Source organism: Halopseudomonas pachastrellae, from assembly GCF_900114765.1.
Lineage (GTDB): Bacteria > Pseudomonadota > Gammaproteobacteria > Pseudomonadales > Pseudomonadaceae > Halopseudomonas > Halopseudomonas pachastrellae.
On record NZ_FOUD01000013.1, the window covers coordinates 56,889 to 114,559 of the forward strand.

The 57,671-nt window shown below is 61.4% G+C and carries 47 protein-coding genes, 1 tRNA gene and 1 pseudogene (2 of these 49 cut by a window edge); 12 read left to right on the forward strand and 37 right to left on the reverse strand.

Translation table 11 applies throughout. From position 1 onward, the window contains the following. A protein-coding gene (gene gspC / locus BM116_RS11380) for a type II secretion system protein GspC (protein WP_083724729.1) crosses the window boundary here: on the reverse strand, window positions 1-655 show its 5' portion. The gene continues 209 nt to the left of window position 1, outside the view; only the first 655 of its 864 coding nucleotides appear in the window; its start codon is at window positions 653-655; its stop codon lies off the left edge, out of view. A 449-nt stretch (window positions 656-1,104) separates the two neighbouring features. Here gspC and BM116_RS11385 point away from each other — a divergent pair, with 449 nt between their 5' ends. Then, window positions 1,105-2,565, forward strand: a complete 1,461-nt coding sequence (locus BM116_RS11385; RefSeq protein WP_083724727.1) for an alpha/beta hydrolase family protein — start codon at window positions 1,105-1,107, stop codon at window positions 2,563-2,565. A gap of 42 nt (window positions 2,566-2,607) precedes the next feature. Here the strand turns inward: BM116_RS11385 and tatB are convergent, their stop codons facing one another. The 5 genes from tatB to ercA all read right to left on the reverse strand — a co-directional run bounded on the left by tatB (window position 2,608) and on the right by ercA (window position 8,291). After that, window positions 2,608-2,892 (reverse strand): Sec-independent protein translocase protein TatB, encoded by a 285-nt coding sequence (gene tatB / locus BM116_RS11390; RefSeq protein WP_083724725.1) that lies wholly within the window; start codon window positions 2,890-2,892, stop codon window positions 2,608-2,610. 14 nt (window positions 2,893-2,906) lie between these two features. Then, the gene (locus BM116_RS11395) at window positions 2,907-3,131 is read right to left on the reverse strand and encodes a Sec-independent protein translocase subunit TatA (RefSeq protein WP_083724723.1); all 225 of its coding nucleotides are present in this window, start codon (window positions 3,129-3,131) and stop codon (window positions 2,907-2,909) included. 68 nt (window positions 3,132-3,199) lie between these two features. Then, window positions 3,200-5,236, reverse strand: a complete 2,037-nt coding sequence (locus BM116_RS11400) for a PhoX family protein (protein WP_083724722.1) — start codon at window positions 5,234-5,236, stop codon at window positions 3,200-3,202. A gap of 168 nt (window positions 5,237-5,404) precedes the next feature. After that, a complete protein-coding gene (locus BM116_RS11405) occupies window positions 5,405-7,144 on the reverse strand; it encodes a PAS domain-containing hybrid sensor histidine kinase/response regulator (RefSeq protein ID WP_083724720.1) in 1,740 nt (579 codons plus the stop codon). Next, window positions 7,128-8,291: an alcohol dehydrogenase-like regulatory protein ErcA gene (ercA, locus tag BM116_RS11410; protein WP_083724718.1), complete on the reverse strand. Its 1,164-nt coding sequence runs from the start codon at window positions 8,289-8,291 to the stop codon at window positions 7,128-7,130. The genes BM116_RS11405 and ercA overlap by 17 nt, the downstream gene beginning before the upstream one ends. Before the next feature lie 217 nt (window positions 8,292-8,508). Between ercA and BM116_RS11415 the strand changes: the two genes are divergently transcribed. From BM116_RS11415 to BM116_RS11425, 3 genes are all read left to right on the forward strand, one after another. After that, window positions 8,509-10,641 (forward strand): NosR/NirI family protein, encoded by a 2,133-nt coding sequence (locus BM116_RS11415; protein WP_083724716.1) that lies wholly within the window; start codon window positions 8,509-8,511, stop codon window positions 10,639-10,641. Between the two features lie 33 nt (window positions 10,642-10,674). Continuing rightward, the gene (locus tag BM116_RS11420) at window positions 10,675-11,103 is read left to right on the forward strand and encodes a regulator (RefSeq protein WP_083724714.1); all 429 of its coding nucleotides are present in this window, start codon (window positions 10,675-10,677) and stop codon (window positions 11,101-11,103) included. An 86-nt stretch (window positions 11,104-11,189) separates the two neighbouring features. After that, window positions 11,190-11,486, forward strand: a complete 297-nt coding sequence (locus BM116_RS11425; protein ID WP_083724712.1) for a DUF2218 domain-containing protein — start codon at window positions 11,190-11,192, stop codon at window positions 11,484-11,486. A 27-nt stretch (window positions 11,487-11,513) separates the two neighbouring features. Here BM116_RS11425 and BM116_RS11430 read toward each other — a convergent pair whose 3' ends face one another. The 6 genes from BM116_RS11430 to BM116_RS11455 form a co-directional block, all read right to left on the reverse strand. Further along, window positions 11,514-12,431, reverse strand: coding sequence for an ABC transporter substrate-binding protein (locus BM116_RS11430; protein ID WP_083724710.1), 918 nt, complete (start codon window positions 12,429-12,431; stop codon window positions 11,514-11,516). Next, window positions 12,424-13,257: an ABC transporter ATP-binding protein gene (locus BM116_RS11435; RefSeq protein ID WP_083724708.1), complete on the reverse strand. Its 834-nt coding sequence runs from the start codon at window positions 13,255-13,257 to the stop codon at window positions 12,424-12,426. The genes BM116_RS11430 and BM116_RS11435 overlap by 8 nt, the downstream gene beginning before the upstream one ends. Then, on the reverse strand, window positions 13,257-14,309 hold the full coding sequence (locus tag BM116_RS11440; protein ID WP_083724706.1) for an iron ABC transporter permease: 1,053 nt from the start codon (window positions 14,307-14,309) through the stop codon (window positions 13,257-13,259). The genes BM116_RS11435 and BM116_RS11440 overlap by 1 nt, the downstream gene beginning before the upstream one ends. An 8-nt stretch (window positions 14,310-14,317) precedes the next feature. Then, window positions 14,318-15,334: a FecCD family ABC transporter permease gene (locus BM116_RS11445; protein WP_083724704.1), complete on the reverse strand. Its 1,017-nt coding sequence runs from the start codon at window positions 15,332-15,334 to the stop codon at window positions 14,318-14,320. Continuing rightward, window positions 15,331-16,545, reverse strand: a complete 1,215-nt coding sequence (locus BM116_RS11450) for an MFS transporter (RefSeq protein ID WP_083724702.1) — start codon at window positions 16,543-16,545, stop codon at window positions 15,331-15,333. Before BM116_RS11450 ends, BM116_RS11445 begins: the two co-directional genes overlap by 4 nt. 72 nt (window positions 16,546-16,617) lie before the next feature. After that, entirely contained in the window at window positions 16,618-17,712 is a 1,095-nt protein-coding gene (locus tag BM116_RS11455) for a helix-turn-helix domain-containing protein (RefSeq protein ID WP_169847228.1), read from the reverse strand. Between the two features lie 145 nt (window positions 17,713-17,857). Here BM116_RS11455 and BM116_RS11460 point away from each other — a divergent pair, with 145 nt between their 5' ends. Continuing rightward, complete coding sequence (locus BM116_RS11460; RefSeq protein WP_083724698.1) at window positions 17,858-19,906, forward strand: TonB-dependent siderophore receptor; 2,049 nt, start codon at window positions 17,858-17,860, stop codon at window positions 19,904-19,906. A gap of 465 nt (window positions 19,907-20,371) precedes the next feature. Continuing rightward, the gene (locus tag BM116_RS11465) at window positions 20,372-21,391 is read left to right on the forward strand and encodes a CNNM domain-containing protein (protein ID WP_083724696.1); all 1,020 of its coding nucleotides are present in this window, start codon (window positions 20,372-20,374) and stop codon (window positions 21,389-21,391) included. 103 nt (window positions 21,392-21,494) lie between these two features. On the opposite strand, the gene BM116_RS11470 is transcribed toward BM116_RS11465, so the two are convergent. The 3 genes and pseudogenes from BM116_RS11470 to BM116_RS19170 form a co-directional block, all read right to left on the reverse strand. Next, entirely contained in the window at window positions 21,495-23,519 is a 2,025-nt protein-coding gene (locus tag BM116_RS11470; RefSeq protein WP_083724694.1) for a carboxylesterase/lipase family protein, read from the reverse strand. Between the two features lie 16 nt (window positions 23,520-23,535). Continuing rightward, the gene (locus BM116_RS11475; RefSeq protein ID WP_169847226.1) at window positions 23,536-25,530 is read right to left on the reverse strand and encodes a carboxylesterase/lipase family protein; all 1,995 of its coding nucleotides are present in this window, start codon (window positions 25,528-25,530) and stop codon (window positions 23,536-23,538) included. A 454-nt stretch (window positions 25,531-25,984) separates the two neighbouring features. After that, window positions 25,985-26,329, reverse strand: a pseudogene (locus BM116_RS19170) (catalase/peroxidase HPI); the annotation flags it as partial. 421 nt (window positions 26,330-26,750) lie between these two features. On the opposite strand from BM116_RS19170, the gene katG reads away from it, so the two are divergent. Beyond that, on the forward strand, window positions 26,751-28,874 hold the full coding sequence (gene katG / locus BM116_RS11485) for a catalase/peroxidase HPI (protein WP_083724690.1): 2,124 nt from the start codon (window positions 26,751-26,753) through the stop codon (window positions 28,872-28,874). 73 nt (window positions 28,875-28,947) lie between these two features. Here katG and BM116_RS18870 read toward each other — a convergent pair. The 7 genes from BM116_RS18870 to BM116_RS11520 form a co-directional block, all read right to left on the reverse strand. Continuing rightward, a tRNA-Sec gene (locus tag BM116_RS18870) sits at window positions 28,948-29,042 on the reverse strand. A 15-nt stretch (window positions 29,043-29,057) separates the two neighbouring features. Continuing rightward, the gene (gene selB / locus BM116_RS11490; RefSeq protein WP_169847225.1) at window positions 29,058-30,917 is read right to left on the reverse strand and encodes a selenocysteine-specific translation elongation factor; all 1,860 of its coding nucleotides are present in this window, start codon (window positions 30,915-30,917) and stop codon (window positions 29,058-29,060) included. After that, the gene (gene selA, locus BM116_RS11495; RefSeq protein WP_083724686.1) at window positions 30,914-32,293 is read right to left on the reverse strand and encodes an L-seryl-tRNA(Sec) selenium transferase; all 1,380 of its coding nucleotides are present in this window, start codon (window positions 32,291-32,293) and stop codon (window positions 30,914-30,916) included. The genes selB and selA overlap by 4 nt, the downstream gene beginning before the upstream one ends. 15 nt (window positions 32,294-32,308) lie before the next feature. Further along, window positions 32,309-32,839, reverse strand: a complete 531-nt coding sequence (locus BM116_RS19305) for a UGSC family (seleno)protein (RefSeq protein WP_328586206.1) — start codon at window positions 32,837-32,839, stop codon at window positions 32,309-32,311. Further along, window positions 32,836-34,272, reverse strand: a complete 1,437-nt coding sequence (locus tag BM116_RS11510; protein WP_083724680.1) for a thioredoxin family protein — start codon at window positions 34,270-34,272, stop codon at window positions 32,836-32,838. Before BM116_RS11510 ends, BM116_RS19305 begins: the two co-directional genes overlap by 4 nt. Before the next feature lie 127 nt (window positions 34,273-34,399). Beyond that, window positions 34,400-35,422: a DUF2804 domain-containing protein gene (locus tag BM116_RS11515; protein WP_083724678.1), complete on the reverse strand. Its 1,023-nt coding sequence runs from the start codon at window positions 35,420-35,422 to the stop codon at window positions 34,400-34,402. Between the two features lie 187 nt (window positions 35,423-35,609). Continuing rightward, window positions 35,610-36,785, reverse strand: a complete 1,176-nt coding sequence (locus tag BM116_RS11520) for an IS4 family transposase (RefSeq protein WP_083724676.1) — start codon at window positions 36,783-36,785, stop codon at window positions 35,610-35,612. Window positions 36,786-37,091: 306 nt separating this feature from the next. On the opposite strand from BM116_RS11520, the gene BM116_RS11525 reads away from it, so the two are divergent. Beyond that, window positions 37,092-37,403: a GIY-YIG nuclease family protein gene (locus BM116_RS11525; RefSeq protein ID WP_083724674.1), complete on the forward strand. Its 312-nt coding sequence runs from the start codon at window positions 37,092-37,094 to the stop codon at window positions 37,401-37,403. Here the strand turns inward: BM116_RS11525 and BM116_RS11530 are convergent. Continuing rightward, a complete protein-coding gene (locus tag BM116_RS11530; RefSeq protein ID WP_083724672.1) occupies window positions 37,395-38,318 on the reverse strand; it encodes an AEC family transporter in 924 nt (307 codons plus the stop codon). The genes BM116_RS11525 and BM116_RS11530 overlap by 9 nt on opposite strands. A gap of 101 nt (window positions 38,319-38,419) precedes the next feature. Here BM116_RS11530 and BM116_RS11535 point away from each other — a divergent pair, with 101 nt between their 5' ends. Then, window positions 38,420-39,298: a LysR family transcriptional regulator gene (locus BM116_RS11535; RefSeq protein WP_083724670.1), complete on the forward strand. Its 879-nt coding sequence runs from the start codon at window positions 38,420-38,422 to the stop codon at window positions 39,296-39,298. Window positions 39,299-39,304: 6 nt separating this feature from the next. On the opposite strand, the gene BM116_RS11540 is transcribed toward BM116_RS11535, so the two are convergent. The 9 genes from BM116_RS11540 to pqqA form a co-directional block, all read right to left on the reverse strand. Continuing rightward, on the reverse strand, window positions 39,305-40,672 hold the full coding sequence (locus BM116_RS11540; RefSeq protein WP_083724668.1) for a diguanylate cyclase: 1,368 nt from the start codon (window positions 40,670-40,672) through the stop codon (window positions 39,305-39,307). Between the two features lie 75 nt (window positions 40,673-40,747). Beyond that, window positions 40,748-41,053, reverse strand: coding sequence for a DUF7693 family protein (locus BM116_RS11545; protein WP_083724666.1), 306 nt, complete (start codon window positions 41,051-41,053; stop codon window positions 40,748-40,750). Further along, window positions 41,050-41,979: an acyl-CoA dehydrogenase middle domain-containing protein gene (locus BM116_RS11550; RefSeq protein ID WP_139056946.1), complete on the reverse strand. Its 930-nt coding sequence runs from the start codon at window positions 41,977-41,979 to the stop codon at window positions 41,050-41,052. The genes BM116_RS11545 and BM116_RS11550 overlap by 4 nt, the downstream gene beginning before the upstream one ends. A 514-nt stretch (window positions 41,980-42,493) precedes the next feature. After that, window positions 42,494-44,392: an alpha/beta hydrolase family protein gene (locus BM116_RS11555; protein WP_083724662.1), complete on the reverse strand. Its 1,899-nt coding sequence runs from the start codon at window positions 44,390-44,392 to the stop codon at window positions 42,494-42,496. Beyond that, window positions 44,358-45,500 carry a pyrroloquinoline quinone biosynthesis protein PqqE gene (pqqE, locus tag BM116_RS11560; RefSeq protein WP_083724660.1) on the reverse strand — a complete coding sequence of 381 codons (1,143 nt, stop codon included), beginning with the start codon at window positions 45,498-45,500 and terminating at the stop codon, window positions 44,358-44,360. Before pqqE ends, BM116_RS11555 begins: the two co-directional genes overlap by 35 nt. Then, window positions 45,472-45,750 (reverse strand): pyrroloquinoline quinone biosynthesis peptide chaperone PqqD, encoded by a 279-nt coding sequence (gene pqqD / locus BM116_RS11565; RefSeq protein ID WP_083724658.1) that lies wholly within the window; start codon window positions 45,748-45,750, stop codon window positions 45,472-45,474. Before pqqD ends, pqqE begins: the two co-directional genes overlap by 29 nt. Continuing rightward, window positions 45,747-46,499 carry a pyrroloquinoline-quinone synthase PqqC gene (pqqC, locus tag BM116_RS11570; RefSeq protein WP_083724656.1) on the reverse strand — a complete coding sequence of 251 codons (753 nt, stop codon included), beginning with the start codon at window positions 46,497-46,499 and terminating at the stop codon, window positions 45,747-45,749. Before pqqC ends, pqqD begins: the two co-directional genes overlap by 4 nt. A 10-nt stretch (window positions 46,500-46,509) precedes the next feature. After that, complete coding sequence (pqqB, locus tag BM116_RS11575) at window positions 46,510-47,421, reverse strand: pyrroloquinoline quinone biosynthesis protein PqqB (protein WP_083724654.1); 912 nt, start codon at window positions 47,419-47,421, stop codon at window positions 46,510-46,512. Window positions 47,422-47,477: 56 nt separating this feature from the next. Continuing rightward, window positions 47,478-47,549: a pyrroloquinoline quinone precursor peptide PqqA gene (gene pqqA, locus BM116_RS11580; protein WP_063607997.1), complete on the reverse strand. Its 72-nt coding sequence runs from the start codon at window positions 47,547-47,549 to the stop codon at window positions 47,478-47,480. A gap of 193 nt (window positions 47,550-47,742) precedes the next feature. Here pqqA and BM116_RS11585 point away from each other — a divergent pair, with 193 nt between their 5' ends. Continuing rightward, entirely contained in the window at window positions 47,743-47,973 is a 231-nt protein-coding gene (locus tag BM116_RS11585) for a type II toxin-antitoxin system Phd/YefM family antitoxin (protein WP_211276247.1), read from the forward strand. 116 nt (window positions 47,974-48,089) lie between these two features. On the opposite strand, the gene BM116_RS11590 is transcribed toward BM116_RS11585, so the two are convergent. The 5 genes from BM116_RS11590 to BM116_RS11610 form a co-directional block, all read right to left on the reverse strand. After that, complete coding sequence (locus BM116_RS11590) at window positions 48,090-50,828, reverse strand: acetate and sugar kinases/Hsc70/actin family protein (RefSeq protein WP_083724652.1); 2,739 nt, start codon at window positions 50,826-50,828, stop codon at window positions 48,090-48,092. A gap of 1,135 nt (window positions 50,829-51,963) precedes the next feature. After that, window positions 51,964-53,484 (reverse strand): acetaldehyde dehydrogenase ExaC, encoded by a 1,521-nt coding sequence (gene exaC, locus BM116_RS11595; protein WP_083724650.1) that lies wholly within the window; start codon window positions 53,482-53,484, stop codon window positions 51,964-51,966. Window positions 53,485-53,676: 192 nt separating this feature from the next. Continuing rightward, a complete protein-coding gene (locus tag BM116_RS11600; RefSeq protein ID WP_083724828.1) occupies window positions 53,677-54,318 on the reverse strand; it encodes a response regulator in 642 nt (213 codons plus the stop codon). Next, entirely contained in the window at window positions 54,315-55,592 is a 1,278-nt protein-coding gene (locus BM116_RS11605; protein ID WP_083724648.1) for a sensor histidine kinase, read from the reverse strand. Before BM116_RS11605 ends, BM116_RS11600 begins: the two co-directional genes overlap by 4 nt. An 8-nt stretch (window positions 55,593-55,600) precedes the next feature. After that, the gene (locus BM116_RS11610; protein WP_090475171.1) at window positions 55,601-56,020 is read right to left on the reverse strand and encodes a cupredoxin domain-containing protein; all 420 of its coding nucleotides are present in this window, start codon (window positions 56,018-56,020) and stop codon (window positions 55,601-55,603) included. A gap of 171 nt (window positions 56,021-56,191) precedes the next feature. Between BM116_RS11610 and BM116_RS11615 the strand changes: the two genes are divergently transcribed. Further along, complete coding sequence (locus BM116_RS11615; protein ID WP_083724644.1) at window positions 56,192-57,388, forward strand: ABC transporter substrate-binding protein; 1,197 nt, start codon at window positions 56,192-56,194, stop codon at window positions 57,386-57,388. Window positions 57,389-57,399: 11 nt separating this feature from the next. Further along, window positions 57,400-57,671, forward strand: the start of a protein-coding gene (locus BM116_RS11620) for a YVTN family beta-propeller repeat protein (RefSeq protein ID WP_090475173.1). It continues 703 nt past the right edge of the window; 272 of the gene's 975 nt are visible here — the first part of the coding sequence; it begins with the start codon at window positions 57,400-57,402; the stop codon falls past the right edge of the window.

Below are 57,671 nucleotides of genomic sequence, written 5' to 3' on the forward strand. Positions count from 1 at the left end.
CGTACATCACGCCATCCACCATCACCGGGTTGGCGCTGATCACTTCCATAAAGCGTTGCGGATCGTTCAGCCAGGCATCGCGATCAATGCGCGCCAGTCCACCATCCGGTGCCAGCGTCTGGCTGTTGTCAGTGCTGGGCAGATTGGCCAGCCGCGAACTGCTGCTGCGTCCGGCACCGGCCGATTGGTTGCGTTTGAGGCGCAGGGTTTCCAGCTGGCCGTCACGCATCAGCATGACGCGGTCAGGCAACACCTGCTCCAGGCGCACTTGGCCCGGCAGGCTGGCGCCTACGCGATAGAGTTTTTCCGGTTGGCCCTGGGTGACCAGGATGGCGGCGCTGCGCGCCGGGTCGGGATCGGAGAGCACGCCCTTGAGGGTCCAGCTCAGCTTGGTGTCAGGGGCATTGATTTCCAGCCGCTGCTGGTCAGCACGGCCCAGCGGAGACAGCAGGGCCAGCTCGCGAAAACCGGGATAGCTCGGGGTGTTGTTGTCGGCGTCGGTTGCCAGGGCAAGGGAGCTGGCAGCAGGCAATACGCTTTGCGGCGCTATCACGGCCCAGACCAGGTGGCCCAGCACCCAGGCGCCCAGCAAAACCAGCAAGGCGGTGACGATAGTGACAGCAGATTCCAGTGAAGGGCGGGCAACCGTGCGCATGCATTCTCCGAGGCAAAGACAACTGGCCACATGGGGTGGCCGGGTCAGCAGATGAAAAGATACTGACCTTTCTTTGCAAAATTATTGTTATAAGCCTGCAACAGGCTGCTCGTCTGCGCTCGATTGTCACGAATTTGCAATCAGGCAGCAACCCCCCTGAACAGGTTATTCCAGAGGCTTCCTATGATTGGGGCGACGCTATCGGCTATCGCCGTGTGCCCCCATCACCCAAACGGGGGTAGCCAGGCTGCAGCCCCCATGAATCGTGACATCTAACCCAAATGGGTGATGACCCAGTTACAGAGATCACCCCGCGTGATACCTGACAATCCAGACGCAACGACCCGCTCCGAATGGCACGCCTGAGGCTTGCCGGGTAGCGCCTTGGCCGCTTTACTGGCAAATGCAAGATCCATCACAAAAACAGCTTGCAACGGAGAACAACAATAATGAATCCGCTCAAACGACCCACGCTGCTTGCCCTTCTGGTCGGCAGCATCGGCTTGACCGGCTGCCTGGGCAGCAGCAATGACAGCGACGATCCTGATCCACGGCCACAACAGGTACGCATCAACCAGGGCTTCTTTACCATTGATGAGTCCGCCCTGCCCTTCGACGCTTTGGCGCCCGTCGCACCCTACACCACCACCAGCCGCTGGAGCGGTGTGCTGGATGGCGCCGCCTACCGTGTCGAGGTACCGGAGAACTGGAATGGCTATCTGGTGATGTGGGCGCACGGCTACCGCGGCACCGGTGCAGCGCTGACCGTCGACAACCCGCCGATGCGTCAGTATCTGATCGACAACGGCTATGCCTGGGCAGCATCGAGCTACAGCACCAACTTCTATGATGTACGCGCCGGCGTGGAGGATACCAACGCCCTGGCGCTGGCCTTTACCGACATTGCTGCAGAGAACGGCCGAACGCTGGCCGAACCTACCAAGTACTACATCACCGGCGCGTCCATGGGCGGCCATGTCACCGCCGCGGCGGTGGAACGCGAGACCCTCGACACCGCCAACAACGTGGTCGAATACTCGGCGGCAGCGCCCTTCTGTGGGGTGGTTGGCGACACCGAGCTGTTCAATTACTTCGGCGGTTACAACCTGGCGCTGTTTGCGCTGGCCGGTGTGCCCGCCGACAGCTTCCCGGTTGCTCCGGCCGATGCCGCCACCAAGGTAGCCGCTGCCCGCGCTGCGCTATGGGTAGATTATGACGCCAACCCGAATGCCAACGGCCTGACCACCGAGGGGCTTGGGTTGTACCAGACGCTGAAAAACCTCAGCGGTGGCGAGCGGCCGATTTACCCGTTGTCCTTCGGTGGGTTCCAGGATCTGCTGCAAAGCTTTGCCGGCTCGGACGGCACGGTAGATGGCATCTTCCAGGAGAGCGTGATCAACACCGAGGGTCTGACCTACCGCTTCCAGACCGAGCTGGGCCAGCCGCAGACCACCGACGAAATCAACTTCAACGCGGCGATTCTCAAGGCCGATGCGGATGTGGACAGCGTCAACGCGTTACGTAGCGACGGCTTGCGTTGGGTGCCCAAGGTAAACGGCGAGTTTGACGTGCCGGTACTGACCGCGCACACCATTGGCGATCTGTTCGTACCGATACTGATGGAGCAGGTATATCGCCAGCGGGCTGAAGACCAGGGCAGTGCAGACAACCTGGTGCAACGTGCGATACGCGCCCCCGGGCACTGCGACTTCACCATGACCGAATGGACGCAAACCCTGGCCGATCTGCTGACCTGGGAGCAAACCGGGGTCAAACCTGGCGGGGATGACTGGCTGACGCCGGCCACCGTAGCCGACCCTGCGTTTGGTTGCACCTATACCAATAACGCGGGCGAAATACCCGGCAACGTCGAGAGGTCCCTGATGCCGCCCTGCCCGGCTCCCCTGTAACAAAGCCAAGCAAAAAGCAGGGATGAGGCGTCAACCAGCGCCTCAGCCCTGTTTGCGTTCCTCATCAACCACATCCACGGCCAGGCGCCGCACAAACTGTTTGACGTTGGTTTTACCGCGCAGCTCGCGGACGTTGTCGGCCAGCTCCTTGACCTCGTCCCGCGGCAGGGAGGCGTTCAACTCCTGCTGCACGTCAGTCCACATGCCCCGCACCTTGCCGACTGCCCGACCCGCGCTACGTACCAGCGTGGGCAGACGCTCGGGCCCCAGCACCAGCAAGGCAACTACCGCTACCAGCAGCCATTCCGTCATGCCATTGCCGAACATGCTGCACCTCGCCTTCAGGCCTGACGGCTGGTCGATTCTGCGCGTACGGGCGTTTGCTCGGCGGCATCCAGAGCCAGCGCATCGCGGGTCTCTTCGGTATCGCGCACAGCCTTGCGAAAACCGCTGAGCGCGCCGCCCAGATCGCTGCCCACATTGCGCAGACGCTTGGTGCCAAACAGCAACATGACGATGACCAGCACAATCAACAACGAGCCAATGCTAATTCCACCAATACCCATATAAACCTCCAATAAAAAGGCGGGCCAGCGCTGTGCACTGACCCGTTTGTTACGCAACAAAACCCTTATCAGCTACCGACAACACCGCCGTCGTTCTTCCACACAACCACGGTCGCCGAGCGCGGCGGACGTGTGGACGGGGTGTAATCCGGCCAGCTGCTGGAGTAGCTACCGGCAGCAAACTGGGCGCCGGAAGTACCTTCACCGGGATGCTGGACGTTGATGAACAGGGTCTTCTGGTCCGGCGTCATGGTGATACCGGTGATCTCCTGATCGATCGGGCCAACCAAAAAGCGCTTCAGATCGCCTGTGGTCGGATCGGCTACCAGCATGGCGCAGTTGCCAAAGGGGTCGTCCCAGCCGCTGTCCATCTGAATCCAGACACGGCTGTCCGGGTCGATCCACAGGCCGTCCGGCGAGCTGAGGATGTTCTCGGCAGTCAGGTCGTTGCCATTCGGATCGGAGCCCTTGTTGCTCTCAACGCCGCTCTCACCAGCGTCACCAGCAAACAGGAAGATGTCCCAGGTGAAGGTGGTCGCAGCCTGCTCGCCGTCTTCCTTCCAGCGAATGATGTGGCCGTGGTTGTTGGCCGCACGCGGGTTGGCTTCGTTCAGGTTGCTGTCGTTGCGACGGGTGTTGTTGGTCAGCGTGAAATAGACATCACCGTTGGCCGGGTCAACTGCACCCCACTCCGGACGGTCCATCGGCGTGGCGCCCATGAAATCAGCGGCCAGACGGGTGTTGACCAGCACGTCAGCCTGGCTGGTGAAGCCGTTGGCGTCGGTCAGACCGTTCTCGCCGTAAACCAGCGGCATCCACTCGCCGGTGCCGTCATCGTTGAACTTGGCAACGTACAGAATGCCTTCGTCCAGCATGCTGCCGTTGGCAGTCGCGGCGTTGTAGTTGGCAGCGGTAACAAACTTGTAGATGTACTCAAAGCGCGAGTCATCACCGGAGTAGCAGACCACCGGCTTGCCTTCTTCAGCCGGAGCGAACACCACACCTTCGTGACCAAAACGGCCCATGGAGGTGCGCTTTTTCGGGTTGCTGCTCGGATCGAACGGATCAATCTCGACCATCCAGCCGAAGCAGACCGGCTCGTTGCGGTAGTCACCGGTAGCGTCGGCAGCCTTGATGCTGGCGTCAAAGCGGATGTACTCGTCAGCACCGTTGTCAGCCAGTTCCCAAGCCCAGCGGCCAGTGCCGCTCGGCACCCCATAGCGCGAGTGCTCACGCGGGTTATCACCCTTGTTGGTGAAGTAGCCGGCCCAGTTTTCCTCGGCAGCCATGTAGGTGCCCCAGGGGGTATAGCCGTTACCGCAGTTGTTCAGCGTACCGCGGGTCATGGTGCCGTTGGGGCTGTACAGGGTCTTGACGAAATCGCTGCCGCGAACCGGGCCGTGGATCTCCATCGGCGTCAGGGCGGTGATGCGACGGTTCATGCTGTCGGGCTGCACGCTCCACTGATTGTCGGCACCCTTGACGATGCGTACCACGGAAACACCGTGGGCGTTCATTTCCTTGCGCACTTCGTCAGCCGGACGCAGACCGCCAACCAGCGGCGGCGTGGCACCACTGGAGAGCGAAACACCTTGAGCAGAGGCGTGCATCAGACGCGGCTCAACGTACTCGTGGTTGAGTACCAGCAGGCCGTCTTCAGAGCTGTCGTTGATCGGGTAGAAGTGCATGCCATCGTGGTGCGAGCCAATTTGCTCGGCCTGGTCATCACCGGTGTTGTTAACCGAGAACGACGGGAAGCTGCCCAGAATCGGCGTGCCCCAGGGAATGATCACCTGGTAGCTGTAACCCTCGGGCACTACGATTTCATCGGCGGTGCTGATGGCAACAGCAGAAAAGCCCAGCAGGTCAGCAGCCGGAGTCTCACCAGCGTCATCATCATCGTCGGAGTCGCTGTTGCAGCCAGCCAGACCCAGACCGAAGAAGCCCAGCGCAGCAGCGCCAGCGCTGCCCTTGAGTACCTGGCGACGGGCCAGGCGGGCCTCCAGCACGCTGGAGAACAGCGGGTTCATCTCACGGGTGCTCAATGGCTCATCCCCAGCCCCGTTGTCGACATACACCAGCTGATCACGTTGTTCGATGGACATCGATTCCTTCCTCTCAGGTTTTTGGTTTGTTGTAAAAACCCAAACAGGATGGCGAGCAAAAATGACAGCACGACCCGAAAGCCATGAAGCTTTTATGGTGGTTGGCAGACATTGGGGTGACAGGCAGATAACAGGCGCGAACGCTTCTTTAACGCAGGCCGAAGACGGTCAGCGACGCGGGGAAAGCAAGGTATCCAGTGAAGCGCGCAGCTTGCCCGCCTTGATCGGCTTGTTGAGCACCGAAACGCCCAGCGCACGCGCGCCCTGGCGACAATCTTCGGTACGATCGGCGGTAATCATCAGCGCAGGCAGGTCCTCACCAAATTGCGCACGCAACGCCGCCAGCGCCTGAAGCCCCGTGCGGCCGCCGTCCAGATGGTAGTCGACCAGCGCCAGATCCGGCGCTCGCCCCTGCAGGCAACTTAGCGCCTGCTCATGGTCTGCGGCGGTCAGCACATCGGCGCCCCACTGCTGCAGCAGGCCCTGCATGCTCTGCAGCACCATCTGCTCGTTATCGATCACCAACAGACGGCGCCCCTGCAACGGCACCGCCAAGTGCGCGCCCAGACTACTGCGCTGCTGCGTGGCCAGCGGCTGCCGGGCCAAAGGCACACGCACGCTGAACACAGAACCGCGCCCAAGCCGCGAGCGCACCTGTACCTCGACCTTGAGCAGGCGCGAGATGCGCTCGACAATCGCCAGCCCCAGCCCTACGCCGCGACGTTGCCCGGGGCGGCCGATGTCGAGCTGGTTGAACTCCTGAAAAATCTGCCGAAAGTGCGCCCGGTCAATACCGCGCCCGGTATCCCACACCTCAATCCACAGATCCCTGCCACGCCGCCGGCAGCCCACCAGAACGCCACCGCACTCGGTATAGCGAATGGCGTTGCTGATGAAGTTGCGCAGAATGCGGCTCAAAAGACGAAAGTCCGTGTGCACAGCGTGCGCGCAGGTACGACCGCGCAGGCTCACGCCAGCAGCTTCGGCCACACTGCCAAACTCGCTCAGTAACGGCTGCAGCAACTCATTTACGCTGCAATCGCTGTACTCGGGCTTAAGGTTGGGCTGATCCAGACGCGAGATATCCAGCAGGTCACTGAGCATATCCTCCGCACTTTCCAGCGCCGTGTGTGACCGTTCCACCAACAGCCGTGCGCTATCGGGCAAGGCAACATCGCCCAGGGTGGCCATTAGCAGGCGCGCCGCATTCAGCGGTTGCAGCAGGTCGTGGCTGGCGGCAGCGAGGTAACGATCCTTACTGCGGTTGGCCTGCTCGGCGGCATCGCGCGCCTTACGTAGCTCACCCTGGGTACGCTCGTGCTCGATGATCTCGTAGCGCAGGCTTTCGTTCAGCCCCTCCAGCTCATGAGTGCGCTGTTGCACCCGCTGCTCCAGCTCATCGTTAAGTTGCTGCATGGCCAGCTGCGCCTGCTTGCGCTCGGTCACGTCGGCCACAAAGGCCTCGATCACGTGGTCGTTGGCATCGGGGCGCAGCAGAATATTCATGCGCACGTCCATCACAGAGCCGTCGGCCCGCGCGAGCCGGGTCTCGTAGCCGGTCAGTTCGCCCTTGCGCAGCAACTGTTGACGGATACACTGAAACTCAGACTCGCCGCCAATAAAGAACTGCCCACCCAAGGAGCCGCGCGCGGCCACCAGCTCGGCCGCCGACTGGTAGCCCAGCATGCGCGCCAGCGACCGGTTGGCCGTGCTCAAACCGCTTGCCAGACTGGCCTGAAAGATCCCGTGCACCGCGTTCTCGAACAACCACTTGTAGCGATTGCGCTCGGCCTCCAGCTCCTCCAGCCGGGCCAGCAGCTCAGGGTAGTAGCTCTTGCGCGAAGACTGCGACCCCAGCCCGAGCAGCCCGGTGAGTACATCCCGGCGCGGGTCAGAGGGCCTCGGCATAGACGACCTCGACATCCTGCAGACTGGACTCGCGCGGGTTGGTCAGAATGCACGGGTCATCCATCGCGTGCAGCGACAGGGTGCGCAGATCACTGGTGCTTACCCCGTGCATGCGCAGACTCTGATGGAACCCCATGGCCTGCTTCAGATCGATCAGATGCTGGATCAGGCGCGCGCGTATCTGCGGTGTGGTCAGCCCGCGGGTGTCGATATCCAGCGCATTGGCGATCACCTTGAAGCGCTCCGGCGCGGCGTCAAAGTTAAAGGCCACCACGTGTTCAACCAGAATGGCGTTGCACAGCCCGTGCGGCAGGTCGAGAAAGCCACCCAGACTGTGCGACATGGCGTGCACAGCGCCCAGAATGGCATTGGAGAAGGCCAGTCCCGCCTGCAGGCTGCCCAGCATGATCTGCTCACGCACGGCCAGGTCCTGCGGGTTGCGCATCATATGGACCAGATTGGCGTTGAGCAGGCGCATGGCCTCAAGCGCGTGGGCATCGGTCATCGGCCCGCTGCCGGTCGATACAAAAGCCTCAATGGCATGCACCATGGCGTCGATACCGGTGCAGGCCGACAGAAAGGTGTCCATGGTGGAGGTGGTTTCCGGGTCGATCAGCGACACATCCGGCACCACCGCCTTGCTGATGATCGAGAACTTCACCTTCTCTTGCTGATCGGAAATGATCACAAACTGGGATACGTCGGCCGAGGTGCCGGCGGTGGTTGGAATGCAGATTAGCGGAGGGATAGGCGCACGAATGGTATCCACGCCTTCAAACTCGAGAATGTGGCGATCATGTGCCACCGCAATGCCAATGGCCTTGGCGCAATCAATCGGGCTGCCGCCGCCAATCGCCACAATCACGTTGCAGCCAGCAGCGCGGTATACCTCAGCGCCGTGCATCACCTCTTCGGTACGCGGGTTGGCCGACACCTGGGTAAAGAGCACGTAGTCGATGCCCTGCGCCTGCAGGCTCTGCTCCACATCGACTACCCAGCCTGCGGCCTGCACGCCCGGATCAGACACCAGCAACACCTTGCGGGCGCCAAAAGTGGAGGCGTAATTGGCAACAGTTTTGCGCGATCCGGCGCCGAAAATGATCTCTGGCGTAACAAACTTGCGCAATTGGCTGACATCGTAGGACATGCTCTGGCATCCGCGTTGTTGTTTTAATGCTGTGGGCTCGACAGGGCGCTGCAGAGCGGCACAGGCGGTCCCGGCAGACTACCCCAAAGTGGCTCGCTTTATAAGCCGCCCAAGCGCGAACTAAGACTGAAGTAGCAACGGCTCAGCCCCTAAGTTGCATGGCTCCGCCACCCCACTGCTCGCCAGCATGGAGACACAACAACAAGGATGATTCGCCATGTCTGTGCGCCGCCAATCGGCCCGCCACCTCCTGCTGGCCTGCCTGCTATCTCTGCTCAGCTCCGCTCTGCATGCCGAGGGCCAGGAGACGGCTGACTGGCAGACCGCGGTGCAGCAACTGTTTCCCAGTGCCACCCGCCTGGTCGAGAAGCAGGGCTCGCCGCCGGTTTATCAGGCCTTTCAGCTCGACCAGCTGCTCGGCTATGCCTTTGAATCTACCGACTACTCCAGCCTGCAGGGCTTTTCCGGCAAACCCATTCGGCTGCTGATCGGCATGACGCCGGACGGCAAGCTGACCGGCGTCAAGGTACAGGAACACCACGAACCGGTGTTTCTGCACGGCCTCGGTGAGCAATCGCTATTTGACTTTACTGATCAATACGCCGGTCGCAATATCGCCACCCCCATCGTGGTTGGCAGCATTCACGGCGGCAGTGTCGACGGCTCTGCGGTCGACTACATCGATGGCGTCAGCAAGGCTACCGTTTCGGTGGTGATCCTTAACGAGACGGTCTTGCAGTCGGCCATGACGGTCGCGCGGGCGCTGCTGCCCGATTTCGCCCAGGGCCCACAAGCCATCGCTCGCCCCGAGCTGTTCGAGCCGCTCGACTGGCCGCAGTTACGCCAGCGCGGGCTGCTGCAGCATTGGGTGCTTGAGGGCGCGGCAGTCGAAAGCGCTCTGGGCAGCAGCCTGGTGCTGTATCCGGGCTTTGCAGCGGATGCCGAGCTGCCGTTCAGCGAGCTGTACTTTGCTTACCTGAACACGCCCATGACCGGGCGCAACCTGCTCGGCGCGGACGCCTTCGACAACTTGCAGAGCCAGCTGCTGCCGGGCGAGCAGGCCATATTGGTCGTCTCGCGCGGACAATATCCCCATGTGCCGGAGGACTTCATCCCCGCCACCGCGCCCAGCCGCATCAACCTGTTGCAGCACGGCAAGGCGATCGAGCTGCACGACATGGACTTCAACAACGGGATGCTGCTGTCGCTGCTGACCTTGCCAGCGGGTGACTGGCACGCCAACATTTTCCGCATCAAGACCCACGCCGCCTTCAACCCGGTGGACCCGGCCGCACTGCAGCTCAACGTCACCCTGCGTCGCAACCCGCTCAGCGAGCAGCAAACTCACTTTGAGCAGGCACTGACGCTGGAGCCGGATCTGTTCGAGGTGCAGGCCGTAGACGCTGCTCCGGCACCCAGACCGATCTGGTTGCAGATTTGGCAGCAACGGCTCTGGCAGATTGGCGTGCTGCTGGCCTCGCTGACGCTGGTTACCGTGCTGTTTATCCGCCAGCACCGTATCAGCCGGCACCCTGAGCGCTTCCATCTGCTGCGTGCCGGCTTCCTGCTGTTCACCCTGTTTTTTATCGGCTTCTACGCCCAGGGCCAGCTCTCGGTAGTCAATATCTTCACGCTGCTGCTCGCGCTCTGGCACGGCTTTGACATCACCGTTTTTCTGATGGACCCGGTGCTCTTCATCCTCTGGACCTTCACCTTTGTCAGCCTGTTTCTCTGGGGGCGCGGCCTGTTCTGCGGCTGGCTCTGCCCGTTCGGCGCGCTGCAGGAGATGGTCAGCTGGCTGGCGAAGAAACTGCACCTGCGCCAGTGGAAAATCAGCGAACGCTGGCACCACCGCCTGCAGTGGCTCAAGTACGGGATTCTGATCGGCCTGATACCGACTGCCTTTTACTCACTGACACTGGCCGAGCGGCTGGCCGAGGTGGAGCCGTTCAAAACCTCGATAACGCTGGTGTTCGTTCGCAGTTGGCCGTTCGTGCTCTACGCCGTGCTGCTATTGGGCGTTGGCCTGTTCGTGCACAAGTTCTACTGCCGCTATGTGTGTCCGCTCGGCGCCGGGCTGGCGATCCTCGGCAGGCTGCGGCTGTTCTCCTGGCTGACGCGCATCAAAGCCTGCGGCCAACCCTGCCAGCACTGCCACAACAAATGCGAGATCGGCGCCATCAAGCGCAGTGGCGCCATCGACTACGACGAGTGCATCCAGTGCCTGGAATGCATCGTGATTCTGAACAACGAGGATCAGTGCGTGGACGCCATCCGCGCACGCAAGCAGGCCGCGCGAGCCAAGCGCGCCGACAATGTCATCGTCAGCGACTGGGCACCCCAGCGCTAAACCAGCAGCACCACAACAACAAAGGACGTCACCGTGAAAAATCTGGGCTTAGGTCATATCCAATGGAACCAACTACCCGGCTTCGACAACTTCGACTACTGCGTACTGAGTGTCGACCGCCCGAACAAGCTGGTCGATGTGCTGTTCCACTTCCACGAGAACGACCCGATCGTGCTGCACCGCCACTGCGCGGTAAACCACACCTTTGTGATCAGTGGCGAGCACCGCCTGTTTCACGCCAACGGTGACCTCAAGGAAGTTCGCCCCACCGGCAGCTATACCATCAGCCAGCCGGACACTACCCCGCACCGCGAATGCGGCGGCGAAGGCGGCACCCTGGTGCTGTTCAGTATTCGCGGCACCGAGGGCGTCATGTACGAGATTCTGGATGATCAGGAGAACCTGATTGCCGTGCTCGACATGGATACCTTTGCGGCGTTGCACGCAGCAAACGCGTTGTAACACATTGACCGGGGCCAGCAGAGCACCGCGCTTGAGCCCTCCCCCGTGGCTGCTAGAATGCTGGCTTTTCAAGGGAGAGAGTCGGCATGCCCGCTAAGCAAGCTCAGGTCAGCACCACCCACGCCAGCCGTTACATCAAACGGCTGTGCAAGCACTTTGCCCACAAGGTGGAGTCCACCTGGGACGAGCAGCAGGGTGTGACCGACTTTCCGTTCGGCCGCTGCGTCATGCAGGCCGATGGTGCGCAACTGGCGCTGCACTGCACAGCCGATGATGACACTCAGCTTGAGCGCGTGTGCTGGGTGGTAACCGACCACCTGGAGCGCTTCTCGGTGGCGGTGGAGCAAGGCGATGCCTTGAGTGTGGAATGGCAGGCGGCCTGAGCCGCCTGCACTGTCAAAACCTGAGGGTTATTGACGCGCGCTGGCCTTGATCAGGTTTTCGACGTCATCAATCACTTGCATGGCGGCCAACGGACCACCCACCGACGTCCACAGCGAGCCGTCTACCGCTGCCATCTGGCCCGCCTTGACCGCGCCCAGCTGCTGAAATGCCGGCGTATCACGCGCCTGATTCAGTGCCTCGGCGGCCTCACCGGTGCCCGCCAGGGTGCCCACCACCAGCCAGTCCGCATCCAGCAGATCCAGCGACTCCAGACTCAGGGCCTGTGAATGGGTGAAGCCGGGCTGGCGCTGCTGCTCGGGGCGTACAAAGCCCAGCTCCTTGACGATCTGGCTGGCGAAGGAGTCCTCCAGCATGTACACCGGCCCCTTGGGGTTCCAACGCACAATGCTCATGGTCTGGCCCTGCTCAGCAGCCAGCGCTTCACGCGCCTGCTGTACCCGAGTCTGGTAGCTGGCGGTAAAGGCATCAGCGGCCTCCGGCTCGCCCAGTACGTTGGCGATCAGCTGCAGGCTGTCCTGCCAGGGCTCGCCCGGTTTGGCCGTTACTACTGTCGGCGCAATGGCGCGATACAGCTCCAGCGTCTCGGGGCGGTCGGTGGCGGTGAGAATCAGGTCGGGCTGCAGTTCCAGCAGCAACTCGGTGTTAACGTTGCCCAGATCACCAATAATGTCGATCTGCGGCGCACGCTCGCTCAGATAGCCAGGCACGCCGTTTTGTCCGCGGCCGTTAACCGTGCCAACCGGCGTTTTACCCAACGCCAGCATGGCGTCCAGATCCAGTTCGCTGAGCGCCACAACGCGCTGGGGTTGATCGGGAACATCGACCGTCTCGCCATAGGCATCGGTCACGCTACGGGCCTGGGCCGGCAGCGCACAAAGCAGCAGGGTCGCTGCGGCAACAAAACCCTTGAGCAGATCAGACATGGGGTAACTCCTTGGGGTGGGTAGGTGAAGCTGCCGCCGCAAGGCGCCGGGGCACAATGACCGGTGCGCCGTCGCCGGGGGCGGCAAGAATATCAACCTGGGTGTTGTAAAGGCGGTCGATCAGTTGCTTGCTGATGACCTCGCGGGCACTGCCAAAGGCTTGTACCTGACCCTCGGCCATGGCGATCAACTGATCGCAATAACGGGCTGCGCAGGCCAGATCGTGCATCACGATCAGTACCGTACGACCATTGGTGGCCATGCTGTGAATGGCTTCCATAACCTCGGTCTGGTGGCCGATATCCAGCGCGCTGGTGGGCTCATCAAGTAGCACCATCTCGGTGTTCTGCGCCATGATCATCGCCAGCCAGACACGCTGCACCTGTCCGCCAGACAAGTCGTCCACGCTGCGCAGACGCAGCGCCTGCAGCTGCAGCGTGGCAATCGCCTCATCTACCAGCCTGCGATCTTCATCGGTCCACTGTCGCAGCCAGCCCTGATGCGGGTGGCGGCCATACTGCACCAGTTGCTCGACGGTAATGCCGCTGGGTACTACCGGGCGCTGCGGCAGATACGCCAGTTGCCGCGCCAGTGCTCGGGTTGGCAGCCTGCCGAGTGCCTGGCCGCCCAACAGTATCTCGCCGGCCTGGGCCTTTTGCTGCGCAGCCAGCAACTTCAGCAAGGTCGACTTGCCACAGCCGTTAGGTCCAACCACACCAACCAGGCTGCCCCGTTGCAGCTCGAAAGACACATCCTGCAGGGTTGGCCGCGCGCCATTCTTATGGCGATAGGAAAAGCTCAGATCCCGCACTCGCAACAGCGTCATCAATCCACCCTCTTTCGATTCTGCAACAGCAATGCCAGCAACAGGACGCCACCCAGAATGCGTGTCATCAGCCCCGCCGGCATCTCGACCGGATCGGCCAGTACGCGCACCAGGGTGTCAGCCAGCAACAGCAGCAGCGAACCCAGCGCGGCCGCCAGCCAAACGGGTACGGGCCCTGAACGCAGCAGCCAACTGGCCAGAATGGGCGCGGCCATGCCGACAAAGATCACCGGCCCGCCAATCGCCGCGCCAAGCCCGGCAATCAGAATCGCCAGCCCCAGCAGCGCCAGCTGCACCGCGACCACCGGCACGCCCAGCCCCTGCGCGGTTGCACTGCCCAAGCGCAATACCGATAGTGCGCGCAGCAGCAGCGCGACCGGCGGCAGCAACACCAGCAGACAAAGCGCTACAGGCACCACCACGCGGTAACCCTGTCCGGCAAAGTGACCCATGGTCCACATATAAAGAGCGCTGAGGTGCGCAATCGGCTGCGATGACATGGCAAATTCCGACAGTGCCTGAAACAGCTCGGTCAGCGCGATACCGACCACAATGAACAGATAGCCCTGCTCGCCCGGTCGCCGGCAAAGGGTGAACAGACAAGCCGCTGCCAGCACCGCCCCCAACGGCGCCGCCCACCAGGGCCAGCTGCCAACCGTCAGATACAGCGAGAAAATGACGATGGCCATGGTCGCGCCTTCGTTCACCCCGATCATGTCCGGGGTGGCCAGGCGGTTCTGCACCAGTGTCTGTACCAGACAGCCAGACAACCCAAGCGCCGCACCAGCCAGCATCACCGCCAGCACCCGCGGCAGGCGAATCTGAAACAGCATCAGCTCGTGCATGCGCGAGCCCTGCCCTGCCAGCGTCTGCACTACCTGCGAGGCGTTCATCTGGCCCGAGCCAAGGGTCAACGCGACCACAGCGGTCAACAGCAAGACCAGCATGGCCGACCCCAGCAGCAAGGTCGCACGGCGATTGAACAGCAATGAGGTGCCACCCAGGCGCAGGCACCAGAAGCCATTGGGCGTTGCACGGGAATGATCAGCCATGGGTAACCTCAGCGTTCGGCCAGCAGTGAACGAAAGCCGCCGCGCAGCACTACGACGATCAACACCGGCGCACCGATAGCCGCCAGCAAGGTGCCTACCGGCAGCTCATAGGGCTGAATCAGCCAGCGCGCCAGCACATCTGCCGCCATCAACAGCAGAGCGCCAGCCAATGCCGAAAATAGCAACTGACGCGGCAGCGACACCGACTCGATAACCCGGCCACAGTAAGCCGCAAGAAAGCCGATAAAGCCGATGGGGCCGGCTACCGCAACGGCGCAAGCGGTGAGAATCGATGCGGAGGTCAACACGCCGGCACGCACCCAGGCGGTCGACACCCCGAGCGCCCGCGCCTGCTGATCGCCCATAGACATCAACTGCAGGCGGCGGCTCAGCAGGGCCGCAAGCACCAGGGCCGCCAACGCGCCCGGCAGCAACGTACCCAGCGCGCCCATCTGGACCCCGGCAAGCGAACCCAGATTCCAGAAACGGAATTGATCCAGCGCCACCCGGTCGGCCAGCAGCAGATAGTTGGCGATGCCGCCGAACACCGCCGTCAGCGCCACCCCGGCCAAAATCAGGCGCAGCGGGCTGGCCACGCCCATCATGGAAGCCAGCGCCAGCACCACCAGGTTGCCGCATACCGCGCCGATGCCGGCCCAGACCAGATAGCCCGCCGTAGACTCGACCGCAAAAAAGCTGATGCCTATCACCAGCGCCAGCACGGCCCCTTCATTCACGCCGAGCAGCCCCGGCTCGGCCAACGGGTTGCGCGTTGCCCCTTGCAGCAGGCTGGCCGCCACGGCGAGTGCCGCACCAATCAACAGCGCCGCCAGGGTGCGCGGCAGGCGCAGGGTATCGACGATCATCGCCAGCTTGTCGTCGGCCACCCGCTGCGGATCACCCAGCAGATAGCCCGCCACCTCAGGCAACCCATAGGTGCCGGCACCGGTGCCCAGCGACGTCAACGCCAGCAGCACCAGCAACAGCAAGCCGCCACTCAGCAGGCCCCACTGATGACGCCTCATGAACGCAGCCCCTCAGCAGCGGCCGGCTGACGCAACCCCAGCACAATCATTACGGTGCCAAACAACGCTATCGCCACCCCCAGCAACGACAGCAGCGCCAAACTGGAGTAGCCCACCAGCGCGCCATCCGGCGTAGAGGATAGCCAGTAGCCCCCAGCCAGGCTGGCAGCACCAGAGGCGAGTCCGGCCAGGGTGTTCTGCCAGCCCATGAAGCCAGCCCTTTGCTCGGGGGCGGGAATGCCCGCGGTGATGGTCTGGGCGGCACTGAAACGCGCCGAACTGGCAGCCATGAACAGGGGAAAGACCAACATCAGCGGCAACAACATGGCCCCCCAGACAAACCCGATCAGCGTGGCAAACATAAGCAGCAGATTACTGCCCACCACCGCGACCAGAGTATGACCTCGGTCAATCAAGCGCCCACTGAGCTGCATGGCCGCCATGCTGGCCAGCCCGCCCAGCAGAAACAGCAGCGGGATCATTTCCCGCGCCACGCCCAAGTTGAAGCGAAAGTAGCTGGCAAAATGTGGAATCAGCAGACTATGCGCGCCGGCCTGAACACCCACCACCAGCATCGCCCACAACCAAAGGGGCTCAGCCCGAAAACGCATGCGCCCGCGACGGGTCGCGCGGTGCTCACCCAGCAGCGGAAGCAGCATGGCCACAAGCAGTGTCAACAACAAACCAGCGCCACCAATGGCCAGAAATGCCCAACGCCAGGACAACCACTGCGACAGCCCCAACGCCAGTGGCACCACCGCAATGCCGGCCAATGAAAAGCCCATGGCGACGTAGGCCAGCTGTCGTCCACGCTGGGCAGCCGGCGTTATGTCAACAATGGCCGCCATCAGGGTTGCCCCCATGGGGCCGGCAAACACGCCTGACAGGGCGAACAAGCACATCAGCTGAGTACTGGTTTGCACCGCTGCGCAGCTGGCCAGTACCGCAAACCGCAGCGCCGCCAGCGCAACCAGCAGCGGGCGCCTGGCAAACAGGTCCAGCCATGGCGCGGCCAACCAGCTGGCCAGCGCAGCTGCCAAACCCGCCAGCCCGGCAATATAGCCAGCGTACTGCGGGGGCATATTCAGGGGAGACGCCAGATCGGCCGCCAGCGGCATCACCATCATGGTGCTGCCAATCGACAGCATGTTGATCAGCATGGCCAGATTCAGTGTCAAGCGTCCCTTGCCGGTGAGGGGTATGGCAGACATGAACAGGCTCCGAACGAGGAAAGCGCTGGATACTAACCAAAGCACACGGCAACTTTCAATAAATGAGAATTGTTAAGAAACGCTTTTGTCTCGCCCTCCCAAGCCCGCCACACTCGGCGTGCAGCGCACCGCGCCATCAGCTCGGAGATCCGCATTGCAGAGCTCTCCGGGCGTGACACCAAAGTGGCGACGGAAGGCGGTGATAAAGTTCGAGGTGTGGTTGTAGCCAGCCAGAAAAGCCGCTTCGCTAACGCTGATCTGCTCTTGGTGCAGCACGTCGCGCACCTTCTCCAGGCGCCGCCCACGAACATAGTCGGACACCGTCAGTCCGGTGTCGCGGCGAAAATGCCGCTGCAGCGCTCGGGTACTCATGGCCGTGGCGCGGGCAGCCGTTTCCACACTCAAGGGCTGATCCAGGTTGGCTTCCAGCCAGGCAATGGCGCGCGCTGTCGGGCCCAGCGGGCGCGGGGCGCGGACCGGTTCGCATGCCCCCAGCGGCAACTGCTCAATGTGCCGGATAAACCCCCACAGCACCTGATGAGCCAGGTTTTCCGCCTGCAGGCTGCGCCGCAGCCGGTCGGGCTCGTGGCGCAAGTCCAGCAGCGCCCGACACAGCGCCAGCACCTGTTCATCCGGCTGCCAGGCAATACTTGCCAGGTGCTGTCCAAGCAGGTGCTGCTCCAGCCTCCGACGCAACGGGTCGTTGCTATCGCCACGGCGCAACCAGTCAGGGTTGAACATCAGTTGCACCTTGCTCAAGTCGCGCTCGCCCCGCCGAATCTGCCGACGAAACACCGTCAACCGCCGCAGGTTGACTGCCAGCGCCTGGGCGGTGCTGGCGCGCGATTGGCGCTGCGGGTTGACCTTGAGCACATGCTCGCTGCCGTCGTAGGCAAAGTGCACCTCACCGCTCAGCACAATGGTCAGGATCACCCGGGGCTTAACCGGTGCCGTGGCGACCGCGTCCGCCAATTCGCGGGTACAGCCAGCCTCCACCTGCAGATTGCCGAAGTTCTCGGAGACAAAACTGCCCTCAACCAGCACCTGACGCTGCACGTCGTTGCGCGCCACGATCTGCGCGCGCCGCTCACCGCCAACCATCTCCGCAAACAGCACCGCGCGGTCAGTACGTCGCCCGCTGGCCTCCTCCACCTTGCGTTTGCTCATACAGCCCTCAATATGCCGCTTATGCATAACTCTCTGGCAGTAACGCATAAGCAGACCACTTATGGCAACGAATACAAAGTCATATTATGAATGAGAATCGCTATCATTAATGCGACAAACTGCCACACATCAAAGGAATATCTGCATGTCTGCCGACCTCAACCGCCGTGGTGCGCGCATCCCGCACTATCTCTCTCCGCTCAGCCTTGCCGTGGCCGTGGCCTTTAGCCCAGTCCTGATGGCCGCTGACGATGACAGCAGTGACGAGTTGGCACTGCCCACCATGCAGGTCTGGGGCACCCAGGTATCCAGCTCCTCCGAGTTTCTGTCCGACCAGGACATCTCGATCAAGCAGGCCGACCACCTCTCCGACCTGCTACGCGACATTCCCGGCGTCGACGTGGGCGGTACCCATTCTGTTACCCAGCGCATCAATATCCGCGGCCTGAACGAAACCGACCTGGACATCCGCCTGGACGGCGCCAGCCAGTACGCCAGCATGTTTCACCACATCGGCAACCTGACCCTGAACCCCGACATCATTCAGATGGCCGACGTGCAGGTAGGCAACAACTCCGTGCGCAGCGCCGCCGTTGGCGGTTCTGTCAGCTTTGAAACCAAGAACGCGCTGGACCTGTTACGTGCCGGCGAAGACTTCGGCATGCGCGTCTATGGCGGCTACGGCTCAAACGCCTACCACCAGGGCTCGGTCACCGCCTATGGCCGCCTGAGCGACAAGGTGGATGCCATGGTCTACGGCTACACCATCGACCGCGACAACTTTGATGACGGCGACGGCCAGCAGACCTTCGGCAGCGACGGCACCGTCAGCGACATCCTGGTCAAATTCGGCGTGGAGCCATCCTTCGGTCACCGCTTTGAACTCAGCCATGATCACTATCGCGACAAGGGCGATTACAGCCCGCGTCCGGACATGGCCGGCAGCGCCAACGCAGGCCTGTCAGGCGACCTGGAACTGCCTACCGAGTACACCCGCGACACCACTTCGCTGCGTTACCAGTACGATGCCGGTGGCAACACCACCGCCAACGCCACGCTGTACCGCAACGCCATGGAGCTGAACCGCGACGAGTCACAGATCACAATCCGCTGGCCGGGCAATCGCCTGAGCGACAACACCGCAGAAGCCGAGAACCTGGGCGCCACCCTGGAGCTGACTAGCCTGGCAGAACTGGCCGGCATGCAGCACGAGGTGACCTACGGCACCCTGTACAACCGCCAGGAGAGCCGCGCCCAATACGGTAATGACCCGTGGATCGACGAGAACGCCATCACCACGGCCGGCTATGTTGAAGACCGCATCAGCCTGACCGACCGGCTGACCGTGACCCCCGGTGTGCGCTACGACCATTTTGAGCGCAACGCCGAAACCGGCAGCGACACCTTTGACGAAGTCACCTGGGCGCTGGGCCTGGAGTTTGCCGTCAACCAGAACCTGACCCTGTTTGCCAGCGCCCGTGAGTTGTTCAAGCCACCGCAACTGCTGGAAACCTTCGTGTACTACCAGAACGGCACCATTCTGGCGGATGACATCAAGGCCCAGACTGGTCTCAACAAGGAAATCGGCGCCCGCTACCAGCAACAGTTTGGCGAGCACCGAATCAACGCCAACCTGACCTTGTTCCAGACCGACCTGGATGACTATTTCGCCAATACCTACGACGGCACGCTGAACAGCGGCGCAGGCGGTTACATCATCGGCAACAACGGTGATGTGGAAATTGAAGGCTTTGAAGCCAGCGTTGGTTACGGCATTGGTGAGTTCAACTCGCGCCTGAGCTACGCCAAATCCGATGCCGACAACAAGACCAACAACACCCCCGCGCTGGACTACAACGGCCGCAGCATGGACGTGGGCGACAGCATTGCGCTGAACCTCAGCTACTACTTCCCGGCCGTGGGCGTAGAAACCGGCTGGAACTCCCAATGGGTACTGACCGAAGACAACGTTATGCCCGGCACGCCGGACAAGGACAGCTACAACGTGCACTCGGTCTACGCCCAATGGGTTCCGCCGCAGGCCGACCGTCTGACCCTGACCCTGAGCGTGGACAACCTGTTTGACGAGCAATACTACTCCCACGCCTCACGCACCGGCGTAGCCCGTGGCTTTGAGCTGGACGACTACGAGCCTGGCCGCAACATCAAGGTCTCGGCTGCCTACCAGTTCTGAGTCGCACCTGATCGGCAGGGCGCAATGCCCTGCCCCACGGCTGTGCAATCAGCGCAGCCCGATTTCCGCGCGCCGGATCGAGCAGCTCCGGCTCGGTTCTGGCCCGCTGATCCGCCTCAATCTGCGGACCTGGGTCAGCCGCAGCACTGGTATCCACTGTGCACAGGGTATCCTGGAAGACAAAGTTCAACGCCACACCAAAGACGCCCCCAAGTGCCCTGCACCGCGCCAAGCAGAGCGGTGGCGTTCACGATTCCCAACGCCAGCAGCAACATGGGCAGCGCAGGCAAACGGCCTGGAAATCAAAACTCAGGGTAGTTGTCAGCGCCATAGAGCCTCCATGGTCAGGTGTATCCTGGTCCCTCATAGCTCTGGAAAATACAGAAACCTTTTGCAGCACCTTGCCACACATCAGGCAGAGCCAAGGCGTACAATGGTGGTCCGATTGACTACCTGTGTTGCCTGATGACCCTGCTGATAGCCTTTGCTGTCCTTTCCATTTTTGTCTCTTTTCTCTGCTCCGTTCTGGAAGCTGCCCTGCTGTCGATGACGCCCAGTTTCATTGCCCAGCAAAAGGCCGATAAGCCCAGGCTCTACAACCGCCTGCGCCACCTGAAAGAAAACGTTGATCAGCCGCTGGCCGCTATTCTGACGCTCAACACCGTCGCCCATACCGTGGGCGCCACCGGTGTTGGTGCACAGGTCACCCTGGTGTTTGGCGACGGCTACCTCGGCGTTGCCTCGGCCATCATGACCCTGCTGATTCTGGTGTTGTCGGAAATTTTTCCCAAGACACTGGGCGCTCGTTACTGGCCCAAACTGGCACCTGCCCTGCCCGCCCTGCTGGGCAGCATGATCACCGTGCTCAAGCCCTTCATCCTGCTGTCTGACCTGGTCACCCGCGGCTTGGGCGGCAAGGCGCCCGAGCACGATGTGCGCGAGGAGATCAAGGCGTTGGCGCTGCTTGGCCGCGAACTGGACAAGCTGGATGAAGACGAACAGCGCATGATCAGCAACGTGCTGGAACTGCACAACATGCGACTGCGCGACATCATGACCCCCCGCACCGTGTGTGAGAGCCTGGCACCGGAGCTGAGCATCAGCGAAGCGCTGGTCCGAGTGCAGGACAGCCAGTTCTCGCGCTACCCGGTGATCAACGAAGACGAAGCCCCGCTGGGCGTGGTGTTTCGCGTCGACATTCTCGCCGCCAAGGACCAGAACGCGCCCATCAGCTCGGTGATGAAACCGGTCAAGGTGGCGCAGGATTCACTCAATGTCGAAACCCTGATGGGCCAGATGCTGAGCGAGCAGCAGCACATGTGCCTGGTCTATGACGAGTTCGGCAGCTGGGGCGGCCTAGTGACCATGGAAGACATCCTGGAAACCCTGATCGGCAAGCCAATTCTCGACGAAACCGACGACGTCCCCAACATGCGCCGCCTGGCACGCAGGCTGTGGGAACACCGGCTGAAGTCGACCCGCTAGCCACAAAAACAAAACCCCGGCAGCGCCGCTCATGGCGCTGTCGGGGTTGGCCATCTGACCAAAGGGTTGCTTGGCAACCCGTTCGCACGACTCAATAAAACACTTAACGCGGCTCGGCGGTACCCGTCACCATACGCGCGGTGCCGTCCGCGCCCATTTCCATCAATGCATCGTTATCCAGCGTGTACGCCGTCCAGCTGATGGCATCCGTGCTGGGGTTGCCGGTTTTGGCGAAGTTGGTCCACTGCAACATGGTTTCTTCAGCCACCGCCATATCCACCGCGCCATAGCGCATCGACGCATACACATCGGCGGCATCACCCTGGCTACCGGTTACACCGTTGCCGTTCAGGTCACCAATAGGCGGACGCTGCCCCTGCGGCGTCAGCACCAGCCCCAGCAGATAGTTCTGCACCATGCCGGCCGGGTAGTTGAACAGATACGGCAGCTCGCAACCATGGCAGCTGGTCAGCCCCAGCTCCGCCCAGCCCGGCGGCACCCGGCTGAAGCGATAGATGAACTGGTCGGACTCATAGCGCGCCGAGCGTTGCTGCAACCAGATCGGCATGGCAGCGCGCAGCGTGGTGTAGTCACCATTGGTCACGCCTGCCATCAGCGGGACATCACTGGGCATGCCGTCGAGTACATTCTGGTAGTAGGTTTTGGGCTGATAGTAATAGTCCACGTTGGGGCGATAGGTCTGACGCGGGATGCTGTTGTCCAGATCCGCCTTGGCCAGCGCCGTCCAGGGCAAGGCGCGCGCCTCTTCCAGGGTGGTGACACCCGCACGTTCGAACAAGGCCTCACCAATGGCCTCAGATTCAGCCAGCGAATCACCGGGCGCGCTGGTGGTGTCCAGCGGCGCAAATCCGCTTTGCACGATAGCCTTGTGGAACAGGCCGCTGGCCTGCGGCGAGTTCATCAGCGAGTAGACCTTACCGCCCCCGCCGGACTGACCGAAGATGGTCACGTTGTCAGAATCTCCGCCGAAGGCCGCGATATTGTCTCGCACCCATTCCAGTGCCATGACCAGGTCCATCTGGCCGTAATTGCCCGAGCCGTTGTAGCCGCTTTCTGCGGTCAGCAACGGGTGAGCGATGTAGCCAAACGGCCCAAGACGGTGGTTGACGGTCACCAGCACCACATCCTTTTCGGTCAAGCCATCGGGGTTGTTGTACTGCTTGGAGTTGGCCGAGAGGATGGCAAAGGAGCCGCCGTGGAACCACACCATCACCGGCAGGTTGTCGGCATCCTTGGGCGCGGTAACGTTGAGGTACAGCGAGTCTTCACTCATGCCGCCCTCGTTAACCCCTTCCAGCGTGTAGTCCTGGGCGGATTGATCAGCCCAGTCCACCGCATCGCGCACGCCCTCCCAGGCTTCAGCAGCCTGCGGTGGCTGCCAGCGCAACTCACCCAGCGGCGGCTTGGCGTAAGGTACGCCCAGGAACTGCCAGGCATCGGCGCTGGCCTCAAACCCGCGCAAGGTGCCGCCGGTAGTTTCGACCTCAATGCGCGGGCCGCTGGCACGGGCGAAGTGCGCCTGGGCATCAGCCGCATCGACAATGGCGCGCGGACGCGGGTCGGTATCGGAGAAGGCGCCGGCGGTTTCCAGGTCATCGACCAGATCCGTGATCGCCGCAAGAAAATCAGCCGTGCTCTGATCCAGTTCAAGCGCACCGGCTGCCGACACCGCGTCACGAATCTGCGCGGTCAGCTGGATACCGTTGTTCAGGTCACCGTCGGCGTCCAGGCTCTGTAGCAGCACCAGAATATTGGCAACTCGCTGGTCGCTGGCATCCACTGCGCCGTCAACAATATCCAGCGGCGTCAGCACCTCGGCGCCGGATGCACTGCCCAGTTGCAGATCGCCGATGGCGAAGGTCAGCGTCTCACCGGGCTGATAGCTGAACTCGCCATTGTCGCCCGTGGTGGTCGCAGCAGTGCTGCTGCCACTGTAGTTAAGCCCGGCCACCGGGCTGTCGACAAAGACGCCGCTGGCACTGGCGGTCTCATCATCGCTGCCGCCACCGCCACCCAGGCAGCCAGCCAACGGCAAGGCAAACGCAGCTATGACCGCCAGGCTCAGACGGCTGCGCCGTCCGTCAAATCGTTTCATTGTGCTCTGCATGTCATCGCTCCCTGAATCAGTCTTGCAGTTGGTCAGCCAGGTTGGAGCCGATCTCCGCGCCGCTGCTGAGTTCGACGTATTGCTGGGTCTCAGCCTGATAAGCCGGATAGGTCACCTCATCGGTGATGCTTGGGTTACCGGTTTTGGCAAAGTTGGTCCAGATGGTCATCATGCGATCGATCACCTCGTCGTCTGTGGCATCAAACCCGGCAGATGCCATGATGTCCGCAGGGTCGCCGCGCGAGCCGGATACACCGTTACCGTTCAGGTCGCCAATCATCAGCGGTTGATCGGTAGCCGGGTCCAACACCAGCCCCAACTGGTAATGGGTAACCACGCTATCGGGCATATTGAACAGATAAGCCAGCTCAGCAGCGTGATAGGCCTGCATACCACGAGCGCGCCAACCCGCCGGTTGGTGGGCGAACAGCGTTGCGAACATCGGCTGGGCTTTCAGTGGCGCCATCCAGGGAAAAACGTTAATCGCGCTTGCGGTTGGCTCTTCGGTGTCATTGGTGTTGATGCTGAACATAAAGGGCACATCGTTATCCTGACCGCTCTCGAACAGCGCACGTTCAGAGATCGGCAGGTAGTGGTTGTCGATGTTGGTGTACTCCAGCCCGGTCGCAGCAGCGGCGACCTCGTTCCAGGGCGCGGCGCGCATCTCGGCCAGCGAATCAACGCCCATGCGCTGCTGTACGCTCAGGCCAACCGCTTCGCCATCGGCCAACGTGCGAGTGTCCGGCCGCAGGGTGCCACTCTGACTGATCGCGCGATGAAACAACCCGGCGGCCTGCGGCGAAGCCATCAACGACAGCACCTTGCGCCCACCACCGGACTCGCCAAAGATGGTCACGTTATCCGGGTTGCCACCAAAGGCAGCGATATTGTCCTGCACCCACTGCAGCGCCATGATCAGGTCCATCTGGCCGTAGTTGCCTGAGCCTTCATACTCGCTCTCAGCACTCAGCTCGGGATGCGCCAGATAACCGAACGCACCCAAACGATGGTTGACCGACACCTGCACCACGCCCTTGGTCACCACGGCCTCGGGGTTGTTGAAGGGTTTAGTGTTACTGGTCAGCGCGGTAAAGCCACCGCCGTGAAACCACACCATGACCGGCAGATTATCGGCATCCTTGGGCGCGGTGACGTTGAGGTACAGCGAATCCTCACTCATGCCACCTTCACCAAAGCGTTCCAGCGCCGGGTTTTGCGCGGCCTGATCGCTCCAGGCAACAGCATCACGTACGCCCTCCCAGGGCTCAGCCTGCTGCGGAGCACGCCAGCGCAGCTCGCCCAGCGGCGGCTTGGCGTAGGGGATACCCAAAAACTGCCAGGTATCATCGGTGGCTGCGAAACCGCGCAACTCGCCACCGGTGGTGGACACCAGATGGCGCTCGGAGGTGGAGCGCTGAAAGTGCTCCAGCGCATCGCTCGCCACCGCTACAGTGCGTTCACGTGGGTCGGTATCGGAAAAGGCCCCAGCGGCCTCAAGGTCAGCAATCAGGCCGGCGATGGCTGCGCGAAAGTCCGACGGACTCTGATCAAACTCGATAGTGCCGGCGACCAGAGACACCTCGTCGCGGATCTGCGGACTGATCTGGATCCCGTTGTTCAGGTTGCCGTCGGCGTCCAGGCTCTGCAGCAGAATCAACTGGTTGAGGACCCGCTGATCGTCTGCGCCGGCAGCGCCGTCTACCAGATCAAGCGGCGTCAACAGCTGGCCACCCGCCGCGCTGCCAAGCACCAGATTGCCGATAGCAAAGGTCAGGGTTTCACCGCTGCGGTAGCTGAACTCACCGCCCTCGCCGGTTTTCGATGCGGCAGTCTGGCTGCCCTGGTAATCAAGCCCGGCTACCGGACTATCGACAAAGGTACCGCTCAGCACATCATCGTTGCTGCCGCCACCGCCGCCGCCCAGACAGCCGGCCAGAGGCAAGGCGAGAATCGCCAGTGAAGCGCCTAGCCAGGCTGGACGCCCAGCTCGCTTTGCGAGTGTGAAGGTCATACCGCTCTCCGCGTGTTGTTGTAATTGGGACCCGGCACCGACCGGGGTCGGTAGCGAATCTGACCTGAGCATAGGTAGTGAGCCACGCAGCAACAACAGCTAAAAAACCACTGAGACAGCACCTTCGAATTGAGCCAAAAAAGAAAAACGACCCATCGGTCACCTGCAAAACCTTTTGGTCAAAGCAGGCCTAATTAACACACCAAAGTCGGTATAAACGTTCATTCCGCTTATCAAGCCAACCCGTTTCGTCTTGTCCCGAGGTGTGTGCTGAACAATTTATGGCGCTCTTTTTTCGTCTGTTCGGAGAACCGCATGGGGAGACAAAAAGCATCGAGTCGTAGGCTTAAAAACGCCGTTATGAATGATCATTCACAATGCTAATTCCAATAGTGGCAGCACAGAAACGCCTCGGGCGCCATCGCGGCGCCCGAGGGTTAAAGCACAAATCAGATCAGGCCAGGTCGAAGCGGTCGGCGTTCATCACCTTGTTCCAGGCGGCGACAAAGTCCTTCACGAACTTCTCACAGGCATCATCCTGGGCATAGGCTTCAGCCAGGGCCCGCAGCTGCGAGTTGGCTCCAAACACCAGATCAACACGGGTACCGGTCCACTTCAGTTCACCGCTGTGGCTGTCGCGGCCCTCGTATACGTCTGCATCGTCAGCGGTGGGTTTCCAGACGGTGTGCATATCCACCAGGTTGACGAAGAAGTCGTTGCTCAGGGTGCCCGGGCGCTGGGTAAAAATGATCTCCTCTCCAACGATGTCCAGCGTGTCCAGCAGCAACGTGTCGTCGGGCTGCATAGCCTCGCGGCTGCTGATACGGCAGGCATCCTCGGCCAGCAAGCGCGCCATCCGACTGCAGGCATGGTCGGTGGAATCCAGCGGTATGCGGGTTTTGCCCATGCAGGGTGCTCCTTTGACGCCATTAGGCTGCCCTGTCCGGTTAGCAGCTGCTGGACATCGCAAAAATGATAATGCGACACCTTCTCATATGGAGAGCAAAAGTAACATGCGAACCTGCTCATGCACAGCAGGCCTTGACCACGATTGCCGCAGAGGCTTGTGGGAGGACCGTCTGGGCATTGGTGTCACTCAAAGAAAAAATCAATCACCTCGGTAGAATTTTCAAAATTGTGCACGCCAGCATCGCTATCTAATCTCATTGAGCAAGCAGCCAACAAGACCGCTGCGCTACGCCCTTGATAAGGAGAATGCCGTGTCAAACTCAGGTAAGTGCCCATACAACCCCGCTGGCCAAGGAACAGCCAACCTTGATTGGTGGCCCAACCAATTACGTGTCGATCTGTTGAACCAACACTCTGAGCGCTCCAACCCACTGGGTGACGATTTCAACTACGCCGCTGAGTTCAAGAAGATCAACTATTCAGAACTCAAGGGCGACATCAAGAAGGCCATGACCGACTCCCAAGAGTGGTGGCCGGCTGACTGGGGCAACTACGGTGGCCTCTTCATCCGCATGGCTTGGCACAGCGCCGGCACCTACCGCCTGGTTGACGGCCGTGGTGGTGCGGGTCGCGGCCAGCACCGCTTTGCCCCGCTGGGCTCCTGGCCGGACAATGCCAACCTGGATAAAAGCCGCCGCCTGCTTTGGCCGGTGAAGCAGAAGTACGGCCAGAAAATCAGCTGGGCCGACCTGTTTGTGCTGGCGGGCAACATTGCGCTGGAAGCCTCGGGCTTCCGCACCTTTGGCTTCGCGGCCGGCCGCATCGACAGCTGGGAGCCGGACAACGACGTCAACTGGGGTGTAGAAAAAGCCTGGCTAGAACACCGTAAATCCGAAGCCCTGAAAGACAGCCCTCTGTCGGCCACCGAAATGGGTCTGATCTACGTCAACCCGGAAGGCCCCGAGGCCAGCGGCGACCCCAAATCCGCCGCCCCCTTTATTCGCGCAACCTTTGGCAATATGGCGATGGACGATGAAGAAATCGTCGCGCTGATTGCCGGCGGCCACACCCTGGGCAAAACTCACGGCGCGGTGCCTGGCGACATGATCGGTCCGGACCCGGAAGGCGCTCCCATTGAATCCATGGGCCTGGGCTGGACCAGCGGCCAGGGCAGCGGCGTCGGCAAAGATTCAATCACCTCAGGCCTTGAGGTCATCTGGACGCAAACGCCCACCCAGTGGAGCAACTACTTCTTCGAGAACCTGTTCAAGTACGAATGGGTGCAGACTCGCTCGCCGGCTGGCGCCATTCAGTGGGAAGCCAAAGACGCGCCCGAGATCATGCCCGACCCCTTCGACCCGTCGAAGAAGCGCAAGCCGACCATGCTGACCACCGACCTCACCCTGCGCTTTGACCCGGAGTTCGAGAAGATCTCGCGCAAGTTCCTCAACGATCCGCAGGCCTTCAACGAAGCCTTTGCCCGCGCCTGGTTCAAGCTGACCCACCGAGACATGGGGCCGAAAGCCCGCTACCTTGGCCCGGAAGTACCGAAGGAAGACCTGATCTGGCAAGACCCGCTACCGGCCGCCGGCCCGCTGCCTTCCGCCGCCGACATTGACGATGCCAAGGCCAAGATCGACGAACTGGGCCTCAGCGTTGCCGAGCTGGTGTCGCTGGGCTGGGCGTCAGCGGCAACCTACCGCAACGGCGACAAGCGGGGCGGTGCCAACGGAGCGCGCATTGCCCTGCACCCGCAACGCGGCTGGGACGTCAACAAGGTCGCCGTCGGCGCGCTGACTCAGCTTGAAGGCATCAAGGCTAGCACCAAGCTGTCGCTGGCCGACCTGATCGTGCTGGCCGGTAACCTGGGCGTCGAGAAGGCCGCCAAGGCCGCAGGCGTGGCCGTCAAGGTGCCGTTCTCGCCAGGTCGGGTAGATGCCCTGCAGGAACAGACCGAGGTACACACCACGGAGTACCTGAAAGGCGTGGCGGACGGCTTCCGTAACTGGAAAGCCTCCGGCATCGACATCAGCGATGAAGTATTACTGGTCGACAAGGCCCAGCAGCTGAGCCTGACTGCACCTGAGATGACCGCACTGGTCGGCGGCCTGCGCGTACTGGGCGCCAACTGGGACGGCAGCAGCCACGGCGTGTTCACCGACAAGGTTGGCGTGCTGAGCACTGACTTCTTCGTCAACGTGCTGGACATGGCCACCGTCTGGAAGCCTAACGGCGAGCACTACGACGGCCTGGACCGCAAGAGCGGCAAGCCGAAGTTCACCGCCACCCGCGCGGACCTGGTGTTCGGCTCCAACTCCATCCTGCGTGCCTACTCCGAGGTGTACGCCTCCGCAGATGGCAAGGAGAAGCTGGTCAAGGATTTCGTCGCCGCCTGGACCAAGGTGATGAACCTGGATCGCTTTGATCTGATCTGAGCCGATATGCCAACCAGCGGTAACACAGCGCCTTCCTCGTGAAGGCGCTGTGCATTGCGCAGGAACCACAAAATGGCGGAAGGACATGGGAGTCGAACCCACCAGACACGCGTTGCGCATCTCACCGGAGTTGAAGTCCGGGCGCCCCACCGGGGACGATGTCCATCCATTGCAGCAGCCGGCTCAGCCAGCCACCAGAAAACGTTGCTCGCGCACAAAGCGGGTCACGCCCGCGCGATCCAGATACTCCAGTATCTGAATGGTCAGGTTGCGGCCGATGCCCGAGGCATCACGGTACTGGGCCGCATTGAAACTGCCGGACGGCGAGTCTGCCACCAACTGCCGCGCTACCGCTACCAACCCTTCCACCTGTGATGGCAGGTAATAACGGTTCGGCGCCACCGCGATCAATTCGCCAGAGCGCTGCATGCGCAGCAAGAAGGCTTTGAGTGCTACCAGCTCCATCTCCAGCGCGGTCGCCAGCTCACCGACAATCGGCGGGCGCAGGCCGCCGGGCGCCAGTTCGGCGACAACCCGCGCCAGCAGTTCAGTATCGCCAACCTGCAACTGCGGCTGATGCTCCGGCAGGTGCAGTGCCCATGCAGTGCGCTGCAACCGTCCCTCGGTCTGCCAGCGCTGCAGCAGTTGCCGCGCCAACGGTAACGGCAGTTGCAGACAGCCGACCAAGCCGATCTGCCCTTCCCCCGGCCCAAGCAACTCGGGGTGCTGTTGGTGCCAATCGGCCAGACGTTCGGCCAAATGCTGCCACCGTGCTTCGCAAAATGGCTCCGTAACTGCAACCCGCTGGCCAGCCGCCGCCAGTACGATCAACCCTGCATCCGGGAGCAACTGTTCCAGCTGCTCGGCGGGCAAATTCAATTTCAGCGCCAGTTCGGGCAACGCCACCGCGCCCTGCTGCAGCGCTGCGGCCAGCACCTCACTCGGCGTGCTGGCATTCGACCAGGCAGCCAGCAGCGCCAGCCGCTGCGGCTTGCTGCGACCGCGGCCCACACCCTGCGGATCCAGTACCCGACCGCCACCCAGCGTGGTGTTGGCCGCCGGGTCGCGAATGATAAAGCGATCTCCCCAGACCGCAGACACCGGCTGTTCCAGCATCAGCTGCGCCAGCCCCGCGGCCTCATCCAGCAGCACCACCCGTACCGAATGGATCGCCGTGCCCAGATGCAACTGCAGCACGCCACGGTGCCAATGGCTCTCGGGTAACTGCGTAAGGGAAACATCAAGCCGATCACTGAGCGGCAACACCTGCTCGCTCAGCCAGTCGCCGCGCTGGGGCTGGTCTGCCGACACCGCGCCACCCAGATTGAGCGCACAGCGTTGTCCGGCATGAACCTCGGCAACCTCGCTGGAGGCCCGTTGCAGGCTGCGCACCCGCACCTCCTGCCCATGCAGCCAGAGCTTTTGCCCCACCTGCAGCCGACCGCTGACCAGCGTGCCGGTCACCACACAGCCCGCCCCGGCAATGCTGAAGCGGCGGTCAATCATGAAGCGCGCCGGGCTGTCGCTTGGCCGCGTCTCGCGCTGTTCCGCCTGTTGCTGCAGCGCCTGACGCAGCGCGTCAATGCCCTGCCCGCTGGTGCTGGAAACCCGCCATACGTCCGCATTGGCCCAACCCGCCTCGGCGGCCAGCGCCTGCACCTGCTCGACAACACGCTCGCGCTGAGCGTCGTCCACCAGATCACAACGGCTGATCACCAACCCCAGCTCGCGCACGCCCAGCAGTTGCAGAATTGCCAGATGCTCGCGGGTCTGCGGCATCACGCCGTCATCGGCCGCTACGACCAGCAGCGCCATATCCACCCCGGCAACCCCCGCCAGCATGGTGCCGATAAAGCGCTCGTGGCCGGGCACATCGATAAAGCCCAGCGGCTCGCCGGTCTCACTCGGCAACCAGGCAAAGCCCAGCTCGATGGTCAGCCCGCGGCGCTTTTCTTCGGCCAACCGGTCGGTATCCACTCCGGTCAGGGCATGAATCAGGGTAGTTTTGCCGTGATCAACGTGGCCGGCGGTGGCAATGATCACGCGTCGCTTTCCAGCGCGGACAGCAACACCTGCGGCTGCTCCAGACAGCGGCAGTCGAGCAGCAGGCTGTCATCGGCAATCCGTCCGATTACCGGCTGCGGCAGCCGGCGCAGTCGCTCGGCCAACTGCCGCAATGCGCGACTGCGCTCCCGCCGATTGCCGCTGGCGCTGCGCAGCCGCAGGGCCGCGCTGGGCAGAACGTCCAGCGGCAGTGACCCAGAGCCAATCTGGCTGCTGACCGCGCAAACATCTACCGCAAAGCCGTCCCCCACCCAGCGCTGCAGATCAGGCAGCAGTGCCGCGCAGGTCTGCTGAATCGACTCGGCACTGCGGGTCAGCAGGCGCAGGGTCGGCACCCGCTGCACCAGCGTGTCCGGGTCGGCGTATAACCGCAGTACCGCTTCCAGCGCTGCCAGGGTCATCTTGTCGCAGCGCAGCGCGCGCTTGAGCGGGCTTTTGCGAATGCGCGCGATCAGGTCGGCGCGTCCGGCGATGATGCCGGCCTGCGGGCCGCCCAGCAGTTTGTCGCCGCTGAAGGTCACCACGTCCACACCTTGCGCCAGCACCTGCGCGACCACTGGCTCAGCCGGCAAACCCAATGCCTGCAGATCAATCAGCGAGCCACTGCCCAAGTCCACCGCCAGCGGTACACTGTGCTCGCGGGCAATCGCCGCCAGCTGCGACTCATCCAGCGCCGTGCTGAAGCCATCAATGCGGTAGTTGCTGGTATGCGCCTTGAGCAGCAGCGCGGTGCGCGGACCCACGGCTTCACTGTAGTCTCGCGGGTGGGTACGGTTGGTGGCGCCAACCTCGCGCAGCTTGCAGCCGGCGCGGGCCATGATGTCCGGCAGCCGAAAAGAGCCGCCGATCTCGATCAGCTCACCGCGCGACACCACTACCTCGCGGCGGTTTGCCAGGGCATTGAGCACCAGCAGCACGGCAGCGGCGTTGTTGTTGACCACGGTCGCGGCCTCGGCGCCGGTCAGACGACAGATCCACTGCTCAACGTGATCGTCACGGTCGCCGCGTTGCCCGCTGACGAGATCGAACTCCAGATTGCTCGCCCCGAGCGCGACCGCGTTCATCGCCGCCACCGCTTCCGGCGGCAACGGCGCGCGGCCGAGATTGGTATGTAGCACGGTCCCGGTCAAGTTCAGCACCGGGCGCATGGAGGGCGCCAGCGTCGCCAGCAGGTGCTGACGCAGCCAATGCACCAGCGCCTCCTCGTCGCTGATCTGCCCGTCGCGCCACAGCTGCAGCGCGGCACGCACGCCATCGAGCACCAGCGCGCGGCCGTGATCGGCAATTAGTTGCTGCACCAGCGGCCAGGCCAAAACCCGGTCGACCGCTGGCGGTCGGTTGATGGCGGCCGTCATGCGGCCACCTGCGGCTCAGTCTGCGTCGCCGCTTTGCAGCAGGCGCAGAATCTCTGCCAGCGCGCCATCGGCAAGCGCGCGCATTTCATCGTCGGTGCGGTCCTGGATCGGATGCGGAACAAAGACCATGGCCGGATCAAAGCCAAGGGCCTTCGACTGCAACGCCGCGGCCTGTACAAATTCACTGGAGGCAACCCCTACTCCCGGGATCTGACGCGACTCCAGGTCTGCGATGTCATGCATACAGCACGACGTGCAAGACCCTCAGTCGGCCAGACCTTCCACCAGCAGATCCACCTCGGCGGCCATCTGCTGCTTGAGTTCAGTCGGGGCAATGCGGGTGAAGGTGGGCTTGGCGTAACGCTTCACCTCGATACCCATGTCTGCCAGTTGCTCCTCGATGCGATCGAGAAAGACGTTGCCGCGCGGCTTGGAGATATCCAGCAGCCCCACCACCTTGCCTTCAAGGCTGGTTGGACGTGCCAGACGCGCGCGTTGGGCCGGCGCGCGTTCTGCGGTCGGATCAAGCAGTATGTTGTCGGTCATGACGTTACCTCACGTGTTACCGGAGACGAGCCAACCGGGCCGGAAGCGGCCCAGCCAGCGATGATGGCGGAAAACAGGCCAGCGGTGCCGCCAGCCCGGACAATCAGCAGCCCGCCCGGACGAAACTTGGGCACCTGCTGATCCTTGAAACGTTCAGGAATACCTTCAGCAATGCCGCCGGCGCCAGCAACCAGCTCGGCGCCTGGCGCCAACAGCAGGCGTTCCAGCTCTTCACGCAGCCGCTGCTTGGACCAACCCGCGTCGATGAACACCCGCGCATGCTCAGGCGAGACCACCAGCACCGCGTCACCGGCCATCGCCAGCTTGGCGTGGTCCACCGTGCGTAGCGACAGCGCAAAGGAGCGCGCCAGCGATTCCGGGTCACGGGACTTCTGATCAACAATGCCCTGCACCCCCTCGCCGGGGAACAGAGTCACCGCCGAGCGCCCGGCCTCAACACCGCGCTCCTGCGCCAGCGGCAACCAATCGGCGTCTTCGGCCTCGGCGAAACAGAAACTGTACTTGCCGGGGTTACCCAGGGTAGCCCGATCAATCTCGCCGGGACGGCCGCCGCCCACGTTACGAATAATCAGCTGCAGCGCGCGGCCGATGGTGGCGTTGGCGCGGTTACCCTGCCCCAGCGCATTGACGCCCGAGTTCATGCCGATGGCGCGCGCCGCCGGCCCGTTGACCACAATCATCGGGCTGCCGAACATGGTGGTGCAGATCAGCCCGTGCAAGCCGAACTCATCACTCAGCGCTGCCTCCAGCGCCGCCAGCAGCACCGGCATGTATTCCGGCTTGCAGCCGGCCAGCACCGCGTTGATGGCGACTTTTTCGACGGTCACCGGCACCAGGTCCGGCGGCATCAACCCGACCACGTCGTCGGGCTGGCGGCTGGTGCCCTTGAGCATGCGCAGCACCCGCACCGGCGTCGGCGGCACCACCGGCAGACCGTCGCTCCAGCCACGCTCGAAGCAGGCCTCCATCGGGTCTTCGGCGCTACCCATGTCGATCTCGCGCGACTGCAGGCGGATATTGCCAAAGGCCAGCTCAAGCTCTTCGCTGACGCCCGGCTCCAGTGTCTTCGAGCCGCAGCCCGGCCGCATCACCGGCAGCGCTTCGCCCAGCTCGGCCAAACCGGTCAGCTGGCGCCAGTCTTCCTTGTGCCAGCCGTAGGTACGCTCGACCTCTTGGCCGGTCTCAACGCGAATCAGCGTGGGTACAAACTCAATGCCGAGATGGAAGGAGTGTTCGAGGCTCTGATCGTAGAGAGCAGACGGCAGCTCAGCGGCGTAGTCTGCCGAGTCCTGGGCGTAAACCGTCAGTGGACCGGCCTGGGCGATCTCGGCCAACAGCGGCTCGACCAGTCGGCAAGTTGGACAATCAGCCTTGGCGACGACAATCAGGCCGTCGGGAAGTGCGGGTTTCATGGGCAGCCCTTGTGGGGTCTTGTGTCTCAATGAACAGACAGAATAGGCAGCCTCAGGCCCGCTGCCAACCCGCCATGCCCCGTCATCGGCCTGCTGATTGACCTGCCATCAGCGCAGCCGCAGTCTGCTACCAGCGGGCGTAGTGATCTTCCACCAGCCCCCAGGCATCAGTAATCTGAAGCGTCTCGCCCGGCAGCCGCAGCACCCCGCTGTACTGCCCAAAATGCTGCTTGAAGTTGGATGCCAGCAGCAGCGCGTTGAGCTTTTCTTGCCGACTACCGGCCGGTGCAAACTGCAGATCGATCTGGCCATCGGCCGAGCGCAGCTGCCAGGGTGAGAGTGGCGCGCTGCGATCAAACTGAAAGTCGACCATATCGACCTTGATCAGTTGATCGTCCAGCCACAGGCCGTTCTCGGTAAACCCGGTTTCATTAACGCCTGCCGCCAGGTTAAAGCCCAGCCGCCGACCATCTGGCAAACGGCAAGACAAACTGCCCCAGTTCCAGAACGTCTCCCGCCGCATAAAACCCGCCGTCCAATCCACCGCCGCCAGCGCGTCGATCTGGCGCAAATCAAACTGCTGCCCGTGCCAGCTGACACTACCAGTACAGCAACGCGCCGCCGTCTTGCGAGTAAACACCCAGCCGGCATAACCGGCGCGGGTGCAGACGGACAGCGGCTGCTGGCTCGGCGCCTCATTAATCCGCGCGTCAATCCACGTACCACCGGACAGCTCAACCCTTAGATGGCGTACACCGGGTTCGCTACCCGCATCCACACTGATGCGATTCGCCCCTTTGGCAAACAGCGCCGCTCCGTCGCCCGGACGCGGGTCGATGTAGGTATTGCGCGCCAGCGGCTGCAGAAAGCTGAACTCGTCAAAGCGCCGGGTGCGCGGATCGAACAGGTACACGAAGGCATTGCTGACCAGCTTGAGATCGACAATCGCCACGCCAACGATCAGCTCCGGGCTCAGCAGGCTGATGAACTGAAACTGATTGCAGCCAAAGCGTTTGGCCAACTGCGAGCGCGGCTTGTCCATCACCGTGCGCAGGTCAAAATCGAGGTAGTTGATCTCCTCAACCCCGTCGGGGAAGAGGCCATAGCTGGGCTGGCCTGCGGCGTTGATCAGGCGGGGTAAGGCGGGCATTGGGGTGCTCTCTTGTTATGGGTAGTCGGTGCTCAACGCAGCCCATTCGGCAAATCAGCTGCTGCGTGCCAACCCTATCGCATTGACGGAAAAGTGCCAGAGCTATCGGTGGTCGGGGAATGGATACTGCGCCAACGCCAGCACGCGACTGGATCCCCGCCTTCGCGCACTACTGTCCGGAATAAATTCATAGCGGCAGAGCACCCTGCATCCTGGTCCATATCAGCTGACGCCGTTGCCTTCGTTGCAGCAGTTCGTGATCCGTCTCTTTGCGCTGAAACAAGCCTGCTCTTAGCTCGGTCAGGCAGCAGCGCAACGAGCTTGCTGCTGCTGACCCCGCATGCTGTATCTGCAGCAGCAGATAGGTAATCAAGGCAACAAATATCTGAATCCTGACTGCATTTTCACTGCGGCCAAGAAACGTGCGTACGCTCAGGTTTTGCTTCAGCCACTTGAAGAACAACTCGATGCCCCAGCGTGCCTTATAGTTGGCAGCAATCACGTTGGCTGGCGACACCAGGTCGTTCGTGGCTATGACTAGCGCCGGTCTGCCATCCTCTCGTGCCACCAGGACCCTGCGCAAAGGCGTGCCGTGGTATTGGTTGATGCGCTTGCCGCCAGGTCGGCGGTTCTTGAAGCTAACCAGGTGGTCGCCCAGTACTTGCGGGTGCTCTGAGCTGTCCTGCGTGTTGTCAGCCAATACCTGAACACCCGCATTGCTCTTCAGGCGCGTGACAAAGTAGGCCCCCGCGCAGTGAATCTGATACCACCAGTTGTAGTCGCAGTAGCCCTTGTCGAAGACATAGGTTTGACCTGCCTCAATGGGCGTATTCCGGCCAACGTCGATATCGTTGATGTTGGGCGCGCTAATAAGGCTCTGCACCGGTGTGTTGCTGCCCGATGCCATGAGCACATGCACCTTCAACCCTTGCGTGCGGTGGTTGTGGTTGTCTCTTGTCCAGTCATCGTAGCCAAGCCCCTTTAGAGGAATAGGCGTGGAGTCCAGCAGGTAGAGAAACTCGCCCACCTCCTGCCGCAGGTGACGACTGACCTTGGCCATCAGCAGTTGGCATATGCGCTCAAACAGTGCTGCCGGGCGCTTCTGGTTGGCATCTGCCAGGGTCGAACGACGAATGCAGCGTGTGCCCAGGTGGTAATGGTGGATCTTCTGACTGTTAAAGCCCGTCTCTATTTCCCTGAGGCTGGAGGCGCAAGCAATCTGGGCATAGATCAGAGCGATCATTTGGTCCCAGGATTTAAAGCCTTTGCAGTGCTTGTCTGCATCGAGTTCGCGCACCTGCTTGTCGAAAACAGGGCGCGGCAAACCTTTCAAAAGATCGGCAAATCGGGTATTTGTGTACACGTTGTAGTCACTGAGTTGTTGAGTCGCATCAACGGGTTCTACCCTTCAAACTCAGTGGCTGCAATCCCTCCAGAACTCTCCCCCAAATTTATTCCGGACAGTAGTGCGCCTTCGCGGGGATGACGAGGTTTATATGGTGGGCATATCTAAAGTGATGCCGCGGAGTTGACCAAACGTAAGCAGGAGTCACAGAAGAGCTCCCACGGTTAATCCAAAAACTTCTCGTCATCCCCGCGAAGGCGGGGATCCAGTTACACGACAGCACCAGCTAACACGGGGCTGCCGTCTTGCCCCAAAGGAGCACCAATGCCCAAACAGCCCTGCGTGTACATCCTCGCCAGCAAACGCAACGGCACTCTCTACATCGGTGTCACCAGCAACCTGATCAAACGCATCTGGGAGCACAAGAATGACCTGGTGCCGGGCTTTACCCAGCGCTACCGAATCCACCACCTGGTGTACGTCGAGCAAGCCGCAGACATGCTCTCAGCCATCGCCCGCGAAAAGCAGCTCAAGAAGTGGAACCGCCGCTGGAAGCTCAACCTGATCGAACAAGCAAACCCCGGCTGGGCCGATCTTTACACCTCTCTCGCTAACCCCGAAGCCGCCTCACCCTAACCACAACAAACACAGCGACAAGGTCACCAAGGACCCTAGCGTCGACCACAGCACCGCCCTCGCCACCACCGCAGCCTCACGCCCGTAAAACTCGGCCAGCATGAACGGCCCGGTGCCTGTTGGCAGCGCACTGAGCAGCAAGGCTGCCTTGGCCCACAGCGGCGGCAAATGAAAGACCCAGGTCGCCAAGCCCCACACCAGCGCCGGTTGCACGATCAGCTTGATCAACACCAGCGCCCCGGCGCCACCTGCCACGGCGGGCTGTGGGCGGGCCAGAAACAGCCCGAGCGATATCAGCGCACATGGCACGGTCGCGTCACCCAGCAACTCAAGAAAGCGCGCCATCGCAATCGGCTGCTCAACGCCGCCCAGGTTCCAGACACCCCCTAACAAGGGCGCGACTACCAGCGGGTTTTTGGCCAGCGCCAAGGTCACCCGCCCGACTACCCGCAGGGGCGAGCCGGCACGCTGCAGCCCCACCTCCACCAGCACCACCGCGACGGTAAACAGCACACACACCACGATCAGCGAAGCGATCAAGGCCGGCGCGAGGCCGTCATCCCCCAACACCAGCACACACAGCGGGATACCGATATAACCGGTGTTGGCATAGGCCGCGCTCAAGCCATCAATACTGGCGTCAGCCAGCGAGCGCCCACGTAGCCGGTATAGCAGGGTGGCGAAGAACACCGCCAACGAGCCGATGCTGATTACCGCGATAAACCCCGGGTGCCAAATCTCATCCAGCGTGGCCGTTGCCGTGGTGTGAAACAGCAGCGCCGGCAAGCAGAGCCAAACCACAAGGCGGTTCAGCTCAGAGGCCGCCGTCTCGCCCAGGCAGCCAGTGCGGCGACACAGGTAACCGGCCAGAATCAGGGCAAAGATGGGCAGCAACACATTGAGTACGGCAAGCATCGGAGCAACCATAGTTGGAGAAAGGCACCCAGACTAGGGCTGGAAAACAATACCGTCCAATGCTATTTAAACCGCTTATTGATACCAAAAATGGATAGACCATGACTCTGCAGCAACTGCGCAGCTTCATCACCTTGACCGAGACCCTTAACTTCAGCCGCGCCGCCGAGCAACTGAACATGACCCAGCCACCGCTCAGCAGGCAGATCTCGGCGCTGGAAGACAGCGTCGGCACCCCGCTGTTCTGGCGTCATTCACGCAGCGTGGCGCTGACCCCGGCGGGCGTTCAGTTTCAGCGCGATATCAGCCGACTGCTGACCGACCTGGAACGGGCAGGCGCCTCAGCCCGCGCCGCAGCCCAAGGGGAGCAAGGCGAGCTGCGCATTGCCTTCACCATGTACGCCGCCTGGAATCTGTTGCCCGAACTGGTCTCCCGCTTTGCCGAGCACTACCCGGATGTGCGCCTGCGGCTGGAAGAAACCCTGCCAAGGGATCTGCAACAGGCGCTGCTCTCTGGCGCGGTAGACGCCGGGCTGGGCTTTCCACTGCCGGTACGTCACAGCCTTGGCTACCAGAGCCTGTATGAAGACAAACTATGCGCGGTGCTGCCCGCCAATCACCGCTTGGCGGGCAAGCGCAAAGTGGATGTTGCCGAGCTGGCCGCAGATCCGTTTATCTGCTTCCCCGGCAGCACCGCGCCAGCACTGCATGAAGCGGTGATGCAGTGCTGTCACAGCGCAGGCTTTCAGCCGGAAATCAGAGTAGAAACCCATCTGCAGCAGACCATCGTCAACCTGGTTGCCAGCGGCCTTGGGGTGGCGCTGGTGCCCGCGTCCATGGCGCGCATGCAGCTCGACGGCAGCGTATTCATTGCCTTAAGCCAACCCAGCCGTATTGAACAGGGGCTGTACTGGAATCCAGACAACCCCAACCCCTGCCTGCAACGGCTGCTGGATCAGATCCGCGTAAACGCAGCCTGAGGCTACCTACTCGGCAACCACCACCTGATTGCGCCCGCCATGTTTGGCGGCGTACAGCCCCTCATCGGCGCGGCGCATCAACTGCTGATAGTCAGGGTGGCCATTGAAACAGGCCACGCCCACACTCAACGTTACGTTCAGCGTACGATCCTGCGGCAGGCGGAATACTTCCCGCTCCACGCTGGCGCGCAGTTTCTCGGCAGTGCGCCGCGCACCATTGAGGTCAGTGTCGACCAGCAACATCAGAAACTCTTCACCGCCCAGGCGGAACAGGTAATCACCCGCGCGACTGCTGTTAACCAGCACCGTCGCCAGTTGCTGCAGCACCCGGTCGCCCGCATCGTGGCCACAACTGTCGTTGATGCGCTTGAAGTAGTCGATATCCAGCGCCAGCACCGAGAACGGCGTGCCGTGTGTACGCGCATGGCTGACCTGACGGTTGAGCACCACCGGCAGGAATTTGCGGTTGAGCAGGCGTGTCAGCACATCACGGCCGGCCTCCAGCGCGTTGTTCTGCTCGAACAGGTTGTCCAGGTTGAAACGGATCGACTTCACAGTCTCCCGCAGCTCGCGCAGGCGCGCGATGCGCTCTTCGGCGTCACCATCAAACAGCGGCAGAATCACGTCATCAATCTGCTCCATCGCCTCGATGATCTGCCCCGCCTCACGCGAGCCTTCAAAGGCATGGGCGCCCTTGTGGCGGAACCACAGGCCAAATTCGGAAGCCAGAATACGCGGCAAATGCGCCCCCGGCTGCCCGACCGCCTGGTCAAACATCAGTTGGTTCTCCCAATCAAACAGGGCTGCCCGCTGGGTTTCCTTCTCGGCGGAGATGTTCTGCGTTACCGAGAACAACCGGTAGGCTTCTTCATTGCGGGAGTTACGATCGTGGGCGGCTGAGTAAGCGTGGCTCATGATCTCCATCGCCAGATCGACCGTATCCGACATCAAGCGCGCCGTATCCAGATGCTCGCGGTCAGACAGTTCACGGTCTTCATGCAGCAGCTCAATGAATCGATCTTTCAGGCAGCGCGCGCCGCGCAATACCAGGTGCACAGGAATGTCGATGCGAGCATGCACCTCGCCCACCTTCTTCTGCTCGGCGATGATCCGCGCCAGCCCGCCCTCCGCCTCGGCATCGAACAGGCCTTCGAGCCAGCGACGCATCGACTGGCTCAACCGGCCCTGCACCTGATCATGGGACAGAAACAGCGCTGCGGCAGGGTCTGCGAGCATCTCGGAATAAAACTGCTCGGTCAGATCAACAGCATGGCGAGTACAAAAGCTCAGCACAAAACGGCGACTTTTCGCGCTGAACCGCTGGTTCAACAGACTCCATTCTTGTGACAGCTGCTCGACGGAAAGACGGGGCACGACAGGATACTCATAACAGTGGGGCGCGGATTGTTTCATGCCCCTCGTCCGATGTCATCCAGCCACCAGCGCCAGTCAGGCCTGCAATGCCTTCAATAATTGCGCTCGCTCCCAGACACTCAGCAGTTCCAGCGGGTCAGTGCCGGGGCTGTTCCAGGCCTCCTGGCCAACCACACGGCCGTCGTCCAGCTCGCAACCCAGGCAGTGATGCAACTCACCAGCCTCCTTGAACAGCACAATACGATGCGCATCAATGCAGACGTGTACCGCGCCCGTATCAACGGCATCCCAGCACGCACCACTGTCCAGCCGCAAAACCTTTTGCTCCAGCGCCACATCGCGGAACAGCTGATACACCTCGCGGGCGCTCACTGCCGTCATTGCGCGGCCGTCAGGGCCTGCCAGGCCCGCTCACCACGCTTGGCGCCAGCTGCAGCCCACATACGTTGCACGGTCTGATCGCGCGCCCAGCGCTGTCCAGCCTCATCATTCGGCTGCTTGGCCCACTCGGCGGTGGCCTGGGTCATCAGCGCCCGCACCCATTCCGTGGCACCAGCCAGCAGCAGCTGCCCGCGGTTGGCGCTGCCCACCTCAGGCGCGATGCGCTCCAGCAGACTGATGGCGGCCAGCATCTGGCGCAGCAACGCCTGCGGCCACTCACGGGCACGCCCTTCGCGCAGCAGATAACCCATCAGCGCGGCACTGACGTACAGCTCTTCCAGCGCGCCAAAAGGTCTGGCGTAATCGCTCCAGCCATCACCCGGCAGCATGGCTGAGGCATCCAGCTGGACATCCTGCAATTGCATACGCGCCGCCGGCAGCTCCGGCATAAAGGCCGCAGGGTTGCGTGGGCTCATGGTTACGCCGTCCGCCGTGGCCGGCAGGCGCACCACACTGAGGGCGCCGTCTGCCCCGCTGGCACGGCAAACCACAAAATAGGCTTCACAATGCTCCGGCATGGGCACCCACCCCTTGTTGCCGCTGAGCTGGATACCGCCCGAGGCGTCCGTACGCCAGAGCGTCTGCAGGTCACGCGGGCTGCGAATACCCTCCTCGCTCAGACTGAAGCCGTGCAGCCCACCGCCCCGTATCTGCGGAAACATCGCCCGCAGCGCGGCTTCATACCCGGCGCTGAACGCCCAGGCAGCGCGATCCGCCTGACAGCCGCCCATGACCGCCAAGGCCAGCGGCGACGCCTCATCCAGCGGCAACTGGCGCCAGTGGGTCAGCCAGTCATCCACGGTTTCCATCGCCGGTACATCCACCGACGCGTTCAGACACCACTGCACAGGGGAAAACGTGCTCACCGGACATCTCCTCATACTTCGCATTATTGGCAACGCAGCGAGACTAGCATGATGCACCACACTCTGGCGCCCAGAAGCCCCTTGCCAGGCCGCCCGAGGTCCACCCCTACCCACCCGAACGTCATTCCCGCGAAGGCGGGAATCCAGCGATACATCAACGCCCGGACTGGATCCCCGCCTGCGCGGGGATGACGAGGGTTGGGGGAGCGACGGGAGACTCGCAGACACGGCTACCCAAAAAAAAACCAACCCAACCAAACGTCATTCCCGCGGAGGCGGGAATCCAGGGATACGCCAAAGCCCGGACTGGATCCCCGCCTGCGCGGGGATGACGAGGATTGGGGAACGACGGGAGACTCGCGGGTGCGGTTATCCAAACCATAACCCACCCCACCCAAACGTCATTCCCGCGGAGGCGGGAATCCAGGGATACGCCAAAGCCCAAACTGGATCCCCGCCTGCGCGGGGATGACAGAGTAATCGGGGCGGGCCGTTTAGGTTCGACGGGGCCGGATTACAACCACGCTTGACAAAACGCCAACTCCTCTTCCAGCACCTGCGCCAGATGCGCGGCCTGGCGGAAGCCGTGGCGCTCGTCGGCGAAGGTGACGCAGTGCACCGGCACGCCGTTGTCGTCCAGCGCGGCTACCATCTGTTCGGTCTGGCTGGGCAACACGACGGCGTCGCGCAGGCCCTGAAAAAAGATCACCGGGGTGCGGATACGTTCGGCCTGGGCCAGGGGTGAGCGCTCGACGTAGCGCTCTGGCTGGGTGTCGGGGTCGCCGATCAGCCAGTCGATGTAGTCGGCCTCAAACTTGTGGGTCACCGCTCTGAGCTGCAACGGGTCACTCACGCCATACAGGCTGGCTGCCGCGCGGAAGCGCCCTGCCCCGGCCACCAGCGAGCAGAGTGTGGTGTAACCACCGGCGCTGGAGCCGCGGATGAATACCTGCGCCGGATTCACCCTACCCTGCTGACTCAGATAGTCGACGGCCGCCAGCACGTCTTCCACATCGGTCACGCCCCAATTGCCCTGCAGGCGCTGACGATACGGCCTGCCGTACCCGGTACTGCCGCGGTAGTTCAGATCGGCAACGGCAAAGCCGCGCTGGGTCCAGAATTGGATGCGGTTATCCAGCACCGGGTAGCAGGCCGAGGTTGGCCCGCCGTGGGTGAAGATCAGCAGCGGCGGCGGTTGACCGAGCTTCTGTGCATGATTGCGCGGCGGATAGAAAAAGCCGTGGGCGCTCTCGCCGCCCGCGCTCAGATACAGCAGCCGTTCAGGACGGGACAAGTCGGCGACGCCCAGCGTCGTGTCTTCGCCCAGCAGGCGGGTCAACTCACCCGTCGCCAGCTCAATGCGCAAAATGGCGGCGGTGCAACTGGGCGATGCGCCGATGCAATACAGCGCCTTACCGTCGCTGCACAGGTGCCGAAAGCGGCTGTAGGCATGCGCCAGCCGCCGCTCTTCGGCGCTGACCGAATGGCGCAACGCCAAATGACCGTACCCGGCCTCGCTCCAGCTCAGCGCCATCCAGCCGTCAGTCAACGGCAGCCAGGTGTTGCTGCCCTGTTGCCACGGCGCGGGGGCGTGATCGGCGGCAATCGCCGGCAACTTGCGCGGGCCGTCATCGGCAAACAGCCACGGCACCCAATAACCACTGCGATCAGACAGGCAGCACAGCTGGCCGCTGGCATCAAAGCGCGGCTGCTGCAGCGCTTCATCCGCCCCGGCCTGCGACTGCACCTGCGCCACGCTGCCGTCGGCCGCCAGAGTTGCCAGCATCAGCCGGGTGCGGGTCCAGCTCAGGTCGGGGCGATCCCATTCGATCCAGGCCAGTTGGGTACCGCAGTCGCTGACCTGCGGGCTGTGATAGAAGTCAGCGCCGCTGGCGAGCAGTTGGCGCGAGCCGTCCAGCCCGATGGCGACCAGCCGGTGCTCCACCCGTCCCGGCAGATGCGCCTCTTCCACCGCCAGCACGCGGCGGCGGGCAAGGTCGGCGCAGAGTCCACCGTAGCGGCATTCCGGGTGTTGGGTCAGGGGTTCAAGGCGTTGGCCTTCCGGGCATTGCAGATACAGCTGCTGGTCGGCTTCGTTGACGAACACCAGCAGGCAGTCGGGTTCAAACTCGCCGGGCAGCACGCAGAAGCTGCCGCCGCCGTATTCATACACGCGGCTGCGCACGGAATGGCCTTGGGGGGTAACGGTGCGGGTGACGCCGTCCTGCCAACGCTGCAGCACGCTGTCACCCTGCTCCGGGCGAAAGGTCAGCCACCAGAGCGCGCCATCGGCGCAGCACAGATCGCTGTAGTCAGCGCTGGCGGCTACCGCCTGCGCTGCACTGAAGTCGCTCGGCCAACGGCCGGGCGCGGGGTTCTCAGGCCTTGCAGATGATCCTCGAGGTACGTTCATTGCGGAAGGTCAACTCCTCTATCCCCGGCTGGGGCTGCTCTGCTTCGGCTCTGGCCTGCAGAATCTTGTGATGGTGTGGCGATTTACTGCACACCGGGTCAGCCTGGGTGGCATCGCCCGTCAGCAAATACGCCTGACAGCGACAGCCGCCAAAGTCCTTCTCCTTCTCGTCGCAGGACCGGCACGGCTCGCTCATCCAATCATAGCCGCGAAAACGGTTGAAGCCGAACGAGTCATACCAAATATGTGAGAGGCTGTGTTCGGTCACGCTGGGGAAGCTGACCGGCAGCTGCCGCGCGCTGTGGCACGGCAGCGCGGTGCCGTCTGGCGTGATGGTCAGGAAGATATTGCCCCAGCCATTCATGCAGCCCTTGGGGCGTTCTTCGTAGTAATCGGGGGTGACCAGAATCAGCTTGCACGGGTTGCCCTGCTCGGCCAGTTTCTCGCGCCACGCATTGGTGACCTGCTCGGCGTGGTCCAGCTGCGCCTTGGTCGGCAGCAGCCCGGCACGGTTGAGGTGCGCCCAGCCGTAGTACTGACAGGTCGCCAGCTCGACAAAATCGGCCTCCAGCGCCACGCACAGCTCGATGATGCGGTCGATCTGGTCGATGTTGTGCCGATGGGTCACGAAGTTGAGCACCATCGGGTAACCGGCCGCCTTGACCGCCCGCGCCATCGCCAGCTTCTGCTCGAACGCCTTGCGCGAGCCGGCCAGCATATTGTTGATCTCGGCATCGGAGGCCTGAAAACTGATCTGGATATGATCCAGCCCCGCATCGCGGAACGCCTCGATCTTGGCCTCGGTCAGGCCCATGCCGGAGGTGATCAGGTTAGTGTAAAAACCCAGCTCGCGCGCCGCGCCGATCAACTCCGGCAAGTCTTCGCGCACCAGCGGCTCGCCACCGGAAAAGCCCAGCTGCGCCGCTCCCAGCGCCCGCGCCTGGGTGAATACGTCGATCCACTGGGCGGTGCTCAACTCACTCTTGTGGTTGGCAAACTCCAGCGGGTTCGAGCAGTACGGGCACTGCAGCGGGCAGCGGTAGGTCAGCTCGGCCAGCAGCCACAGTGGTGGCCCCTGTTCAGCGGATGTGGAGCCAGTGTTGAGCATGGGCCACCTCGATGAAGGCCAGAACGTCTTCGTCCAGACCAGGCACATTGGGGAAACGTTCGGACAGGGTGTCGATGATGTCAGCGACCGGCCGCTTGCCGTCGACCAGCAACAGCACTTCGGCGGCGCTTTCGTTCAGCTTGACCATGCCCTCCGGGTAGAGCAGCACGTGGCTGTTCTGCACCGGTTCCCATTGCAGACGAAAGCCGGGGCGCAGCACCGGCGTGTTATCACGCACTACCGGGTTCATAGCGCGATCCCCCGATGCCAGGCCTTGTCGGCCGTGACCGTGTGGTACGGCGGGCGCTCCAGCTCGTAGGCCATGGTCATGGCGTCGAGCATGCTCCAGAGCACGTCCAGTTTGAACTGCAGAATCTCCAGCATGCGCTGCTGCGCCTCCCAGGTGGTGTAGTGATGCAGGGTGATGCGCAGGCCGTGCTCGACGTCGCGGCGGGCCTCTTTCAGACGCTTGCGGAAATAGTCGTACCCGGTCGGGTCAATCCACGGGTAATGCTGCGGCCAACTGTCCAGCCGCGACTGATGAATGTGCGGGGCAAACAGCTCGGTCAGCGACGAACTGGCCGCCTCCTGCCAGCTGGCCCGGCGGGCGAAGTTGACGTAGGCATCCACCGCAAAGCGCACGCCCGGCAGCACCAGCTCCTGCGACAGCAGCACCTCACGGTCCAGCCCCACGGCCTCGCCCAAGCGCAGCCAAGCCTCGATGCCACCCTCGCTGCCCGGTTCACCATCGTGGTCGATGATGCGCTGAATCCACTCGCGGCGGGTGTCGCGGTCCGGGCAGTTGGCCAGAATCGCCGCGTCCTTCACCGGAATGCAGACCTGATAGTAGAAACGGTTCGCCACCCAACCCTGAATCTGCTCGCGGGTTGCGCTGCCGTCGTACATGGCAACGTGGAACGGGTGATGAATGTGGTAGTAGCGGCCCTTGTCGCGCAGGGCCTGCTCGAATTCGGCAATACTCATCGGCTCGCGCTGCATGGCGGCCTCCTTACAGAACGATCTGCATACCGTCATGGGCGACCTCGATGCCATGCGCCACCAGTTCGGCGCGCTCGGCAGAGTCCTCGTCCAGGATCGGATTGGTGTTGTTGATATGAATGAGCACCTTGCGGCTGGCCGGCTGCGCATCCAGCAGCTCGATCATCCCGCCCGGCCCACTCTGCTGCAGGTGGCCCATCTCGCTGCCGAGCTTGTCGCCCACGCCAGCAAAGGCCATCTCGTCATCGCGCCACAGGGTGCCGTCCACCAGCAGGCAATCGGCATCACGCATGGTCGCCAGCAGCCCGTCATCCGGCTGGCCCAGGCCCGGTGCGTAAAACAGCACACCGCCGGTATTGCTGTCACGCACCAGCAGGCCGATGTTGTCGCCGGGGTGCGGGTCGTTGCGGTGCGGCGAATACGGCGGCGCCGCACTGCGCAGCGGAATCGGCAAAAACTCCAGCGCCGGGCAAGCGGGAATACGGAACGGCTCGCCCAGCCCGATCCGACGGCGCTGCAAACCACCGTTCCAATGGCTCAGCATCGGGAACAGCGGGAAGCCGGTCTGCAGGTCCTCATGGACCATATCGGTACACCAGACCTCGTGCGGGCAACCCTCACGCAGGGTCAGCAGCCCGGTCACGTGATCAATCTGGCTGTCCATCAACACAATCGCCCGGATCGCCGTATCACGCATCGCGCGCGCCGGTTGCAGCACAGGCGTCTGCTCCAGCTGGGTGCGAATGTCGGGGGAAGCGTTGCAGAGAATCCAGTTCACCCCGTCATCCGACAAGGCAATGGAAGATTGGGTACGCGCTTTCGCGTTCAGCGTGCCACGGCGCAAGCCGTCGCAGTTGCGGCAGTTACAGTTCCACTGCGGAAAACCACCGCCAGCAGCTGAACCAAGTATCTGTACATGCATGGGATCTGTCCTCGGCCAGCGTGCCTAAACGCCCCGGAAACCGGGGCGCCCGGTACTCAGCGGTTGGCAAAGTACATGGTGACTTCAAAGCCAATACGCAGGTCGGTGTAGCTGGGTTTAGTCCACATGGGTCGATCCTCTTGTTATTGCGTGGGTTTACAGCGTCGGCAGGAACCGACGGACTCAGTTAAACACCGGGATCGGGGGGGTACGAATGATACTTTGGGAGTAGATTTGGTCGTGATTTGGTTGGTGTGGGGGGGCTTGTTTTACGCTGCACCACGGCTATCTTGGTTCCGAAGGACCGAATAGGTAAACCCCATGAAAACCGTTAGCCTCCGCACGTTCGAAGACAACCTCGACCAGCATGCACAGCAAGCGTTAGCCAAGCACCTCCCACTCAAGGTAACCAACCCCGAGGGTGACGACTTTGTGGTCGTCAGCGCCGCTGAATGGTCGCAACACCAAGAGACATTGCATGTGTTGCAAAGCATGGACCTGATGCGGCAGATCGCGACGTCGCTTGAGACTTATCAGCAAAGCCAGGGTTAGGCCCTACTGAAAAGCAAATGCATCAGATCACACACGTTGAAGGCAATACTTGAGCCGAGGATGAAGCGATGGGCGGAAAGGGAAAAAACTAGAGCCGCAAGCGCATATCAAAAGCCTCAGAAGTCACGCGAAGTATCCTCATCTAAAGCAAAATCAACTGCTATCGGCCCGCTGAGCAAGACCCCATTGTCGTAGAGCGCGTCAAAAACATGCGAAAGGGAAGTATGAACCTCCGATGATTTTATACTAGTTTTTTCATCGCAGGGTTTCACTATTGCGACACCGTCTTCCCTCTTATCCAGCCAAAAGCACCCATGCGGTGCAGAGGTATGCATACGATGAAACCAGAATATAAATGGAGACAAACATAGAGCCTCGCCAGAAGACTTATCGTATAGCAATGCATAGGAGTCGCTAACACTCTGCCCTGAAGTATATGCAAATGACTTTATGAATGGGGCATTATCGTTCGCAACCTTAAACAACCCTTCATAACTATCAACACTGAATGGGACCGAGGAACACTCAGCGCTATAGCCAAACAATTTATTCTCCATAGCTTTCGAGCAAACCCTCACCACAAGCTCGACGTACTCTTGCCAATCAGCATCACGCTCTCCGAGCTTATCATGCTTATGCTCGTTAAAATCATAAACCGCCTTATTCAACTTAACCGAATTTTCAGGCGAAAATAAATCACCAAACCCACTGGAGAACCGTGCTTTACTCCCTACAATTTTCAAAGAAGATTCTAACATCGCTTTCAACGGCCCCATGGACCTGTGTTGAAAACCACGCATCAACTTATCTATCGGACCACTCAAGGAAGCTTCCGAAGCAGCTGTATATGCCATGAACGCCAAGCAGCTCTCAAAGGCTTCGCGCGCCGCAACGGGTATATCCCGCGCTTGAGTCGTACCAAGAAAATTTCTAACAGCAAAAGCAACAGGAAAAGGCAGTTGAGAGATACACGCGGAAAGTCCTGACCACGCAGATGACTGTTGACGGCGAGTAGTGACCTTGATTTTATTGCTATCAAGAACGCAAAGCGAAGAATTACTTGTCCCAAAATCAAAACCTACAAAGTGATCGCCAGACTTAATCTCATTAGCATCCGCCGTCATATCAATATGAAAGGAACGACCTGTGACCGAATTTTCTTCCGCACCAAACTCCGCATTCGCGACCTTATAAATAAACTTAGGAGTAACAGTCCCGTCTTCCCTAACAACAATTTGAACCGTGATAGCACTATCAAAATGCTTGCTATCCCGCGTATTTACTCTCACCTCCTCCACATTATAAGAATCTAAATCATCATCTGAATCCGGACGACTAAAATAATAATCCAAGTGATGCTTTGGGGACTTACTTAGCTTTATTTTCCACTGAAGTTCTGACTCAAAAAAATGCTTTAACGACTGCGCAGAGGGAACAAGGTCAGCAGGACCAGCCTTCCCCATATCGATCTTTTCCCCCACAGACCTAAATTTCTTATCCTTAACCAAGCCAGTATCATCAGGATTCAGAAACAATTTAATCGGGTTATAAGTTACAGCAACAAACTCACTATCTGTATCGTAATATCGTCTAGCGCACTCAATAGCCAGGCCATTAGCAACCACTTCCTGAAAAGAGTGACTTATAGGCACAGGCTCTGCATTCTCAAGCTGGTCTGAAAAATCCTTAACAAGCAACTCTTGCAACCACTTTAAATTAGAGGATCCACCAGATATCAGCGTAACGGAAATCTCTCGATCATTAAGAGCTTCGCTTGAACGATCCAGGACGTTAGAAATCGTCTTCTTCAGTTTTTTGTTCCACACTTCATTGACAAATACAGTTCTCAATTGGTGAGCATAGAATTCGATCTTCACAAACCCAGAGCTAGCAAATGGATCAGCTGGCACATCCACCATTACCTTTTCATAGGCATCAGAATCCAGCCGCCAATTGCTTATTTTTGAAGAAAGCTCAATTTTGAAACCTTCAGCCGACGCCTCCAATTTTTTGTAATTCTCAATGAAGCTCCTATTTTTTACACCTAAATCTTCAAGCTTCAGTTCACCGATCAAAACCCTTTGATACTGCGCTATATATCTATCAGCTTCTTTTCTTTTGCCATTATCCAAATTCAGCTTAATCAAGAAGGTAGCTATTTCCCTATTGACAACAAACCCACCTACCGGCACTGAGTCAGCAGCCAGTGGCTTTGAAGACTTTCCGGATAGACTTATATCCCCTTTATTTGTTGACTCAATAACACACGCATCAAAAGTCCCACCGCCAAAATCAACGATAAACGCCACGTGCTTGGAAGCATCTTGCAGTATCGGAACACGACACCCGTAGCGATAATACTGAAATACCGCAAAGGGTTCTGGCAGGAATTCAACTTCTTCGTACCGGTCAAGAATACGACGAATATTATCTCTATAATTCGACACCCATCTAGGACTGTAGCCATCCATCTGAAAGCTTAAAGGCTCAGCAACAATAATCTTTGCAGGATGTTTGTAATTAGTAGCCTCAGATCTAGGAAACCTATCCTCGACATGCTTAAGTACATTATCAAAATAATCCTTAGCTAGATTGTAGGCGTTCCGTGGTTCACCCACATCGACCTCAAACTCTCGACGATTCTCTTTTGAGCCACCAGAAACCACTTCACCTAATGCGACTTTAAATTCAGAATTCACGACGCGACCGCCTTCGCGCAGAGCCATCGCCTTAGACCCAAAAACCAGACCGTCATTTTCCGTATAGCAAAGAGCTGTAGGGATGTATTTTTGCCCATCTATTACTTCGGGTTGAACCGCCTCAACCCAAAGGGTTTTCTCAATTATCCTTGCCATCAACCACTCCCTTAGCCTTACTTATTGAAGAAATTTTATTTTAAGAAAACCTCAAAAACCAACGCAGGAATCTAATCAAACCAGAGCTACATATTTCGCAAAGACAGGCACCCCAATCGTTTTTATAAATACACCTTCATAAGGATCACAAAATAAAAGACATAGCACTTATCAGATAGCGCACAGCACTAAGAAACAAGTGTCCATTCGATATAAAATCGGCGATGTGTCGAATGAATCGTTATCGTGATCATGCAGTTCTCACTTTCCTTGGCGTTTCCAACGCGTTAGCGCTGCGGCGACATTTTGTGAAGTGCTTCCTACTTTAGCGAAAGGAGGACACACGGCAAGCTGATTTTTGATTAGAGCGCAAACCATCTTGCTTGCACGGACCCAGGGTCCCCGTTTGCGCGGGCGAGTAGCGCAGATTTATCGGGAAAAAGAGCCACAGGATGTCTGAGGCTCGAAGAGCCGAGTTTTGTGGCTCCCCGATAAATCGAGCAACGCAGCGAACCCGAAGGGCCGTGTAGTCGGGGTGGCCTAGGGGGTGCAGGGGGAAATGGCCATGCATTTCCCCCTGCTCGCCGTCAGGGCGAAAAGGTGACGTGAAGTATCTACGTGCGGTGCGGGAGAAACTGGATCCCCGCCTTCGCAGGGATGACGATTAGTCGGAGTGCCGCGAAGGCGAACCGCAGAGGTGAGCAGTGCACACGTCGCTGAACCAAACCATTCACGTTCGTGCAGATGTCACCACGGGCACGGCATGCCGTGCCCCGCATTGGTCAGGCCTACCGTGGTTGGGTACTCGGGGCGCGTGGGGCATCAAACAGCAGTGCAGCGGCGTTCATTCAAACCACGCGAGATGGCCAAAGCCGCAGGTAGGAACGATCAAAACCGGTCACGTTCGTGCAGATGTCACCACGGGAGATTGGATCAGCAGCGGAGCGATAGAGAACGCCCCACCAAATCCCAAACAAAAAAAGGCGTGACCGAAGTCACGCCAAAGTTTCACGAACAGACTTGCAGAACGAGGGGCATGTTCCCTCAGGGGTAGTACTCAGGGCCGACAACTCACCACCAGCCCCTAGCGCCCCGGCAGGTGGAGCAACCTGCGCGGGGTTTGCCTGGGTTGGGCTTAGAAGAAGCCCAGCGGGTTGACGTCGTAGCTGATCAGCAGGTTTTTGGTCTGCTGGTAGTGGTCGAGCATCATCTTGTGGGTCTCGCGACCGACACCGGACTTCTTGTAACCACCGAACGCGGCGTGGGCCGGGTACATGTGGTAGCAGTTGGTCCAGACGCGACCAGCCTGGATGCCACGACCCATGCGGTAGGCACGGTTGATGTCGCGGGTCCAGAGGCCGGCGCCCAGGCCAAACTCGGTGTCGTTTGCGATTGCCAGGGCTTCGGCTTCGGTCTTGAAGGTAGTCACGCTGACCACCGGGCCGAAGATTTCTTCCTGGAAGATGCGCATCTTGTTGTGGCCTTTGAGCAGGGTCGGCTGGATGTAGTAGCCGTTGCCGAACTCGGCGTTCAGACGCTCTGCGCCGCCACCGATGAGGAACTCGGCACCCTCTTCGCGGGCGATTTCCATGTAGGACAGGATCTTGTCGAACTGCTGCTCGGAGGCCTGTGCGCCGACCTGGGTGTCGGTATCCAGCGGGTTGCCGCGCTTGATGGTACGGGTACGCTCCAGAACCATGCCGATGAAGTCGTCGTACATGTCTTCCTGAATCAGCGCACGGGACGGGCAGGTGCACACTTCGCCCTGGTTGAAGAACGCCAGCACCATGCCTTCAACGGCTTTGCTGATGAAGGACTCTTCCGCCTGCATGATGTCGGAGAAGTAGATGTTCGGCGACTTGCCGCCCAGCTCGACGGTAGACGGGATGATGTTTTCTGCAGCGCACTTGAGGATGTGACGGCCAACCGGGGTAGAACCGGTGAACGCCAGCTTGGCGATGCGGGTGCTGGTGGCCAGCGCTTCACCGGCTTCGCGGCCGTAGCCGTTGACCACGTTCAGCACGCCCGGCGGCAGCAGGTCGCCGATGACTTCCATCAGCACCAGAATGCTCAGCGGAGTCTGCTCGGCAGGCTTGAGCACGATGCAGTTACCGGCAGCCAGGGCCGGCGCCAGTTTCCACGCGGCCATCAGCAGCGGGAAGTTCCACGGAATGATCTGACCAACCACGCCCAGCGGCTCGTGGAAGTGGTACGCGGCGGTGTGCTCGTCCAGCTCGGCAGCGGTGCCTTCCTGCGAGCGCAGGCAGCCAGCGAAGTAGCGGAAATGGTCAGCCGCCAGCGGGATGTCGGCGTTCAGGGTTTCGCGTACGGCTTTGCCGTTGTCCCAGGTTTCGGTGACAGCCAGCTTTTCGAGGTTCTGCTCGATGCGGTCGGCGATTTTCAGCAGGATGTTGCTGCGCGCCTGCACGGAGGTCTTGCCCCAGGCATCTTTGGCAGCGTGAGCGGCGTCCAGCGCCTTGTCGATGTCTTCTGCGGTGGAGCGCGGGATTTCACACACGGCGTTGCCGGTGACCGGCGTCAGGTTGGTGAAGTACTGGCCTTTGACCGGTGCGACAAACTCGCCGTTGATGTAGTTGCCATAGCGAGACTTGAAGGAAACGACTGAGCCTTCGGCTCCGGGTTGTGCATAGATCATTGTTGTTTTCCTCTGAGCGAAGCCTGACCCCGCACGGGTCAAGTCATGGTTCGATCTTAGTAACGGCTCCGGGGTGTCTGGTATGCGCCGTTGGCAGGGTTGACGTCGTTATTTAGTAGTAGATTGCCCGACCAACAACGTTCTCTCAGGCTAGCTGGCAGGCGCCTCGGCCGTGTTGCAGCCGACCAGCGGTCAAGCGCTCTGCACCCGCAGCACGCCGGTATCAATTGCCAGATGCACCAGTTCGGTCAGCGAGCTGACGTTGAGCTTTTGTTTCAGCACGGTGAGGTTGTTGGAGACGGTCTTGCTGCTGATGCACAGGTTTTCGGCGATCTGCCGGGGCGGCACGCCGCGGGCGAGCATGACGAAGATCTCGAACTCGCGCTGGGTGACGTCGCGCAGACGCGGATCGAGGCGCTCGTCGCTGCCGGCGCAGGCCAGCTGGGTGGCGAGGTCCTGCTCTATATAACGGTGACCCTTGAGGCAGCGGCCGACCGCATCGAGCAGCACCTCGGGCGAGGCGTTTTTGGTGATATAACCCAGCGCACCGGTCGCCAGCGCCTGCCGTACCAACGGCAGTTCATCGTGCATGCTGAAGAACAGGATGCGCAGCAGCGGCCAGCGCTGGATCAGCCGCCGGGCGGTTTCGATACCGCTGATGCCGGGCAGGCCAATATCCATCACCACCAGATCGGGCACGCGCTGCTGGGCGGCGGCGATGGCCTCCTCCCCGCTCTCGACGCCGCGTACCTCGGCCTGACCGAGCATCATCGCCAGCAGGCTGGTGTAGCCCTGGCGCACTACCGCGTGATCGTCCACCAGCAAGATGTTCATGCTGCCTGCCTCCATGGAATGCTCAACTCCAGTATCAGCCCGCTCTGCTCGGCGCTGCGCAGTTGCAGCACCGCACCAAGGCAGCGGGCCCGTTCGTGCATCGAGTGCATGCCGATACCCCAGACGCTGCCCTGCTCCAGCCCGCAGCCATCATCTTCAATACGCACCACCAGTTGATCGCCGACGCAGCCGAGCCAGATCTGTACCTGCGTGGCGCGAGCGTGGCGGGCGACGTTGTTCAGCGCTTCCTGCACCAGCCGGTAGAGATGCGCGCGGGCATCAGGTGCCAGCTCGGGCAAGTCCGTGGTCAGCAGCAGGCGGCAGTCGATGCCGTGCTGCACCTGCCATTGTTCGGTCAGTTGGGCCAGCGCCTGCTCCAGCCCAAGGCGCTGCAGCACCACCGGGTGCAGGTCGCGCACCAGCCCACGAAACCCCTGCTGCAGGCCGTCGCAACTGGCGAGCAGTTGCTGACTCAGCTGCTCAATCTGCTCGGGCGAGGCGCTGCGGCTGTGCTGCAGCATGAAGGTCTGGGCGCGGATGCCGGTGAGGTACTGACCCAGATCGTCGTGCAGTGCGTGGGCCAGTTGCGTGCGCTCGTCTTCCTGCACACTGAGCAGCCGCTCGGTCAGGTTCTGGTTGCGCTGCTCTGCCTGCTGCAGGGCGCCGGTCATGGCGTTAAAGCGTTCGGCCAGCTGATTGAGTTCCGGTTGCTGGCTGGCGGCCAGCCGGGTGCTGAAGCGCCCTGCGGCGACATCATGCAGGCCGCCGAGCAGTTGCTGATAAGCGCGCTGGCCGCGGCCAAGCGCCCAGTGAATCGCCAGCAGCGAGACCGCCAGCGCGGCGGCAAACACCAGCAGCAGGAGCTGCACCGATTCCCAGATTTCGCCCAGCTCGTCGTGCGGGTCGGGGGTGATGTGCCACTGGGAGCCGTCGTTGAACGACAGCGTCAGCGGCGGGAAGCGTTCATCCACCGCCGGTTGCAGCCAGCTGACCAGCCAGCGCGGCACGTCTTCCGCCGTGGTTGCGGGCAGCGCCTCGCCCACGCGACTTATACGCAGGTGGCGCAGGCCGTCGAACTGATGCGGGTCGGGTGAGGTGGGGCTGCGCGACAGGCCGTCAAACAGTTGCAGCGCCAGGGCGCGGCTGGCGTGCAGCTCGCGCACCAGATCCTTTTCAGCCTGATGCAGCAGCACCAGCAGCAGGCTAAGCAACATCGCGGCGAAGGCCAGCAGCACACCCGTGTACAGGCGCGCCGCCAGCGGCAGGGTTTTCATCGGGCTGATCAGCGAACGACGAAGGTGCCCTGCATGCCCTTGCTCTCATAGCCCTTCAGATAGAAGGCATAGCGGCCGGGGATCAGCGGGGTAAAGAAAATTTCGGCCTCACCGGCCTCTTCAAATTCCAGCTCGTGCAGCACGGCGGGTTTGATTTCTACGTCACCTGCCTCGACCTTGCGCAGGTGCACGGTCTTGAAGAAGTCGGGCGCTTGGAAGGCGTATTCCTTCATACCAGAGGAGATGACCATCAGCTGATACGCCTTGCCGGTTTCCAGCTCGTATTCGCTCTGGCTCATGGCAAAGTCGCTTTCGTCATTGCCCAGCACCAGATCGGGCAACGGCGTGGTACGACGGGTCAGATCGCCCTCTGCAAACAGGCGGTCGGTACCGATCAGGCAGATCATCATGAGGCTGACATGCAGCATGGTGCGAGTGCGCGACATGGGGGCGGTCCTTTTTTTATTGTGTTGTCGCCATGCTAAAGACCCTGCCGAGAGCCGAAATACTACCTTGGTACCGGGCGATTGGTACTTTCTTCATATTTCCCCGCCGGTGGGCGGTTTCTATGCTGGGGCCACAACAAAAAGGAGGCCCCGATGCGCCCGCTGCTCACCCAAACTGCATTTTTCATGCTCGCCCTGTGCGCGGCCACGTTGGTGGCCCAACGCAGCTACGCCGAGCCGCTGGAGGTGCGCATCGGCTACGTGGCCTGGGCACCTGACCCCGGCCCGGTACTGTCGAACGTAATCCCCGAGCCGACCGACGCCGGCCTGCGCGGGGCGGAACTCGCCATCGTCGACAACAACACCACCGGCCGCTTTCTCAAGCACGACTACCAGTTGCTGACCGCCAGCGAGCCCGAGCTGAGCGCCACGCTCGACGCCGCCCGCGCCCTGCATGCCGACGGCGTGCGGCTGTTCATCGGCAACCTGCCGGCCAGCGCGCTGAGCACCCTGTCCGCCGAGTTTGGCGACAGCCTGCTGTTCAACGCCGGCAGCTACGACGACGCCCTGCGCACCACCCAGTGCCTGCCCAACGTGCTGCACACCCTGCCCAGCCGCGCCATGCTGGCCGATGCACTGGGCCAGTTTCTGCTCAGCCGCAAACTCAAGCGCTGGCTGCTGATCAGCGGCCCGACCGAAGAGGATCAGGCCTACGCCGCCGCGCTGAAGCGCGCCGCCCAGCGCTACGGCATGCGCATCGTCGCGGAGAAGCAGTGGAGCTTTGATACCGACCTGCGCCGCGCCGCCCAGGCCGAGGTGCCACTGTTCACCCAGACCGACGAATACGACGTGGTACTGGTGGCCGACGAGCGCGGCGACTTTGGCGAATACATCCCCTACAACACCTGGTACCCGCGCCCGGTAGCCGGCACCCAGGGCCTGACCCCGGTCGGCTGGCACAAGACCATCGAAACCTACGGCGCAGCGCAATTGCAGAAGCGCTTTGAGGCACACGCCGGGCGCTGGATGAACAGCCTGGACTTCGCTTCCTGGCTGGCCGTGCGCTCGATTGGCGCAGCCGTCACCACCCTCAACAGCACCGACGCCGACGCGATTGCCGCGCTCAGCGTCAGTGACCGGCTGCCGATGGACGGTTTCAAGGGGCGCAAGCTGAGCTACCGCACCTGGAGCGGCCAGCTGCGCCAGCCGATCGCACTGGTGCAACCACGCGCACTGGTTACGACCTCACCGCAGGACGGCTTCCTGCACCCCGGCACCGACCTGGACACCCTCGGCTACGACGAGCCCGAGAGCCAGTGCCGTATTGCCGAACACCTGAATAAGAGCTGATGGAGCTGCCCATGACTACCCTGCCCTTTCGCAACGCCCTGCTGGCCGCGCTGATTACCGCTGCGAGCACCACCGCTCTGGCCGAGACTGCCTACGTATCGAACGAGAAGGACAACACCATCTCGGTGATCGACATGAACACGCTGGAGGTCACCGACACGCTGGACGTTGGCATGCGCCCACGCGGCATTTTGCTGTCGAGCGACAACAGCAAGCTGTTCATCTGTGCCAGCGACTCCGACACCGTGCAGATCATGGATCTGGCAACCCGCCGCATCGTGCA

Bases quoted from the DNA above. Each gene is read 5' to 3' on its own strand.
- BM116_RS11450 (WP_083724702.1), bottom strand. From the start codon at position 16,545: ATGTCTGCCATACCCCTCACCGGCAAGGGACGCTTGACACTGAATCTG.
- BM116_RS11530 (WP_083724672.1), bottom strand. From the start codon at position 38,318: ATGCTTGCCGTACTCAATGTGTTGCTGCCCATCTTTGCCCTGATTCTG.
- BM116_RS11600 (WP_083724828.1), bottom strand. From the start codon at position 54,318: ATGAACATCTTGCTGGTGGACGATCACGCGGTAGTGCGCCAGGGCTAC.
- pqqD (WP_083724658.1), bottom strand. From the start codon at position 45,750: ATGAACCCGGTAGTGCGTGATAACACGCCGGTGCTGCGCCCCGGCTTT.
- BM116_RS11605 (WP_083724648.1), bottom strand. From the start codon at position 55,592: ATGAAAACCCTGCCGCTGGCGGCGCGCCTGTACACGGGTGTGCTGCTG.
- BM116_RS11510 (WP_083724680.1), bottom strand. From the start codon at position 34,272: ATGAAACCCGCACTTCCCGACGGCCTGATTGTCGTCGCCAAGGCTGAT.
- BM116_RS11610 (WP_090475171.1), bottom strand. From the start codon at position 56,020: ATGCTGCATGTCAGCCTCATGATGATCTGCCTGATCGGTACCGACCGC.
- exaC (WP_083724650.1), bottom strand. From the start codon at position 53,484: ATGATCTATGCACAACCCGGAGCCGAAGGCTCAGTCGTTTCCTTCAAG.
- selA (WP_083724686.1), bottom strand. From the start codon at position 32,293: ATGACGGCCGCCATCAACCGACCGCCAGCGGTCGACCGGGTTTTGGCC.
- BM116_RS11515 (WP_083724678.1), bottom strand. From the start codon at position 35,422: ATGCCCGCCTTACCCCGCCTGATCAACGCCGCAGGCCAGCCCAGCTAT.
- BM116_RS11615 (WP_083724644.1), top strand. From the start codon at position 56,192: ATGCGCCCGCTGCTCACCCAAACTGCATTTTTCATGCTCGCCCTGTGC.
- ercA (WP_083724718.1), bottom strand. From the start codon at position 8,291: ATGTCCTACGATGTCAGCCAATTGCGCAAGTTTGTTACGCCAGAGATC.
- BM116_RS11475 (WP_169847226.1), bottom strand. From the start codon at position 25,530: ATGACCTTCACACTCGCAAAGCGAGCTGGGCGTCCAGCCTGGCTAGGC.
- pqqC (WP_083724656.1), bottom strand. From the start codon at position 46,499: ATGCAGCGCGAGCCGATGAGTATTGCCGAATTCGAGCAGGCCCTGCGC.
- tatB (WP_083724725.1), bottom strand. From the start codon at position 2,892: ATGTTCGGCAATGGCATGACGGAATGGCTGCTGGTAGCGGTAGTTGCC.
- BM116_RS11585 (WP_211276247.1), top strand. From the start codon at position 47,743: ATGAAAACCGTTAGCCTCCGCACGTTCGAAGACAACCTCGACCAGCAT.
- BM116_RS11440 (WP_083724706.1), bottom strand. From the start codon at position 14,309: ATGGCTGATCATTCCCGTGCAACGCCCAATGGCTTCTGGTGCCTGCGC.
- BM116_RS11455 (WP_169847228.1), bottom strand. From the start codon at position 17,712: ATGAGCAAACGCAAGGTGGAGGAGGCCAGCGGGCGACGTACTGACCGC.
- BM116_RS11470 (WP_083724694.1), bottom strand. From the start codon at position 23,519: ATGCAGAGCACAATGAAACGATTTGACGGACGGCGCAGCCGTCTGAGC.
- BM116_RS11425 (WP_083724712.1), top strand. From the start codon at position 11,190: ATGCCCGCTAAGCAAGCTCAGGTCAGCACCACCCACGCCAGCCGTTAC.
- BM116_RS11445 (WP_083724704.1), bottom strand. From the start codon at position 15,334: ATGAGGCGTCATCAGTGGGGCCTGCTGAGTGGCGGCTTGCTGTTGCTG.
- pqqE (WP_083724660.1), bottom strand. From the start codon at position 45,500: ATGCTCAACACTGGCTCCACATCCGCTGAACAGGGGCCACCACTGTGG.
- pqqB (WP_083724654.1), bottom strand. From the start codon at position 47,421: ATGCATGTACAGATACTTGGTTCAGCTGCTGGCGGTGGTTTTCCGCAG.
- BM116_RS11590 (WP_083724652.1), bottom strand. From the start codon at position 50,828: ATGGCAAGGATAATTGAGAAAACCCTTTGGGTTGAGGCGGTTCAACCC.
- BM116_RS11535 (WP_083724670.1), top strand. From the start codon at position 38,420: ATGACTCTGCAGCAACTGCGCAGCTTCATCACCTTGACCGAGACCCTT.
- BM116_RS11395 (WP_083724723.1), bottom strand. From the start codon at position 3,131: ATGGGTATTGGTGGAATTAGCATTGGCTCGTTGTTGATTGTGCTGGTC.
- BM116_RS11435 (WP_083724708.1), bottom strand. From the start codon at position 13,257: ATGACGCTGTTGCGAGTGCGGGATCTGAGCTTTTCCTATCGCCATAAG.
- BM116_RS11460 (WP_083724698.1), top strand. From the start codon at position 17,858: ATGTCTGCCGACCTCAACCGCCGTGGTGCGCGCATCCCGCACTATCTC.
- BM116_RS11415 (WP_083724716.1), top strand. From the start codon at position 8,509: ATGTCTGTGCGCCGCCAATCGGCCCGCCACCTCCTGCTGGCCTGCCTG.
- BM116_RS11405 (WP_083724720.1), bottom strand. From the start codon at position 7,144: ATGCCGAGGCCCTCTGACCCGCGCCGGGATGTACTCACCGGGCTGCTC.
- BM116_RS11430 (WP_083724710.1), bottom strand. From the start codon at position 12,431: ATGTCTGATCTGCTCAAGGGTTTTGTTGCCGCAGCGACCCTGCTGCTT.
- BM116_RS11400 (WP_083724722.1), bottom strand. From the start codon at position 5,236: ATGTCCATCGAACAACGTGATCAGCTGGTGTATGTCGACAACGGGGCT.
- BM116_RS11385 (WP_083724727.1), top strand. From the start codon at position 1,105: ATGAATCCGCTCAAACGACCCACGCTGCTTGCCCTTCTGGTCGGCAGC.
- BM116_RS11545 (WP_083724666.1), bottom strand. From the start codon at position 41,053: ATGACGGCAGTGAGCGCCCGCGAGGTGTATCAGCTGTTCCGCGATGTG.
- BM116_RS11465 (WP_083724696.1), top strand. From the start codon at position 20,372: ATGACCCTGCTGATAGCCTTTGCTGTCCTTTCCATTTTTGTCTCTTTT.
- BM116_RS11525 (WP_083724674.1), top strand. From the start codon at position 37,092: ATGCCCAAACAGCCCTGCGTGTACATCCTCGCCAGCAAACGCAACGGC.
- BM116_RS11555 (WP_083724662.1), bottom strand. From the start codon at position 44,392: ATGAACGTACCTCGAGGATCATCTGCAAGGCCTGAGAACCCCGCGCCC.